Here is a 57671-nt window from a genome sequence, read left to right as displayed (position 1 = left end):
TCCCTGCTGATGATGGTCTTCGGCATTGCCCCGATCGTTGCTCCCACCATAGGAAGCCTCGTGGTGTCCGTGTCCGGCTGGCAGTATATCTTTGTGGTCCTCGCCGCCATCGGCTTTCTCGTGTTTTTGGCCATGGGCAGGTTCCTCCACGAGACAAAGGGGCGTGATGCCTCCATCTCCCTGCACCCGAAGGACGTGATGCTGGAGTACATCGATGTGTTCAGGAACAGGGTATTCCTCACGTACGGGCTGGTGACGGCTGCCGCGACGGCCGGGTTCTTCGCCTACATCGCCGGGTCGGCCTTTGTCTACATGAGCCTTCTCGGTTTTACGGAAACGGGATTCGGCTTCATATACGGAGGGAATGTGGTCGGCCTCGTGCTGTCAAACCAGGTCAACAGGATCCTGCTCAGAAGACACGGCATCGTGAAAGTGTTACGGACAGTGACGGTCGTCCAGTTCCTTCTCATACTATTCCTGCTGATAGGAGGACTGGCAGGCTTCGCCGGAAAAGCGGCGATCCTCTGTCTCATCTTCTGCTACCTCTTCGGTTTCGGATGCATCACGTCGAATGCCATAGCGCTCGCCCTCCAGCCCTTCACAAGGAACGCCGGTAGCGCCTCGGCGCTTATCGGAAGTCTCCAGATGGTGGCAGGCGCCCTGTCATCGGGACTGCTGACCTGGCTGCACAATGGAACGATCATCCCCGTGATATCGATAATGGCCGGGACCACATGCATCGGCCTTATCCTGCTCTTCGGCTCCGCTCCGATCGTGGACAGGGCCCCGAGGGACCCCTGACCGGAAGACCGTCGATCACACCTTGAACTCGGTCACTGATTGTTCCAGTTTGACGGAGAGCTGGCTCAACTCCAGGGCAGCCTGGGTCACCTGTTCCGCTGTGCCCGACGATTCTTTTGTCACCACCGCCACTTGTTCGATATCCTTCGCGATCTCGTTGGTGGTGGAATTCATCTCCTCGATGGCGGCCGCGATCTGCTGAAGCATGGATTGGAGGTTGGATGCGCTCCCGACGATCTCGTTCAACGAAGCGCCTGCCTCGTTTGAGAGCTCAACACCTGTTGTCACCTTTTCGGTGACCTCGCCCATGGAGTTCACCGCCCTGTCGACACCCATCCGTATGGAAGTCACCATGCCGCCTATCTCCTGCGTGGACTTGCTCGTTCTCTCGGCCAGTTTCTTGACCTCATCGGCCACCACGGCAAACCCCCTGCCTGCCTCACCCGCACGGGCGGCCTCTATGGCCGCGTTCAGGGCAAGCAGGTTGGTCTGGTCCGCTATCTCATTGATCACGTTTATGATCTTCCCTATCTCCTCCGACTGATCTCCGAGGTCTTTCACGAATTCCGATGACTTCCGAACCGTCTCCTCGATCTCCCTCACCTCATGCACGGACCTGTTCACGATCGTGCTCCCTTTTTCAGCCGTGGAAAGCATCTCCTTCGCGGAGTCGGATATGTCGCTTGTATTCCTGGCTATGTCAAGGGAGGCCTGGGACATTTCCTCGGAGGCTGTCGACACCTGGATGGTCCTCTCCACCTGGGCGGTTCCTCCCCTCGCCAATTGCTCGGCACCGGCGCTCAGCTGATGACTGGCTGAAGCAACACTGGCGGCAGACATCTTGACCTCGGAGATGAGCTTCTGCCATTTCTCGACCAGTGCCTTGAATGCCTGCATCTCGTCACCGAATTCATCTTTCCTGTTCAACTCGATGTCGCGTGTCAGATCGCCCTCGGCGAGTGTTCGCGCAACATCGATGTTCTTCTGAATGGGCACGGTGATGCTGCGGGTAAGGACCACACTGACCAGGGCGCTGGCCAAAATGGCGATGATGCCGAATACCAGCAATGCAAGGCGCATGGTCTTGTTTCCCGTCAGGATGTCCCTGTACTTCGCATGAACGCCGTTCTCCTGGTATTTGACCAGTTCCGTGATGGCTTCGATGGTCTTCTTGTTGGCCGGCGTCATCACATTCTTGAAAATGCCTGCCGCCTCCTCGAAGTTTCCCGCCTCCACCGCCTTCATCATGGCCATGCTGCCTTCCTTTCCGCCGGCGATGGTTGTCTTGAACTTGTTTATGAGGTCCTTCCCCGCCTGGTCCGTTTCCATCTTCTCCAGGGATTCCAGCGCGGCGGAGTAGATCTTCCGCTTCTCCGCAACGACCTGGAAGTGGGCCTTGTCCTTTGTGTATACGGCCGAGCCCAACTCCATGATGATGAACTGAAGGTTGATAAGGACCGTATTGGCCAGCGTTGTCTTCGCGAAATTGAGGTTGGTTATCTCGTCCGCCCTGCGGTCTGTCTGGGCCATGTTTCTGAAGGCGAGAACGCACAGGATGATAAGGATGACAATGAGCAGCGCGTATCCTCCCAACAGCCGTTTTCCTATCCGAATATTCTGCAGCTTCATCGTCGCCTCCTTTGATGATGTTGCTCAAACCAAAGCTGTAATTCCCCGGAGGACGTGCTGCTTCATAGAACTCCTCCTCGCATTTCACCATGATGCAGCAACAGCACTCACCTACAATATCGTCTGATATGACGGAATCTTAAATCCACCCCCCTTACGCAACCTGTCCGACTCTCTCCAGAACGTCACATGGAGACCTCCTTGAGAAGAGCCAGCTCATCAAGCACCCTGCCTGCCCCTTCGGCCACTACGGTCATCGGATTCTCGGCAACGTGGACGGGAACCTGTGTGACCTTTTCGATCAAGAGGTCTATGTTCCTGAGAAGGCTCCCCCCGCCACTCAGGACGATCCCCGTGTCGACGATATCCGACGCAAGCTCCGGCGGCATTCTTTCGAGAGCAATGCGTATGGCGTCGGTTATGGAATGTACCGGCTCTGCTATCGCCTCCCTGATCTCGGGTGATGATAGTGTCAGCGAGCGCGGGATCCCGTCGACGAGGTTCCTACCGTTTATCTCCATGGTTTTCGTTTCCTCTTCAGCGCCGGGATGGGCTGAGCCGATGGCTATCTTCACCTTTTCCGCCGTTTGATCGCCAATGAGGAGATTGTACTTGCGTCTGATGTGACTCACGATGGCCTCGTCTATTTCTTCACCTGCTATGCGGACAGAGTTGCAGTATACGATGCCGGAAAGACTGATGACAGCCACTTCGGTCAGGCCTGAGCCGATATCGACGATCATGTTCCCGGCCGGCTCCGTGATGGGCAGGCCCGCTCCGATAGCCGCGGCCATGGGCTCTTCGATAAGATATACCTCCCCTCTTCCCGCCGACTCCGCGGCCTCTTTCGCGGCCCGCTTCTCTATGGGCGTCACATCGTAAGGGACGGAGATAACGATCCTTGGCCTTGCCCCAAAGGTGCCGTAATCGATCTGCGCGAGAAAATGCTTCAGCATGAAGTGCGCGGACTCGAAATCAGAGATAACACCGTGTTGCAGTGGCCGGCTCACATTGATATTGTCCGGCGTCTTGCCTAGCATTTCCTTCGCCTTTCCGCCGGCAGCAAGGATCTTTTTCAAGCCCCGACCGCCATTGCGCATGGCGAGAACGGAAGGCTCATTGAGGAGAATGCCTTTGTTCCTCAGATAGAAGAGAGTATTCGCTGTTCCGAGGTCAATGCCGATGTCTTTTGACGGCGAGTGGAGTATTGAAAGCACCTCTTGTCTCCTTTTACCGCAGGGTCACGGGAATATCACCATCAAACCCTCACAGCGTATGTCCTGGAGCACTCCTGTATCCTGCGGTCCGTGACTTCGATGGTTCCGGTGAATGCGTCATGAAGCACTCTCTCCCGGCATGAGGTGGAAGTTCTTGAGGGCAGAGTCCTTTCCGGGGGTTCGGACATACGAGAGCAAAGCGCGTGCCACCATCTATCAGGCCGGTCTCTCCGGCAAACGCGGCTGTATTTGAAGCAATGACCGTTGCATTCTTCGACACACAGTTGCATTTTGCAACTGTGTGTTCTACTGTGCTATCTTAAGCCTCTGTATCATGCGCCACAGCGACGTGCGGTTGATCCCCAGTATCTCGGACGCGCGTGCCTTGTTGCCGCCCGTCTTCTTGAGGACGGTCTCGATGTATGTCCTGCCGACCTCCTCGAGGGTCTTGAGGTCCTCATCGGGATTGACGGGCGGTGCCCCGGAGGCATTGCGGATGCTCTCCGGCAGGCTCTCCGGGGTGATCTCCGTCGATGCTTCAAGGAGTGTCGCACGCTCTATCACGTTCTCGAGTTCCCTCACATTCCCCGGCCACTCATACCTCTCGAGCGAATGCAGGGCGTCCCGCGATATGTCGTGTATGGTCTTCCCGTTCTCCCCGGCGTACTTCCTGAGAAAGTGGCCCGCGAGCGTGGCGATGTCCTCTGTCCTGATCCTCAGCGGAGGAAGCTCGAGAGAGATCACATTGAGGCGATAATAGAGGTCCGCCCGGAAGGTACCCTGCTTCACCATGCCCTCCAGCTCCCTGTTCGTCGCCGCGACCACGCGCACATCCACCTTCCTGCGCGCTGTCGATCCCACGGGCTGGATCTCCCCGTTCTCGAGCACCCTCAAGAGGATCTGCTGGAGACGGGGACTGACATCGCCTATCTCATCGAGGAAGACCGTACCGCCGTGGGCCACCTCGAAGACACCCTCTTTGTCCCGGACAGCCCCCGTGAAAGCACCCTTCACATACCCGAAAAGCTCACTTTCCAGGAGCGTCTCCGCCAGCGCCGCGCAGTTGACGGGCAGGAAGGGCTTCTCTGACCTCACGCTGTTGAAGTGTATCGCCCGGGCGACAAGCTCCTTCCCGGTTCCCGTCTCGCCCAGGATGAGTATGGTTGCCCGCGAGTCCTTGATCTTCTCTATGGTCTTGTAGACCTCGACCATCGCTTCGCTGTTGCCCACAAGGTTGCCGAAACTGTATTTCTTCTTAAGCTGGCTCCTTAAGAAGCGGTTGTCGTCGACAAGGGCCTTCTTGTCGAGGACCTTCCGCACGACAAGGCGGATCTCGTCGAGGTTGAAGGGCTTTGCTATGTAATCCTCCGCCCCTTCCTTCATCGCTTCGACCGCCGTATCCACGGTGGCATAGGCGGTGACGATGATGACGCTCGTGTCCCGCGCCAGTCTCTGGACCGACCGCAGGACGTCCATACCGTCTATTCCGGGAAGCTTGAGATCGGTTATAACGAGGTCGTAGGCCGTGTCCTGTATCATCGATACGGCCGTATCGCCCGATTCGGTCGCATCGACCGCGTACCCTTCGCGGGTCATGATCTCCTTGAGGGCACCCCTCAGCTTAGTGTCGTCTTCAACGATAAGAATGCTTGCCGGGTTCAATCCTGATCACCTGCCCTTTCACTGTGTGGACTCTCTTGCTCAAAGGCCGGGAGCTCGATGCTGAAGATCGTGCCCTTGCCGCCGGGGAAGTTCACCCTTTCATCACAGGAGCTCACCACCTTTATGTCACCGCCCATCTTCCTTACCATCGAGTAGCTTATGGCAAGTCCCAGCCCGGTGCCGTCCTCGGAGGCCTTGGTGGTGAAGAAGGGGTCGAAGACACCGTCTATGTGTTCCCGTGATATGCCCGGACCTGTATCCTCTATGTCGACCACCACCTTTCGCTGCTCCGGCAGGAAACGGGAGAGCACACTCAGCGTGCCCCCGCTATCCATCGCTTCGATCGCGTTCGAGACGATATTCATAAACACCTGGTGCAATATGCTCGCGTTACCCTTTGCAAGCGGAATGCCGGAATGGAGATCACGCCGAATCAGGATACCTTTCTCCGAACAGAGCTTGGAGGATATGTCGAGAAGCTTGGTCAACACGGAGTTGACATCCGTTACAGCGGACTGCACCTGCGTCTGACGCGAGAAATCGAGGATGTTTCTGACGACGGATCCAGCCCTCTTTATCTCTTCCTCGATCGAATTGAGGACCGGTGTTCGATCCGGCCATTCCTTCTTCGCGTCTTCCTTCAGCATCTGGGTGTTGAGAAGGGCGCTTGCAAGAGGCGTGTTGAGTTCGTGCGCGATGCCGGCCGTCAAAAGTCCGATGGCCGCCAGCTTATCCTTCTGGATGATCTGCATCTCGAGGTCCCTTTCACGGTCATAGGACCTGCGGAGGAGGTCGATCACCTTGCGCGCCGCGACATAACTGCCCACGGCCGCCAGGAAAAGGAACACCACGGTAGCCATGAGGCGTCCTGGAGCCGAGTCAATGACATACATGGCGAGTGAGAACAGGACGATTGGAACCGCGGCCCCTGTCAGCACCACCGAAACAACCTTTGGTTTGACTCCCTTGGAACCCATGATATGACCTCGAGTAATAGTCCGCTCCATTATAACACAGATAGCCCTTCGCCACTCCTGTCAGGCAAGAACGGTGCCACTCCTAAATGGCCCCGGGTTTGCATATGAGAAAGCGGACCGCAGTCGTCTTATCCCTCCGGAAAGGCAGCAGCGCGGTCCGCTTACCGGGAGGGAAGCACGCCTTCCTTCCCGGCCCAATGCCCCCGGCAGGAGGTTGTGTCAGCGCGATGGAAACAATCACAACGAACGTGGAACCGAAGGACGCATGGTCCCTCTACCCGACGGACATCCTCTTCCAGACCCCGTTCTGGAGCGAAGTGAAGCTCCAGCTTGGCTGGAAGACGCATGCCTTTGATTACAGGGCTTTGGGTGTTGACGGGGACATCCTCATCCTCACCCGGCATCTCGGCAAAGGGATAAACGCGGCGTACGTCCAGCAGGGGCCGGAGAATGGTCCCCGTCCTGAAGGATACGGCCCCTTCCTCGAGGACCTGTCTGAAGCACTCGTAAAGTACATCGGGAGGGATCTGGCCTTCATCCGCTACGACCTCCCCTGGCCGTCGCAGTACGGCGACAACGAAACCCGGCAGCAGCGATATCCGGACGGTTCGGTCCGCCCCGAGCCGAGGCTTCAGGAGGTCCGCATGAACTTTGGCACGCGGTCATGGAACCTTCGGAAGGCGGCCGTTGACATGACCGTGGCTGACGCCCTGGTGATCGACCTTGAGAAGATCGAGGAAGAGCTCCTCGCGGATATGAAGCCAAAGACCCGGTATAACATACGCCTCGCCGGGAGAAAAGGCATAGAGGTGGCGCGCTCCGGCATCAACGAACTCCCAGCCTTCTATGACCTGTATTGCCAGACCTCGGAACGCAACAGGTTCGATACCTGCACCTACGACTATTTTTCCGCGCTCTATTCCGCTCTCGCTTCGACACCAGACTCATCGGAGGTCCATTTCCTGCTGGCAAAACACGGGAAGGATGCCCTGGCAGGCGCGATCATGACGATCTCGGGAAGGACGGCAACATACCTGTTCGGCGCGTCCTCCAGCGGGAACCGGAACCTGATGGCGCCCTACGCCGTGCAATGGGCCGCCATCCGCCTTGCCCGGGAGAGGGGTTGCCTGACCTACGATATGGGAGCCGTCGCGTCATCCCCGAACCCCGGGCATCCCTTCTTCGGTATGCACCGGTTCAAGACAGGGTTCGGCGGAAGGATCATCCACAGGGGCGGCACATGGGATTATCCACTCGTCAACGACGAGTATCTGGCGTTCCGCAATTCCGAGATGCTGGGAACGGTCTGAGAGAATGTGACAGGTGACGAAGGAGGTCATTCATGCCCTTTGAGATAATCCTTGATGAAAACGGCCACCCGGTACTGAAGCTCTCACTGGAAAACGGCTCCTCCCTGCGGCTGCCTTTCGGGGACGTGCCGGAAGGTGCCAGGGACAGCCTCGGCGAAACCATCGAGGGTGAGTTCAACCGGGTGGTCCGCGAGGCGACCCTGAGCGAACGCAACCGGATCCAGCAGGGGATCAAGGGCCTCCTGGGGATCAGGGGGACGGGAAGACGGGAATAGGAGTCTTCGGGTCGATCTCAACGATCTCGATCTCATATCCGGGCGCGGAGCTTGAGGACGTCAGTCTGGCCTCGACCCCTTTGCCTGCTGTCAGAGAATCATCACAACGGCTCCTCAACTGCCCGAAGTCCGCTGATCCCAGAAAGATCCTCAATACTTCCAACTCCTCAGCCAGTCGACTGTCTTCTTCTGGAATGCGTTGGATGTTCTCGTCATGCTTGATACCGTAAAGATGCCAACATTGCAGGAACCTCCACGAATATAGTAGACTATCCGACCCCGATGCACCAGGGGGTTGCCGTCTGAGAGTCGGTTGTTTGTTGGGAGTTGAGATGAAAAGAAACAAAAGGAATGTGCTGGGCCTCTTTATCTTGTCTTTGGTGCTGGCGTCTTTGCTGTCGCTTCCCGCCTGTGTGACAAGATCGGACATACCCGGTGAAAGGATACAGCAGGTCTCGGACCACTTTGATGGAATCCGGTATTTCAATCCCGGTGTCCCTCAAGCCCAGTCTTCCGTGTCGGGTCAGACAACAAAACGCGGCACGACATGGTGGGTCTGGAAGTGGATCTTTCGCACCGGTTGGCCCGAGTGGCCGGAGCAAAAGGAGTTCTCGCCTGGACCGGCGCCTGTCACCCGCGCCCCCGAGGGCTCGATCTATGTAACACCCGTCGGTCACGCCACGTTTCTCATACAGATGGACGGACTCAATATTCTCACTGACCCCATATGGTCGGAACGCTGCAGTCCGGTATCATGGGTGGGTCCGGAACGGTACAGTAAACCCGGTATTCGCTTTGAAGACCTTCCCCCTGTCGATGTCGTGCTGGTATCCCACAACCATTACGACCATTTTGATATCCCCACCCTGACGGGCCTTGTAAAAAGAGGAACACCGCGCGCCGTCGTGCCGCTCGGCAATTATCGTCTTGCGCGGAGCACGGGAATGCCCGAGGTGGATGAACTTGACTGGTGGCAGTCGGTCCCTTTGTCTTCAGGAGTGACGGTAACCCTGGTCCCTGCCCAGCACTTCTCGGGGCGCACCCTCTGGGACCGGGACCGGACCCTTTGGGGAGGTTTCGTGATCTCCGGTCCATCAGGGAACGTCTACTATGCCGGAGACACGGGGTATGGTCCCCATTTCCGTGAAATTGCACGCCGCTTTTCTCCGATAAGAGTGGCCCTCCTTCCGATAGCCCCATTCCGCCCTGAGGCCGATGGGACGACCCGGCAACATCGCTCCATTGTCCACATGGGTCCGGCCGAAGCAGTCATGGCACACAGGGACCTGGGAGAGCCGCTCAGCATCGCCGCCCATTTCCAGGTATTTCGGCTGGGAGTCGAGGGATTTACCGATGCCCCGGATGTACTTGCCGCATCATTAAAGGAACACGGTCTGGCACCCGACGCCTTCGTCGCGCCCGTTTTAGGACAGGTCATCAGGATACCTCCCGCGCTGGGCGCGTCACTGCCGCCGCCAGACAAAACCTATTATCCCATCGGCCAGATCCAGGGTTTCATCGGAACCGGTCCTTCGCCACGCCATGAGGCGCTATTCTGAGATCAGGGGTGCCTTTGACATGAAAAAGATCTTCGCGGTTCTCGCGACCGTCCTCTTGCTGGCAGCGGTGCGTGTTTGTGCCGGGGATCCTTCAGAGACGGCCAGGATCCAGTACCTGTTAGCCTCCGTCGAAGCACTGGAGGGAGCGACGTTCATCAGGAACGGAAGCGAGCATGGTGCCAGGGCAGCCGCTGCCCATCTGCGCCTGAAGCTCAAGGCGGCGGGCAACAAGGTGCAGACAGCAGAGGACTTCATCAAATTCTGCGCCTCCAGGTCCTCTATGACAGGCGAGCCCTACCTGATAAGGCTCGCGGACGGCACAACCGTGCAATCCGAAGCATTCTTCAGGAACAAGCTGAGAACATTCACCGAAGGCCAATAGCAAGAGTGGACACGCGTACCATCTCCGATAACTCGCCCCCTTAAGACTCTCTTCGGCTCATACTTCAGCATCTTCCGCAAGGCAGGGACATGTTGATATCTCCACCTTCATAACCCGCGTTTCCTCTACTTTGCCGGGCACTTGCCTGCACAGGACCTATACGTACCCTCGCCCATTTTGACACAGTTGGACGCCGCGACAGGATCCGGACCTTTGTTACATTTCGCCCGGTACCTGTTCATGTCCTCCGTGCACTTAGCCAGGCAGGAAGATCTCGCAGGCGAGTCCTGATTCTGTTTCACCACATACGTCGAGTTCGGCTTGTTCGTCTGCTGTGGCGTCGATGGTTTGAACGCGGGAAGCTTCGCCGGAGAAGACTGCTGCGGGGACCCCGGTCTCGGGGGGTAGGGATTGACGGCTGGCTTCACCGGGTTCTTCTTCTGGGCTTCAATGGCGTCGGGAACCTTCAGCTTGCCTGACTGCAGGGCACTTTGCTTGTTTGACTGTGTGGTGAAATCGGGTCCGCCCGTCTGCGCCATCACGGCTGACGTCCAGATCATCAGCTCCGGTTTCCCGGGAAGCGTCCCCCGGCGCGAGAACTCCATTGACGACGACCATTGGTATCGTGCTCCTCCAAAGTTTGTCAAGTGGTCTCACAACAGAGGGATCACTGCGGTATCCGGAACATTACACAGAGATCTCTTTCAGAAGGGCAAGCTCATCAAGCACCCTGCCTGCCCCTTTCGCCACAACCGTCATCGCGTTGTCGGCAACATGAACGGGAACCTGTGTGACCTTGTGTATCAGGCGGTCAAGGTTCTTGAGAAGGCTCCCCCCGCCACTCAGGACGATCCCCGTGTCGACGATATCCGACGCAAGCTCCGGCGGCATTCTTTCGAGAGCAATGCGTATGGCGTCGGTTATGGAATGAACTGGCTCTGCTATCGCCTCCCTGATCTCGGGTGATGATACTTCAAGCGATTGTGGTATTCCGTCCATGAGGTTCCTGCCGTTTATCGCCATCGTCCTCGTTTCCTCATCAGCATCAGGATAGGCCGAGCCTATGGCTATCTTTATCTTCTCCGCCGTTTGGTCACCAATGAGGAGATTGTATTTGCGCCGTATATAATTGACTATGGCTTCATCCATATCTTCCCCGGCGATACGGACCGCGTTGCAGTAGACAATGCCGGAAAGACTGACGACAGCCACTTCCGTCAGGCCTGAGCCGATATCGACGATCATGCTCCCGGCCGGCTCCGTGATGGGCAGACCCGCTCCGATAGCCGCTGCCATGGGTTCTTCGATAAGATACACCTCCCCCTTTCCCGCCGCCTCCGCCGCCTCTTTCGCGGCCCGCTTCTCTATGGGTGTCACGTCGCAGGGGACGGATATGACTATTCTTGGCCTCGCGCCAAAACTGCTGTAATCGACCTGCTCCAAGAATTGCTTCAGCATGGACTGCGCGGACTCGAAATCGGAGATGACTCCGTGTTGCAGTGGCCGGCTGACGTTGATATGGTCCGGCGTCTTGCCCAGCATGTCCTTGGCGTTTCCTCCGGCGGCGAGGACCTTCTTCAATCCCCGAGCACCGTTGCGCACGGCGAGAACGGAAGGCTCGTTGAGCACAATGCCTTTGTTTCTCAGGTAGAACAGCGTATTCGCAGTTCCGAGGTCAATGCCAATGTCTTTTGACGGCGAGTGAAATATCGAAAACAACCCCTTCTCTCCTTTCGCCCCCAGAGTCACGGGAACGTCTTGATCTCCTGCCATTATGATGCCACAAAACCTCAATAAAAGGAAGAGATATCAACAGGATAGGGCCTAATCGTCGTGCTTCTCACCGAGCGCCTTGACGCCCTCCCAGTACCCCGCGGGGGATAGAAGACCGGATAGGACGCCCTCATGGTATCCCGGATCAGCGTGCCAACGACAGGCACCTCCCCCGGGGATCGATGCGGCGGAGGCTGACATCACTTTTCATAAGGTCTCCCTGTCCCTCATTGTGGAATACCCGCTATCCAGGCCATGTGCTACGCTCCGTCGATCTCAACGATCTCGATCTCATATCCCGGTGCGGAGCTTGAGGACGTCAGTCTGGCCTCGACCCCTTTGCCTGCTGTCAGAAAATCATCACAACGGCTCCTCAACTGCCCGAAGTCTGCCGATTCCAGGAAGATCCTCAATAGTTCCAACTCCTCAGCCAGTTGACTATCTTCTTCCTTCCCCTTGAGAAGCTGACCCAGCACCCTCTCATATTCCCTTTTTGCCGTCGTTTCGATGCAATGCGTAAGACTCGGTTCCAGCTTGATCTCCATCATCATCACCGTCAGGTCTCTCTGTGTCGCGCAACCCCTGCGCTTGTTTTCATCCAAACACTTGATACCGCAAAGATGTCAACATTGCAAGAGCGTCCGCTCGCTGCCTGAAGAAGCAGTCGATGTGCTGCCCGGCTCGACGCACCGCAGAATGACGCGAAGAGAGTATGTTTCTGTCCTCCCCCTCCCGAATTTGATAGACTTTAGTAACCGCACCTGGGGCGGCGGCTCACCCTGGAGGAACCTATGAAAAAAACGCTTCAAGAATTGTTCGGAGCGCTGGGTCGTAATTCTCCCGATATTCCCTTTGCAGTGCGCTTCTGGGATGGTCAAACCGAAACCTACGGGAATGGCCCGACGGCCTTCACTATCACGTTCAAGACCGGAACGGCGGCCAGACGCTGTCTTGGCAACGGCACGCTCGGGTTCAGGGAAGAATACGTCGCCGGCAACATCGATGTCGATGGCAGCCTGCAGCAGCTCGTTCGTCTCGGCGTTGACCCCCGTTTCCGGAATGCGAAACTCTCACCCGGCGCGAGATTGGCCATTCTCGTGCAGCACATCAGATCACTCAACACCACAACAAGGTCACCCGGGAACATTACTCATCACTACGACCTGGGAGACGAGTTCTACCGGTATTACCTTGACGAGAGCATGACCTATTCTTGTGCCTATTTCAGGAGCGAAGAGGACACCCTGGAACAGGCGCAGCAGCAAAAGTACGAACACATCTGCAGGAAGCTTCAACTGAAGGAAGGGGAAACGCTGATAGATATCGGGTGCGGCTGGGGCGGCATGCTTCTCTATGCCGCGCGCCATTACGGCGTCAAGGGCCTGGGATGTACCCTGTCCCCTCATCAGGCTGAGTACGCAAGGAAAAGGGCGGGAGCGGAAGGGCTTGAAAAAGACATCACCATTTCCCTCGAAGACTATCGCGACATGGAAGGCCGCTTCGACAAGTTCGTCTCCATAGGCATGTTCGAGCACGTGGGAAAAGGATTCATCCCTCAATTCATGGACAAGGCAAAGGAATTGCTGAAACCCGGCGGCATCGGCCTGATCCACACCATCGGCAAGGAGCTTGATACCGCCGAGGATTCTTGGACCATGAAATACATCTTCCCCGGGGGTTACCTCCCCATCCTTGACCATGTTATCCGCACCATGGGCGAACGGGGCCTCTCCCCGGTCGATATCGAAAACCTTCGCCTCCACTACGCGATTACCCTGGACGAATGGAGCAAGCGGTTCGAAGCGAACGCGCGGGAGATACGGGAGATGTTCGACGACGGTTTTGTCCGCATGTGGCGCATGTACCTCAACGGCAGCGCGGCAGCCTTCCGCTGGGGAGACACAAGGCTCTATCAGATCCTCTTCACCAACGGACTGAACAACTCCCTGCCAATGACGCGGGAACATCTCTACCGGACCTAGATCGGAGCTTCAGGGGACAGACTTTGAGGCCCTGGGGAAACGTAATGTGATCAGCGGGATGTCCTGGTTGACGGCTTTACCGTCCTGGCCTCAAACGTTTTTTGAACATTGGCACGATCGAGGAACCGGCACAGCGCTGCCTTGGACCGTTCATTCACGCCTTTTTTGGTGTAGTAGCTCATGAAGAGCTCTTCCTTCGCCCTTGTAACTGCCACGTACAAAAGCCGTTTCTCCTCCTCGATGTCCCCACCGTCGCCTTCATCGAATGACCTGCTCGAAGGGAAAACGCCGTCCACGAGGCCGATAAGAAAGACCCTGCCCCATTCGAGACCCTTTGCCGAATGCACCGTCGAGAGGGTGAGGTATTCGACGTCATCGTCATTCGTATCCTTGTCGGGATCAACGGACACATCGGCAAGAAAATCCTTCAAGTTCGTATACCTTCGGGCCATCTGCCCCAACATGGCCAACTCCCTGACCTTGAGGGGGTCTTTTTTGTATTTGCTCTCCATTATGGGACCATAGTGTTCCATGACGGCGTCCACCTGCCGCGACGGCGTCATGGATGGGGTAAGGAGCGTCTGGAGAAGTCTCGCGAACGAGGCGAAGACGTCCGAGTTCTTCTGGCCCGTGCATAGCGGGGCGAAAACCCTTTCAATGATGTCCTTCGGATCGGTGTAGTGGGTGATCATCTCGAGGAGCCTTTCCACGGTCCTCGCGCCGATACCCGGCAAAAGGAGCAGGACACGGTGCCAGGCCAGCTCGTCCGCGGGGTTCGCGATCAACCGGAGGTACGAGACGACGTCCCGCACGTTGGCCATTTCATAGAACTTGCGGCCGCCGAAGAGCTTGAAGCGTATGCCCTGCCTTACCAATTCCGACTGAAGGGGCATCGAGGTGAATGCCGTTCTGAACAGCACGGCGATATCTCTCAAAGCGATGCCCTTCGCCCTGAGGCTTTGCACTTTGCGACCCACCCAGGCCGCCTCCTCGTAGATATCGTCAAATCGCAGCACCACGGGCTTTTCCCCGATCTCGCCGTTTGCCGCGACGAGGCGCTTCTCGAATTTACGCGTCATGGTGTTGAGGACGGCGTTGCCCACATCCAGAATAGACTGGGTGCTTCGGTAGTTCTGCTCGAGCATGATCACCCTGCAGCCTTCAAACTCCCCGGGAAATCGCAGAATGTTGGTGTGGTTGGCTCCCCGGAACCCATAGATGCTCTGCGCGTCGTCACCCACGACCATCACATTGTTGTGTCTTTTCGCGAGAAGACGGACGATATCCGCCTGGATGCCGTTCGTGTCCTGGAATTCATCGACCATGATGTACCGGTATCGCGATGAGAGTCTCTCCCTGACCTCGTCGATCCCGAGGACAACCCTGAGATAGACCAGGAGGTCATCATAATCGACACAGTTGTTCCTGAGTTTATACTCGGCATACTCCTTCTGAACATGCCTGATCTCGCCGAGGCGATCCTCGTAGTCAACGTACTTCCTCAGGACCGCGTCTTCGACGTCCATTCCCTTATTGACACAGAGGCTGAAGACATTCTTCAGTTCATTCTTCTTGGGAAACTCCTTGTCGCGATCGTAGCCCATTTTGTTGCAGCAGCGCCGGATCGCCTCCTCCGCGTCACCTTCGTCATATATGGTGAAGGAGTTCGACAGGCCCAGATTCTTGCTGTAGACCCGGAGGACTTTGCTCGCAAATGAATGAAAGGTGCCGCCGTCTATCCTCGAACATCTCGGATCGTTCCGGGAAGCCCGTTCGATCATCTCCTGAGCGCTTCTGCGGGTAAACGTCAAAAGGAGGATCGACTCCGGCTCAATATCCTTTTGTATAAGGTGAAGCGAGCGGTATTCTATGACCCTGGTCTTCCCGCTCCCCGCACCGGCGATGACAAGAACGGGTCCCTCCGTGGTGGTCACCGCGTCATATTGAGAAGTATTTAGCTCGGCCTTCAGATCCTGCTTCCTGCTATCCTTCACGCCCAACCTTCACTATCATTCCCGATCGCACATGCTAAGGACGCTCAAACGTCACTATTTCCAGTGTCTCCGTGTTGGAAGGCTTGTTCGTCGCCACCGTCTTTTCTTTTCTCTCAGCCTTCCTTTTGACGGGCGTTTTCTGTTTCATTTTTTTGATCCTGGCGCCAAAACCCTCAAGCTGTGCGGAGAGGCGCCTGCCGACCATCTCCTGCGTGTCGTTGGCGATCATGGTCTTTAATACTTCCAGCTGGCGATTTGCAGTATCGAGGTGTTTCTCCAATTCCCTTACATCCTTGCGTTCTATAAGAAGAGCGATCTTTGCGGCAAGTTCCTCGATACCCTCTCTCATTTTGATGAATTCTTCAATGCTTGTCATTCTTGATATCCTTATTCCTTTCGAATTGGGTCATTGTCGATCTGATCAAACGATGATCGTACTTCGTATCGGCCCGCCCCCAACAGCCGGCGGACAAGAAAGGTAAGACTAACGCGGCTCAGTATACCCTTTTCTGCGGGACTCTGTCCATAGTTGTGATGCAGCGGCTGCATCTTCACCTTCTCGATGGGAAACCCGCAATGGCCCCGTCCATGTTGCCACGATCAGTAATGAAATGAAAGGAGTCGCCTCTTCCAGGCCGCGCATCCATCGCATTGCACTGAGGTGGTGTTGACAATGATTACACATGGTGTTATCGTGTAATCATTGGAGGAGGACGGGAACGAATGATAAGGACCCAGATCCAGCTTACCGAAGAACAGGCCTTAAAAGTCAAGCAACTTGCGTCGTCAAGAGGGGTGCCCATGGCGGAAGTCATACGCGAAGCCGTTGAAGCAGCCATTGCCGCCGGCACGGGACCGGCTTCCGAGGAAAGACGCAACCGGGCCCTCACGATTGCCGGCAAGTTCAGGTCCGGTAAGAAAGATATATCCCGCAAACACGACGCCTACCTGACCGAGGCTTTCGGTCAATGAGCGTCTTCGTAGACACTTCCGCCCTCTTCGCCATCATGGACGCCGACGACAACAACCACGCCAGGGCAGCCGGTGTATGGCGCGAACTCATAGGCTCCGGGCAGGCCCTGGTAACAACAAGCTACGTCCTTGTGGAGAGTAGCGCGCTCATCCAGAGCAGACTGGGTCTTGAGGCAGCACGGGGATTCTGCGACGATCTCGTCCCCGTTCTGTCTGTTGAATTCGTCACCTCCGATATACATCGGCTGGGGACGGCCGCCCTTCTCGCCGCTTCGAAGAGAGGGCTCAGCCTGGTGGACTGCGTCAGTTTCGAGACGATGCGTGAACTGGGCATACGCTCAGCATTCACCTTCGACCGTCATTTTCGCGAGTACGGATTCACAGCCCTGCCCTGAGAGGGCGTGAAAGAAAACAGGATCGCGTGACGCGAAGAGAATAGAAAAAATGTGAAACCATCGGAGACTCATTTACCTTCTAACGAGCATCCCTGTCCGTCCCCAAAGTTCCCTGACTCTGGTATTCCTTCAGCAGTCTGTCCATCTCTTGCCGGTAGAGAGTCTGAAACTCGGGGGACTCGTATGTCAGTCCCGGGTTATTACGAAGGATTTCAGAGGCGACCTTGTCTCTAAACTCAGACTGACGCTCCCCGTCCCCGGGATACATCACTTCCGCGACATCACGCTGCCTGTCCTTGTTCTTGATCATTTTAGCTATGGGAATGGCCAGGTAGACAACGAGAACGACGACGGCCAATGCTGTCAGGGTGCATAAGAATATTGTCATCGTGTCTCCTCACAGGCATTCGCCGTGTTGGTCTTTCAAGCTCCATTCACTTTTTGAGAGCGTCCTCCCGGACTATTTTACGCACAGCTCTTTGCCCTGATACGTTGTATAGGTGTACCCGGGGTTGCATTTGATGCACATCTCTTTGCCCTGATATCTTGTGTACCTGTAATCGGGGTTGCATCTGATGCACAGTTCTTTGCCCTGATATTTTGTGTAACTGTAGCCGGGGTTGCATTTGATGCACAGCTCTTTGCCCTGATATTTTGTGTACCTGTAGTCGGGGTTGCATTTGATGCATAACTGCTTGCCTTGATATGTCGTATAGGTATAGCCCGCATTGCACTTACCCCCAGCATAGGGATTGTGACCATGGGGAGTGTGACCATGGGGAGTGTGACCATGGGGAGTGTGACCATAAGGAGTGTGAGCTGATACTGCGTATACAGCAGTGGAGCATAATACGACATAGAATACCGCGCAAACTGCAGCAAAAAGACTTAAGGCCAGCGACCGTTTCATTGTGTCCTCCTAATTATGTGGTATGGCGTTAACCCGTGTCAGTCCGTTATACATATAGCATCATACGGCAAGTTTCTCAACCGGCCGACCGCACCCATGTGCAGTAGCGCGTTGAGACCGGTAATCGAAGGGGACATTCTACGTTACTCGTGTCTGGCCTCATCGCGCTTTTGAGCGACGCCGAGCAGATGAGTTAGCAAATGACTAATGCATCAAGAAAGTCTATAATGACATTGCCGCCAAACAAAGTCGCTCGAACGGACAGTCGCTCGTCCGCATGCCCTTTACAGGGCCGCGTCTTCATGCCTGCCGCTCAGCGCCATGTTAGGCCGTAACCGGATCTATTAACAACCATAAGGAGATTTTCTGCAATGGATATTCCACGGATCTTCAACATCACCGAAAGTGCTCACCGCATCCATAACCCGTTCACACCCGAAAAGCTCGCCACCCTCGGCGCGGCACTGCGTCTGGAAAGGGGAACCCGGGTACTCGACCTCGGCAGCGGTTCCGGGGAGATGCTGTGCACCTGGGCACGCGATTACGGAGTCATCGGCACCGGCATCGACATGAGCCAGCTATTCACCGAGCAAGCGCAACTCCGCGCTCAGGAGCTCGGCGTCGCCGATCAGGTCAGGTTCATCCATGGCGATGCCGCCGGCTTCGTATCTGACGAGAAGGCCGGTGTGGCAGCCTGTGTCGGCGCCACGTGGATCGGCGGAGGAGTCCCCGGAACCATCGAGCTTCTGGCGCGGAGCCTCCTCCCCGGAGGGATCATCCTCATCGGCGAGCCCTGCTGGCGGCAATTACCGCCGACGGACGATGTCGCCAGGGGGTGTCTTGCCCACTCGGTCTCCGACTTTCTCCTGCTTCCAGACCTTATCGCCTCCTTCGGCCGCCTCGGCTACGACGTCGTGGAAATGGTTCTGGCGGACCAGGACAGCTGGGACAGATACGAAGCAGCCAAATGGCTCACCATGCGCCGATGGCTCGAAGCCAACCCCGACGACGAGTTCGCGAAAGATGTTCGAGCCGAACTGACCTCGGAACCCAAGCGCTACGCCACTTACATGCGTGAATACCTGGGCTGGGGCGTCTTCGCGCTGATGAAGCGGTAATGAGGGGATTGCCGGGCGACTCAGAAGGTACGGTTCACGCCTTCTTATTCATGCTGAATCGCCATTTGCAGAATAGCTCTTTGGGGTGGGGGTCAGGAGGGGCAAACAAGCATTCGACCTTTATGTCACTGTCAACCTCCCCGGCTATACTCATGAATTCCCCGAGGTGCATACCCTTGCAGTTGTATTCACCCACTCCTTTCCTCAGTCGGGCTTCCTGGGAAGGACAATGAGCGATCGCAATCATGATCTCATCGTCTTTGGTCTCGATCTCGTACCCACTTATCATTGCCCAAGGGAAATACCCGAGAACCCTGGCAAGGGCTTCCAGACCTTTTTCCTTGATGGAGAACCTCTCTTTGATCTCCCTGGTCATGATCTTCCCCATCCTGTGCCACACTTCCTGGTTCATCTTGATCGCCGCGTCGTAGCTGAAGGTGTTCTCTACTCCCAAGAACCAGAACCCATCGGCCCTCCTGAACTGCTTCAGCAAGAATTCAACATACGATCGAAGCTCTTCACCACTAACTCGAGACGTATCCATAATGAAGCTCTCCTTTCCAATTTCTTACCAGAAAACGGATACTTTGTCCCGCGCTGTTTCTTCGGCGCCCTCATTCTTCTCTCCCGCAGGCAGGCACCGGTTCTCCACTTTTCTCTTGCTTAGCCCTGTCAATTCGGAGACAATTTAGACGCCTGAGCGCCGGGGCGGACGAAGGTTCAGGCATCCTCACAGTATTAAGGGTACCGGTTGCTTTGGACCGACACGACTGTGATGTCGGGGGATCGCGCGAGACAACTGTGATTTTTCTAGATAGCTCACCCATTTAGACGGTCTGTTTTTCAAGATCGTTCACCCACCCCTTTTTCAAGATCTCTCACCCACTTTTTCAAGTTAATTCACCCACCCGGCCGGCGCCGAAATCAGGGCATACTACTCCCGTTATCTCTTTGTCGAACGGGAGGCGGTATGGCGAGAAAGGAGTACATGGTGGTTGATGTTGTCGACATTTTGAGAAGGCTTCAGAACGGTTATTCGATCAGGGCGGTCACGAGGGCGACGGGCATGGACCGCAACACCCTGAGGAAGTACCTGCGCCTCGCTTACAAGAAGGGATTTGGCAGGGACGGGCCATGCGATCTCGAGACGATAGCCGGGGAGGTCGTCAGGGAGATCCAGTCCCGCCCGCCCGGTCCGCAGAGGTCTCTCGATCAGATCCTCCTTCCCCACAAGGCAACGATTGCATCGTGGATAAAGGACGATCATCTTACCCTGACGAAGGTCCATATCCTGCTTTCAAGACGGGGCGTCGAGGTGAGCTACCCGGGCCTGTACCGGTTCGTGTCCGTGCACATCGGCATTCCATCGAGGACCACGGTGCGCATGGCGGATACCGCACCGGGGGAGGTGGCGGAAGTGGACTTCGGCAAACTGGGCCTCCTCTACGACGAAGCCAGCGCACGGAGACGGTCCGTCTACGGGCTTGTGGTCACACTCTGTTCCAGCAGGCACCAGTACGTGCACGTGACCTTCACCCAGGACCTCCCGTCCCTGATCTTGGGCATGGAGGATGCCTGGGTCTTCTTCGGCGGGTTGACGAGAAAGGTCGTGATCGACAACCTGAAGGCGGCGGTGGTCAGATCCGACCGCTACGCCCCTGTCTTCAACAGGACCTTCCTGGAGTACTCTCAGTCCAGGGGTTTTATCATCGATCCCGCCCGGCCCGATGACCCGACGGGCAAACCGAAGGTGGAGCGGGAGGTTCCCTACGTGAGGAAGAACTTCTTTGCCGGGGAGACCTTCAGGGACCTCGCCCATGTCCAGGAGGAGGCGGTCAGGTGGTGCCGCGACACCGCGGGAATGAGGATCCACGGGACCACGCGCAAGAGGCCGCTCATCGTCTTCAACGAAGAGGAGAAGGGTGCCCTCCTTCCCCTGACGGGAGAGCGGTTCGATGTCCCCCGCTGGGGATCCGTGAAGGTTCATCCCGACCACCACATACGCTTCGGCAACAGCCTCTACTCCGTCCCGACCCGGTATGTCGGCCGGGAGGTGTCGGTGAGAAGGGATACGAGGCTTCTCCGCATCTACTACAAGGGAGAACTCATCAAGACCCATCCCGCCGTGCCCCAAGGGAAGCGTTCGACGGACTTCAACGACTATCCGAAGGAGAAGGCGCCCTACGCGATGAGAAGCTGCACCTACTATGTCGACAGGGCGGGGCAGATCGGCCCCTCGGCGCGGCGCTTTGCGGAGATCCTCCTGTCGGGGACCTTCCCCTGGACAAAGCTGCGCCAGGCGCAGAAGCTCGTGAGGCTGCCCGACCGGTACGGCAAAGAGAGGGTGGAGAAGGCATGTGAGCGGTCCCTCGCCTTTGAACTCGTCGACGTGCGCAGGGTCGAAGAGATCATACAGCAGGGCCTCGTCAGGGAGGACACCGAGGAAAGAAGGCGGGAGCCGTTGCCGTCCCGGTTTGCCCGGCCGGCGGCGTACTTCGTGAAAAAGGAGGAATGAGATGGAGATCACAACGGAACTGAAACAGACGCTCAAAAGACTGAAGCTCGGGGGCATCCTTGCCACCCTGCCGGAAAGAGGGTCATATGCGAAGACCCAGAAGCTCTCCCACGGCGAGTTCCTGGAGCTCGTGCTCAACGACGAGATCGAAAGACGCGAGCAGGGCAGGACCGTGAGAAAAATGAAAAGCGCTTATCTCGACCAGGAGCAGACCTTCGAGCGGTTCGACTGGGACGCCCCGATCACCGTCGACAGGGAGAAGGTGAAGGACCTCTTCCGACTCGGCTTTGCCGACAGGCACGAGAATGTCATCATCTGCGGCCCCGTCGGCGTGGGGAAGACCCACCTCGCCAATGCCCTGGGACACAGTGCGGTGAGAAGGGGTCTCAATGTGCTGATGCTGAGGTCCCAGGTTCTCTTTAAAAGGCTCCACCAGTCGAGGGCCGACCACTCGTTCGGGAAGGAGGTCATCGGGCTCATCCGCCCCCATGTCCTTATCATCGATGACTTTGGTCTGCAGAGGCTGACGGGATCGGAGGCGCAGGACCTGTACGAGGTGATGATCGAACGGTACCAGCGGTCCTCGACCGTCATCACGAGCTCACGGCCCCTGGATGAATGGATGGGACTCTTCGACGATCCGCTCCTGGCCAACTCCCTCCTTGACAGGCTGGCCCACAACGCCCACCAGATCTTCATCGAAGGGGACAGCTACCGGAAGAGGATGGGCAGATCGAAAAGGGCAACGGAAAAGGATTGAACATGAGGAAATGGTCATGGTAGAAGACTGAGGATATTGCGCCGCCCCCGGGTGAATTAACATGAAAAGGGGGTGGGTGAATTAACCTGAAAAGTCACAGACAACTGCTCATTTCTTCTGGAAGAGGCAGGGAGAGACCGTTATGGCGGCAAATTGGGAACGGCACCTTCAGCGATGGACCACAGCGGGACTGATAGACACCCCCACGGCGGACATGATACGCGCTTACGAAGCGGATCGGGAGAAAGCTCAAGGACTGCGATGGCCGATCCTGATAGCTATCGCCCTCGGCGGTTTACTGTTCGCAGCTGGAATCTTGCTTTTCGTAGCCGCACACTGGGATGGGCTCTCTCCGGGAACACGCTTCTGTCTCGTCCTGACCCTCGTTGCCGCCGCACACCTTGCCGGCGCAATAGCCGCCTCCCGCTTCAGCATCCTCTCAACAACATTACACGCCATTGGCACGATCTGCCTGGGCGCAGGGATCTACCTGACAGGACAGATCTTCCATCTTCAGGAGCATTGGCCGGGAGGGGTCATGCTGTGGGCATTTGGCGCCTCTACGGCGTGGGTATTGCTGCGCCATTGGACACAGGCCTGTCTCGCAGCCATCCTGATACCTGTATGGCTTGCAGGCGAATGGGCCGTGGCAACGCACGGATGGGCCTTCAGTGGTAATGTCCTTGGCGCCGGGGTGCTGCTGCTGGCCACCACCTACCTGACGGCGGTGTCGCCGGAGAAAACCTCGCCTCTGCGGAAGGCCCTTTCGTGGATCGGAGGGATCGCTCTGATCCCGGCAACAGGAGTCGTCATCGGATCGGGATCGTTCGGCTCTGTGCATGGGCCTTCGTTGCCCCTTGCCTATCACATTCTTGGATGGGCCGTGGCGTTCCTCCTGCCTCTTGCGTTCGCCTGGGGGCTTCGGGGCAGCCACGTCTGGCCGAATGCGATCGCAGCGATCTGGGTTACCGCCCTGAGTGCGGCGGGATTCCTGTTCGAGGCCGACGACAACCTTGTCCATTATGCTCTATGCGCATTGGGTTCGGTTGGCCTCATTGGATGGGGCATGAAGGAGACACGCAAGGAACGGGTCAATCTGGGCATTGCGGGATTTGCCCTGACCGTTCTGGCTTTCTATTTTTCAACCGTTATGGACAAACTCGGGCGCTCGGCAAGCTTGATAGGACTCGGATTTCTTTTTCTTCTCGGAGGCTGGTTGCTTGAAAAGACCCGCCGCCGGCTTCTGACCCGAATCGGCAAAGGAGGGACATGAGCCCCTTTTTCAAAGGATTGGTGGTCCTGGCAATTCACCTGTGCCTGGTGGCAACGCTTGGCGCGAAACTACTCTATGACCGGGCGACACTTCCCCGTCTCTGGGTAAGTGCGGTACCCTACGACCCTGACCTTCCTGTCCGCGGGCGATATGTCAGCCTGCAGCTCATCGTAGAGCCTCGGGGAATTGATGAGAGCAAGAAAGGGTCGGACCAAACATCTCACCCGGTCAGCCTTCGCGTGGAAAACGATCGCTTGCTTGCCGTAGCCGCAAAAGGTATCCCGCGCAACCCCTCAGACCTTTCGCTGCGATACGCGAAGATCGGCCACGAGAAAGTGGCCGTCCTGAATGAACCTGTGGCATTCTTTATCCCAGAACACATCCCCGACCCATCCCGCCGGAATCAGGGCGAACAACTCTGGGTTGAAGCGACAGTCCCAACGAAAGGTATTCCCCGACCGATCAGGCTCGGCGTAAGCAAGGATGGCGGCCCTATAGTACCGCTCAATACCAAGTAACGCTCCCGAGCGAATATTGTCGGCAACACCCAAAAGGAGAAAGCATTGATAATCAGAGTCGCGAAGGAATCAGATCGTAATGAAATTCTGAACATACACAGGCGCGCTTTTGGCAAAGAAAAGGGCCCTGTGATCTCCAAACTCGTCGATGATCTATTGGATGATGAAACGGCAAAACCCATATTGTCTTTGGTCGCTGTTAATGATGACAAACTGATCGGGCATATTCTTTACACAAAAGTTAGAATAACCCAAACCGAATCCCCGGTATCTGCTCAAATACTGGCTCCTTTGGCAGTACTCCCAGACGTCCAAAAACGCGGGATCGGGCAAAAGCTAATTAACGAGGGGCTAAAGCGATTGAAGGCATCAGGAACAGAGTTGGTATTTGTTCTCGGACACCCTACATATTATCCACGTTGCGGATTCGCGCCGGCAGGAAAACAGGGGTTTGAAGCACCCTATCCCATACCTGAAGAGCATTCAGCGGCATGGATGGTTCAGGCACTAGGTGGTGATGCCCTAAGGAATATCAAGGGACAGGTAGAATGCTCAAGAGCTCTTAACGAACCACAGCATTGGAGAGAATAAAACTTGCTAACAACGGGCTAAAGACCCGCAATAACCGCAGTTGAACAACCAGGGGGCGTTCTTTAATATCGGGGAGGCCAGAGATGCCCCCGGAGTCACCATGACCGACGGAGGTGCTCAACACGCAATAGGTTTCGCCATGAGAAGGGCAAGAGACATTGCAGAGAGGAAGGTATTGAGGCTCGTCTGAGAAGGTTGTTTTCTTGTTAACGATGTCCCCCTGTCGGGCCCAACACCTATAAAAGCCCCATCGACCGAAACTCATCTTCAACGATCTTCCGCGCAACCTTTCCGGACGGGGCATCCCCATTAGTAATATTGCAGGCGAAAACGTATGTTGTCCCACCGCTTTCAAGAAAACCCACAAACCAGCCTAAATTCCATTTTCCATCAGATCCCATACCCGAACCGGTCTTGCCGTAAAGCGTTCCTTTTTCGGTCTTTTTTACCTGCATAATATCACGCAGTATCGCTATATTCTTTTCGGAAAAAGGAAGTGTTCCATCCAGGAGCTTCTTTAAAAGCCCAACCTGTTCATGAGCGCTGATCTTAATAGACGTCACTCCAGGCCGTGGAAGCCAAAATATGTCAACACCGGCCGATATATCGCCTGAACCATAGCCAATCCTTTCAATGTAATCCTTCATACGGCTTTCGCCGATCTGACGCGCCAGTATTTGGTACGCCGGCACAGCCGATACGTCAAATGCTTCCCGAAGGGTTAAATCCTTATCCCATTCTTCAAACTCACGTTTAACGCCGTCCCATTTATACCACGGCTCCTCAGCTCCCTTGATCAACCCAAGCTCAAGGCCGATCAAGGTATTATATATCTTGAAAGTCGAACAGGGCGTGAGACGACGAGCGCTAAGAGCAGGGTCGGCGTGCACAGCCTTCCCTGAAGCGCGATCATAAACTACCAGCGCCGTGTCATAATCACCAAATAAAGACTTGTTGATCTCCTGAGCGCTCGAAAAAACGGGAGCCAATAAAAAGACCGACACAATAAAGGCTAGTTCTATTCTGTGCCGATTATAGAAAAGGGGAGCTCTGGAAGCCATCTTCACACTCTCTTTTTTTCAGGTCTGAGCGAGCAACGATGATCGTCGATGTGTTAGAAAGATGCTATCCCTCTCGCCCGAGCATGTCAATAGACATGAACCGACAGGCTCTTCGCGTTTTCACATTCTCGGAAACACCATGGCACGGTACTGAATTCTGTTTCTTGTCCTTCAAGCTGTTTGAACGGTCCTCTCATCCGCTGAGCGTGGCTGCACGGCAAAGAGACCCAGCGCCCCCGCTTTCTCTTCTGTGTTGTTGGAGCTAGTTTGGTGAAAGAGGCCTACCAGATCATCGAAAAGAAAAGGATTACGGATTAGATGAGATTTATTTGCTTTCTGACGGGCGTCCCTGTCCGACCCAGCCTCGTTAACTCGATCCCCCAGGCAATGCGAAGGGCGTCGCGGAAGTTGACCTGAGAGAGGTCAGGGCTCCATTGGTTCCAGCAGGAGGCGTACTCCGTTCAGGATCTGATTTATCCGTGCCGGCTGCAGGGAGCCTATCTTTTCGACAAGGTCCTTCCTGTCAACGGTTATCAGTTGCGTGATATTGGCCACACTGGCCTTCGGGAGGTTGCCCTCACCCTTGTGGAGCAGCACATTTCCCGGCGATGCGGCTCTCTTGACGTTGGACGTCAATACGCAAAGCACCACCGTATTCAAACGGCTCTCATTGAAAACGTTGTTCTGGATGACCACATGGGGATGGCGATACCCCGGCCCGGAACCTGCAGGGTCCCCCAGGTCGACCCAGAAGATATCCCCCTGCCGTATGGTCAACAGGGCTCCTTCTGCACTTTCCTGGCATGATAGCCTTTGGAACGCCGTTTCAATTCGGTCTCTTCCGGGGTGTCATCCTCGTATGCTTCGTTGAGCGCCTGGAGCAGGCCCCTGGTCCTGCGTCGTTCGAGCAACTCCTCCACGGCAATAGCGAACACCCGGCTCCGTGAACAACCGAACTCCTTTGTGAGCCCTTCAACCTCGTTGAGTATTTCCTCTGGAATGGATATCGCCACCTTCATACCAGTATGATACACTCGGGTATTACACCTGTCAATACCGAACACCTCGGAAACCGATAGGGACGTTCCTTGCGTTTTCACATTCTCAGAAACACCATTGCACGGAGATGAATTTTGTTTCTTCTTCTTCAAGCTCTTTGAACGGTCCTCTCATCCGCTGAGCGCGGCTGCACGGCAAAGGGACCCCGCACGGACCTCACCTGAAACCTGAGACTTGAAACCTGAGACCGTCTTTTGCTGGAACCGCCCCTTCCGGGGCGAAAAGATTGGCGGAGGGAGTAGGATTCGAACCCACGGGGCACTTGCATGCCCAACGGTTTTCAAGACCGCCGCTTTCGGCCGCTCAGCCATCCCTCCGGGGATTGATTATTCTAAATATTTTTCCGGCAAATGTAAACCGTTACCACCGGATGAGGCTGCTTCCCCAGGTGAGTCCGCCGCCGAAGGCGGTCAAAAGGACGAGGGAGTCCTTCTTTATTGTGCCGTCGCGGACCGCCTCGTCGAGGGCGATGGGGACCGTTGCCGAGGAAATGTTGGCGTACTTCTCTATCGTCATGTACACCTTTTCCAGGGGTACGCCGAGCTTCTTCGCCATGCCCTGGAGTATCCTGAGATTCGCCTGGTGGGGGATGATAACGTCCGCGTCATGGACGGTGTAACCGTTGACCGAAGCCGCCTCCTCGCACGCCTCGGCGAAGCGGTTCACGGCCACCTTGAAGGACCTGTTGGCCTCGATCATCTTGAGGTAGTGAAGGCCGTTGTCCACGCTTTCGTATGAGATAGGCGTCGTCTTCGATCCGCCGCCGGGCATGAGCAGCGTATCGCCCGCCGCCCCGTCCGTGTGGATGTGAGTCGAGAGGATCTGCGCGCCGTTCTCGGATTCGGTGACCACCGCCGCGCCGGCGCCGTCACCCCAGAGGATGCAGCTTTCCCGTTCCTTCCAGTTCACGACCCTGGTCATGATCTCGCCCGCGGCGACAAGGACCGTCTTGTTCGCCCCCGACTTGATGAACTTGTCCGCCACGTGGAGGGCGAAGAGAAAACCGGAGCATGCCGCCGTCACGTCAAAGGAGACGGCCTTTGTGCAGCCGAGCTTCGCCTCGAGCCAGTTCGACCCGGCCGGACAATGGGTGTCGGGGGTGATCGTGGCGAGGACTATCAGGTCGATGTCGGAGGCCGTGACACCGGCAACCTTCATCGCCCGCTCGCAGGCAACCTTGCACAGGTCGGACGTGGCCTGGTCCTTCTCGGCTATCCTGCGTTCCTTGATGCCCGTGCGGGTGAAGATCCATTCGTCTGACGTGTCCAGGAACTTTTCGATATCGAAATTCGTCATGATGTGATCGGGCAGGTATGAACCCGTCCCGACGATGGCAGTTTTTTTCATGGAAAGCTCCGTGTTTTCTTGATTTTGCTGTTAAATAGAACAAAAATTCCGGCACCTTGTCAAGGGAAAACCCGGCAGGTGCGGGAGCCCAGGTCCCCGCGCTCCTAATGGGCTTAATTTCCTTGACATAGACCGTCTATGTCGATAAAACATGGGTCATATCTCAATGAAAACTGACCATATCGACACGCGGGGATTCATCACCATCCTGATCCTGGCCCTTTTGTGGGGTATCAACTATTCGGCGATCAAAGTCACGAATACGGGGTTCTCGCCCATCTTTACATCCTTCGCCCGTTCCGTTCTGGCTTCAGCGCTGGGGATCGGGTATTGCCTGGCCATCAGGCAGAAACTCCTCCACCGGGGGCCGCTTCTCGTGCACGGCGTCGTTGTGGGGGTCCTCTTCGGGCTCGAGTTCGCCTGCCTGTATTTGGGCCTGCTCTTCACGGGCTCGGCGCGGGCCGTCATCCTCCTTTATCTGTCACCTTTCGCGGTGGCTGCAGGCGCACACCTCTTTCTGGGGGAACGGCTGAACCCCCTCAAGTGGATGGGCCTTGTCCTTGCCTTTGCGGGACTGGTCAGCGTCTTCTACGGCAAACCCTCGACTTACAACAAACTGATGCTTGTCGGCGACATGCTTGAGATCCTGGCGGCCTTCCTCTGGGGCGCCACGACGCTCTACATCAAGAAATTCCTGGCAGAGAAAATGCATCCCATAAACACGTTCCTCTACCAGCTCGTCTTCTCCATCCCCGTCCTCTTCCTCTGCGCCTTTTTTCTTGAACCGGTCTGGCTCAAGGATCCGGGGACAATGGCGATATCGTCGCTCGTCTTCCAGTCCGTGGTCGTCGCTTTCGCGTCATACCTGGTCTGGTTCAAGCTCATCCACGATTACCCGGTGGCAAAGCTCTCCGTCTTCACCTTTCTCACGCCCATCTTCGGCGTGGCGTTCGGAGTCCTCTTTCACGGGGAGGAGCTGACAACGGGCCTCGTCGCCGGGCTTGTCATGGTGAGCGCGGGAATATACGTCACGAACTATAAGAAATGAACAAGCACAGGATCATAACGGCAGCCGGTTTCGTCATCAGCATCGTCCTTCTCTATTTCTCCCTGAGGGGGATAGAATACAGACAGCTCGCCGCGGCGATTGCCAGGGCCGATCTCACGTACGCCTTCCTGCCCGTATGTTGCATCTTCCTCTGCCTCACCCTGTGCTCCTTCAGATGGTCCATGATAACGGGGAACGCGGTCAGGTTCCGCGACGCATTCATCGCCCTCGTGATCGGCCTTTTCATCAACAACGTCCTTCCCGCCCGAATCGGGGAGGTCGCACGCGGCTACGCCATCTCGAAGCGAAGGGGCATCCCTTTCACGTACGCGGTGTCGACGGTGTTCATCGACAGGGTCTTTGACCTGCTGGGCCTTTTGTCCATCACCTTCCTCTTCTTCCCGCGCCAGGCCCTCCCCCCGTCGGTGTCCAAGGCCCTCTACGTTCTCGTGGCCATTTTCGTGGTATGCGTCATAGTGCTCGTTGCCGTGAGCCGCGAGAAGACGGCCCACAGGATGGCCGGGTTCCTCCAAGGGTTCAAGCGTCCCTTCCTCGCGCGCCTCGCCGTGAGAGTGCTTGAGATACAGGAGAACCTCCGCCGCATCAGCACACCGGGGCATATCGCGCTCTTCATCGTCCTGTCCATCGTCAACTGGCTCTCCATGAGCTCAGCCCTGTACTTCTCCCTCAAGACCCTCGGTGTTCCCCTGCCCTTCGTCTACGCCCCTTTTGTCACGGCCCTCCTGAACATGGGCCTCGCCGTACCCTCTTCCCCGGGATACATCGGCGTCTACCAGTTCCTTCTCGTCTACCTCCTCGCCATCTTCGGCGTCCCCAAGGCGCAATCCTTCGCCGTATCCCTCTTCTTCCACGCCTCCTGGTACATCCCCTACAACATCATGGGCTTCATCTTCATTCTTAAGGAACAGGTACATATCAAGGACATACGGAAGATGGAGGGGTAGAGGCGGTTTCAGGTTTCAGAAGAAAGGACAGAGAGAGCCTCTTTCTTTTTCGTCCCTCCAAGGCTTTCGGTCGTTAACCTGAAACCTGAAACGGTCTTCTAAGGTCTTTAACTTGAAACCTGAGACGTGAGACTTGAGACGGTCTTTCTGTGCGGAAGCGCAGAAAGACTAGGGATACTGGGGTACCCCGGAAAGGCCTGCGGTTTCGGGAAGGCCAAGGGCCACGTTCATGTTCTGGAGGGCCTGGCCCGAGGCGCCCTTGACGAGGTTGTCGATGGTGGAGATGACGATGATGCGGCCGTCGTCGAGGACCTTGAGACCGATGTCGCAGTAATTGGAGAACCTGACGAACCGGGTGTCGGGGTAGACGTTCTCGTCCATGATCCGGACAAAAGGCTCGCCCTTGAAGGTCTCCCGAAAGACGTCGAGGACCTCGGCGGTCTTTGCCGCCTTGGCCAGTCTACCGTAGACCGTCGTCAGGATACCTCGCGACATGGGAACGAGGTGGGGGACAAAGGATATCCTCTGGGGTGAGTACTTGTTGACTTCCTTCTGTATCTCCGGCTCGTGCCGGTGGACCCCGACGTTATAGGCGCGGAATCCCTCGGAGACCTCGCAGAAGAGACTGCCGACCTTTCCCTCCCGGCCGGCTCCGCTGACCCCCGACTTTGAGTCGATGAAGATATCGCCTTCGAGCATTCCGTGTTTGACGAGAGGATACAGGGGGAGAATGGCCGACGTCGGATAGCAACCCGGATTGCCGACGAGCTTCACCCCCTTGATCTTCTCCCTGTAGAGTTCGGGGAGGCCGAAGACCGCCTGTGCGGCAAGCTCTTTCGCCGTGTGGGGCACGTAGGCACTCTCGTAGATCGCAAGGTCCTCGAAACGGAAGTCGGCGCTGAGGTCCACGATGAGGGCCTTTCCGTCGAAAAGCTCCCGGGCCTTGTCCATTGCGGTCCCGTGGGGGAGACACAGGAAATAGACGTCGCAGGAGCCGCGATGGTCCCCGTCCGTCGGCTGAAGCACCTCCTCCAGCCGGCCCCGGAAAAGGGGAAAGATATCCGATATCTTGCGGCCCCGATACGTATTGGACGTGATGAGCTTTATCTTCGCATCGGGATGAGTAAGGAGCAAGGACATCAGGACGGCGCCTGTATAGCCCGTTGCTCCTACGATTCCGATATTGAGCATCGATCTATCTCTTGGAGAACTGGAAGCTGGCGCGTGCGCCTTTCTTTCCGTATTTCTTCCGTTCCTTGGATCTCGGGTCCCTCGTGATGAGGCCCTGTTTCTTCAGGGTGACCCTGAGGCCGGCGTTCACTTCGAGGAGGGCCTTGGCGATGCCGTGGCCGAGGGCCCAGGCCTGTGCGGGTATCCCGCCGCCGTATATGTTCGCGACGACATCGAACTTGCCGATGTTGTTCGTCAGCATCAAAGGCTTGTTCACCATAAGCCGGAGTTCTTCAACGGGAAAGTAATCCTCGAACGGCCTGCCGTTGATAAGGAATTCCCCGGACCCCTGCCTTATCCAGACCCGCGCCACGGCGGTCTTTCTCTTACCAGTTGCGTAGTACCTCTTTTCAGGCACCTTGTACCTCCTTCAACGATATCTCCCTGGGCATCTGGGCCTTGTGCGGATGTTCGCTGCCCCTGTACACTTTCAGTTTCTTGAGGATCTTCCTGCCGAGCGTGTTCTTGGGGAGCATGCCCTTCACAGCCTGATAGATCACCTCTTCCGGCTTCTTCTCGAGCATGGTCTTCGCGTTCGTCACGCGCAGGCCGCCGGGAAAGTTGCTGTGCTTCTGATAGGTCTTTTGCAGGAGCTTCGCTCCCGTGAGCTTCACCTTGTCGGCATTGACGACGATGACAAAGTCACCCGTGTCGGCATGAGGCGTGAAGACCGGCTTCGTCTTACCCCGGAGGATCATGGCAACCCTGGCGGCGAGCCTTCCCAGCACCACACCGTCGGCGTTCATTACGTACCAGTCATTCGAAACTTCGCCTTCTTTTGGAAAATATGTCTTCATAACCGTTTTCACCCTTAAAAAAATTTGTCTAAATTAATACATTTGGTATGCTAAGTCAAGCAAAACTTTGAGATTTACGCCCATTTGAAGGCCTTTCAGGGCCCTTTCGGAGAGACGAGAAGAACGAGGTCGTCGCGTTTCCTCTTCCGGTCCCCGGTCGATTCGCTGAGCGCCCTTTCAAACGTCCGCGCTCCACATTCACTTTCGATCCCCCCTACAAAGGCCTCTTCCGTGATGAGGTGCCTGCCGGAGCCTCCTGCAAAGGAACAGACCTCCCGGAGGCCGCTCAAGGCCCTCAGGGGAGACTTCCTGTCGAGATAGAAAAGGAAAGAGGAATTGCCCACCCCGTACATCGCCACGTTCCCCCGCGATACCCCCTCTATCCTTGACGCGACCTGACGGGCGAAGGGCTTCAGACCACGGCCTCTTTCGCCTATCGAGGTCCCGGCGGTAAAGGTCCACAGAAGGATCCCGAAGAAGACAAGGACAAGAAGGGCCGAACCCGGCACGAACATCCTCCTCACGATGAAGAAGAGCGCCGCGACCCCGGCTGCGACGATCACCGGTCCCGCTATGACCTCCGAGAGATGACGGTACGCCTCGAAACCGAAATACCCGGCGACGAGCGCCACTCCCGCGATGACGGGGATGAACGCCGTGACGACAAGGGATGCCTTCATGGCCGGGGATCCCTTTTCCCTCTCGCGCTCCAGAAATCCTGCCAGTGACCTCCCGATGATGAGCGCGAAGGCGGGGACAAGGGGCAGTATGTAATAGCTCCTCCTTGAACCGGAAAGGGTAAAAAAGAGGAATATGGCGACCGTCACGGTGGCAAGCCACCGCCGCTCAGGCCCGCCTCCCCATCTTCTCATGTGGATGAGGGCTCCGACGGCAAGGAACGTCCAGGGGATCAGGAACACGGGAATGTGTTTGAAATAGATGTAGAAGGGTTCCACGTGATCGAAGGGTTCCAGGAACCGCACCACGTTCTCACGCCACATGAGCTCGACGGCTTCCCAGGACCCGGTCATGATCACCGGCAGGAAAAGAAGCAGGACAAAGAGGGCAAGGCCGCAGACCGCCCCCAGGATGCCTTTCCGAGAGAGTATCCAGTCAAAATGCTCCGCCGCCTTCATTCGGGTCCTGCCAAACCCGTCCTGCCTGATGTCCCAGATCGTCTCCACGCAGCTCACCGCTATCACCGCCGTCACGGCGACGGCAGGCGCGAGCGGACCCTTGCAGAAGGAAGAGACGGCCGCTATGAGGTAAAAGGAGAGATACCGGTGGAACGGGCGCCCGGCACCCCTGCCCTGCAGGACCCAGAGCATCGACCATATGGCAAGGACGTTCAAGACCTCCGCCGACGCCGTCCTCGACCAGAAGCCGAACATGACTGTCGTCAGGAGGACAAGGCCGGCATACAACCCCGGGGTGAGGCCGAAAAGGCCCCTGCCGATGGCGAAGATGAGGGCCACCGTGCCCACTCCGGCAAGGGCACCGGGGAGCCGGGCGGACATTTCCGTCACCCCCGAAAAGAGCGAGAAGGGAATGATCGCCCAGTAACTGAGCAGCGGTTTGTCGAAGTAGACAACGCCGTTGATGGTGGGGAGAAAATAGTCGCCGCTCAGCATCATCTCACGGGCGATAACCGCCCACCGGCCTTCGGATCCCCACAGCGAACGCCACGAAAGACCGGAAAAGAAAAGGACGCCGGCGGCGGCAACAAGGACGGCCAGCACCGCGTATTCAGCAAAGGTCCATCTCTGACCGGGTGCGGGGTTCACGGTGGGTCCCATGGGGCTATTGCGCTTTGAGGGCCGGTTCTTCCTTCTTGCACTGGACGAGAAGGCTGGCAACGAAGAGGACTATGGTCGAAAGCAGGAGCGCAAAGCCATGAGGGTTGTCGCTGATGACGGCAGGATCGAAAGACCAGAGCTTCTGCAGGTCCGCCGCCTTCAGGGTGTGGATGAATATGATGAGGAAACCCGTCGCCCAGAAGCGCATGAACCGGGATATCTCGTTCCGGGTGATCCTCTGCATCGAAAATCCCCTTCCCACTCCCTTCAAGCTGCGGACGGAGTAAGCATCGGGGAAGATCTGGGGGACATCGAGACTGTACCGCAGGTACTCGCCAGTGTGGAGCCGAGCCAGTGTGGCCTCCTCTTTTCTGATCGTCGGGCCGTAGGACCAGTAGAACAGGAAGGGGTATATCAGGAGAAGGTAGACGTTCCCGCTCACGAGGCAGAAGCTCGAATCTATGAGATAGTTCGCCATGTAGTAAGGATGGCGGACCACGCTGTATGTCCCCTCCCGGCACAGGACCACGTTGCGGATGAGGACCCCCTTTGTCATATAATGGAAGAAACAGCCGAAGATAAGGAGCACACCCGCCACCGAGAGCCTTACCCAATCGAGGTTGTAAAGCACGGCGGAGATGAGGCAGACCACGATGATGATGTCACGGAGATTGCTGCGGTTGATGAACGGTCGCCTGCCGCCGGAGCGCCTCTCGTCTTCCCGGTTCAAGTCCCGGGGTGTTCTCTTTTCGGCAGGTTCCTCGTTCGCCACAAGTATTGGTCCTGTATTGCTTTTTCTCTTTGCCGGTGGTATCTTTTACTGTCGTTACCTATATCACGAGCACAGAAATATTACAAGAAATAATAACTTAGGCGGATTCCAATGAAAAAATTCAAGATCCTCGTCACAGATCATCTCGCCGAAGAAGGTTTGAAGATACTCGCGGCGGACAAGGCGGTGGAAGTCGAAGTCAAGGCAGGCATAAAGGTCGAAGAGCTGAAGACCATCATCGGCAATTACGATGCCATCATCACCCGCAGCGGCACGACGGTCAAGGAAGGTCTCATCGAGAACCCGGGCCGGCTCAAGATAATCGGACGCGCCGGTGTCGGCGTGGACAATATCGACATAGAGGCGGCAAGCAAAAAAGGCCTCATCGTCCTCAACGCCCCCACGGGCAACACCCTCGCCGCCACTGAGCTCACCATGGGCATCATGCTCGCCGCCGCCCGCAAGATACCCCTTGCCAACGAATCTCTGAAACAGGGCAAGTGGGACCGGAAGAAATTCATGGGCATCGAACTCCATAACAAGACCCTCGGCATCATCGGTCTCGGCCGCATCGGGAGCAATGTCGCCATCCGCGCGAAAAGCTTCGGCATGAAGGTCATCGCCTACGACCCGTACATCAAGAAGAGCAAGGCCGAGTCCCTCGGCGTCGCCCTCTACGATGAGCTTGACGACCTCCTCAAGGTCTCCGACGTCATCACCTTCCACACGCCGCTCACCGGCACGACGAGGAACATGATAACGGCCGACAAGCTGGCCATCATGAAGGACAATGTCATCCTCGTCAACTGCGCCCGGGGCGGTATCGTGAACGAGAACGATCTCTATGAGGCCCTCGTGTCGGGCAAGATATTCGCCGCCGGCGTGGACGTCTGGGTGGAGGAACCTCCGAAGAACAACAAACTCCTCACCCTGGAGAATGTCTTCGCGACTCCGCACATCGGCGCCAACACCGCCGAGGGGCAGAAGGCGGTCTCGGCCATCGTCGCCGAGCAGGTCCTCAACGCGCTCCATGGCAGGCCCTACCAGCATGGCGTCAACATACCTTTCATGAAGTCACTCCTTCCCGACCACCTCCAACTGTATTTCAACCTCGCCGAGAAGATGGGCAAGCTTGCGGCGCAGATCAGCAAGGGCCGGCCCGAGAAGATATCGGTCATCATGGTGGGAAAGAACTTCGAGGAAGACCTCTGCGAGCGCAAGTTCGACGTCCCTTTCAGCTACCAGCCCTTCACCATAGCGGGGATCAACGGTTTTCTCGATATCTCCCTCCAGGGTTCCGTCACCTATATCAACGCGCCTTATCTGGCCAAGGACCGCAACATCATCGTTGAGGAATCAAAAACGGAGCAGTTCGACAAGTTCAACGATCTCATCATCTTCAGCCTCAAGACCGACGTCGAGGAGACCACCATAGCGGGTACCGTCTTCCCCGATAAACTGGGCAGGATCGTCCTTCTCGATCGCTTCCATCTCGACGTTATCCCCGAGGGGACATTCCTTGCCTTCAAGATCATGGACCGCCCCGGCGTTATCGGCAAGGTCGGCACCATTCTGGGCGATCACGGCATCAACATAGCGAGCTTCACCGTCTCCCGCATGGTCCAGGGCGAGGAGGTCGCCTTCGTTTCCGTGGACTGCCCCATCGGCAAGGACGTCCTCAAGCACATAAGGGCCATAGACGGAATGATAGAAGCGATAGAGATAAGCCTCTAGAGGCAGCTTGAATCGCTTGAACAGCTTGACAGGCTGCTGACTCCTCTTTTCGTCATCCCGGACCTGATCCGGGATCCAGAGGTCTCTCTAACACATCGTTTTTCCTGGATTCCGGCCTTCGCCGGAATGACGACAGACCGTAACCTCAGTTCGAAAACCCGCTTGATCAACAGCCCGTTGAGCGCCTAGAACGAATGATGGGAGAGAGTCTTTCCCGTTCAAGCGGCTCAAGCTGTTCGAGCGGTTCAAACCGTCTTTTCTTTATCCAGTATCTCCCGTATCCTCCTGGCGAGGGCTGTCATTGTGAAGGGTTTTCGGATGATGCTTATGCCCTGGTTCTGGATGGTGCTTATGTTCGCGGCATCGAGGCTGTAGCCCGTCATGAAAAGGACGTCGATGTCGGGCCTCACCTTTTTTATCTCGTGGTACACGTCGAGCCCGTTCATGCCAGGCATGGCTATGTCCAGAAGGGCCATGTCTATCTCCCCTGGCTTCTCGCGAAACAGGGCAAGGGCATCATCGCCGTTCCTGGCGGCGACGACCCTGTATCCCAGTGTCCGCAAGAAGTCGGCGGCGATCTTCCTCAGGGCATCCTCGTCCTCACCGATGAGGACCGTCTCGGTCCCGCCGCCGACGCCCTGTTCCATCAACCTCTGTACCTTCGTCTTTTCCTCAGAGACAGGCAGATAGAACTTGAAGGTCGCTCCCCTGCCTTCCTCGCTGTCGCAGATGACGAAGCCGCCGTGCTGTTTGACGATCCCCAGAACGACGCTCAGACCAAGTCCTTTCTTCTCGCCCGACGCGTCCGTCGTGTAGAAGGGTTCGAATATCTTCTCCCTGAGGCCCGCATCCATGCCGCGCCCGGTATCGGAAACGGAGATCACGGCATAGGAGCCGGGCACTATCTTTCCGTCGAGAGTGGTCGTCACATCCGTCATGTTCTCCGTGTAGACCCGGATGGTCAGCGTCCCTGCCCCATCCATGGCCTCCCGCGCGTTCACCACCAGATTGAGGAAGGCCTGGGCTATCCTTGCCACATCGATCTTCGCGAATATAGGCGTCGAAGGCACCGACAGGACGATGGTGATCCCATCGCCGATGATCCTCCGCACCATCTTCTCGAAATCCCGCACCACGGACCCGACATCCACCGTCTTCATATGCATGGGGTGGCGGCTCCCCGATGCCAGAAGGGCGTCCACCATGTCCGCCGCCCTGAAAACCTCTTCCTCGATGGCCGAAAGGTATGAGCCCATTTCGTCCGTGCAGTCCGGGGATATCTTCGCGAGTTGGGCGTTGCCCACGATTATATTGAGGATGTTGTTGAAGTGGTGCGCCATGTCCCCGATCAGTTCCCGGACCGCGTCGATCTTTTGAAACGCCCTGACCTGCTGCTCGAGTTGCCTTATACCCGTCAGGTCCCGGATGATGCCGTGGAATATGACGACGTTGCCCACCTCGTCATAGACGGCATTCACCGTGATGGAAACGACGATCACAGTACCGTCACTGCGCTTCAGGGCAAGGTCATGCATGCTGGCGCTGCCGTACTTTTCTATGGCAGCCCTGAAGCTGGTCCGGTCCTCGGGGTTGCAGTAAAGGTCCTGCGCCAGGTCGAGGTCAAGCATCTCCTCCTTCTTCCTGAAACCGAAGAGATCGAGACCGGCCCTGTTGATGTCGACGATCCTTCCCTCCGGCGTCGACATGAAGACGGCGTCCTTCGTCTCTTCGAAGAGACGGCGGAACTTCTCTTCCGACTTCCGCAGACGTTCCAGCGCGCTCTTCTTCTCCGTCACATCCCTGAACAGCGCGATCATGTGCCACTTGTCGCCCACCTTCTCGGACAGGAGACACAATTCGATGTTGGTCTCGACACCCTCCGCTCCCATGACCGAAAGGTCGAGCAGCCTGTCGGAGCCCACCACCTCTTCCGCTATCGTCGATACGGGCATCACCTCGGCTATCGCCATCTGCAGCTTCTGTTCGTCGGAGAACTGATAAGGCCTGAGGAACTCACCGATCTCCATATCGGAAACCCGTCGATCCTCACGTCCCGTGATCTTAAGGGCAGCCGGGTTCGCGTAGAGGACCTTGCCCGCGTCGTTGAGGAGCACGAGCGCCTCCTGACTCGCGTGACTGAAAAGCTTGAACCTCTCCTCACTCTCCCGGAGCGCCGTCTCGGCCCTTTTGCGGTCGCCTATGTGCCTTACGAGACCAACGCACCTTTGCCCCTCCGCCGGAACGCTGTACCGGGCGAGGGTCACCTCCACATCCACCGGCTCGCCGCCCTTTCTCTTCAACGTGGCCTCGTACGTGGAAACACCGTAGCTTTCCGCCCCCATGGCCCCGAAAGCTCCCCTGAACCTCTTTTCCGGATCGACGTCATCGATGGACATCCGCAGAAGCTGGCCGGGATCGTGGTCAAGCATCATGCCGAGGGATGGGCTTGCGTAAAGAAAAGCTCCCTCTCCATCTGTTATGAAGAAACCCTCCCGAATGGAGGTTATGAGGACGCGGAACAGGCTGCGGCAGACATCCGGCCAACCGAACAGGCGGTCAAACTCGCTGATGGATCCGTCTTTTTCCGTCACCTGCCACCCTCCTTGCAGCGGACAGCGTAACCGGGCAGCGGGTCCGCCATAAGTGTATTATAGCACCTGACTTCGTTTTGTAAACCGGCCCTGCCCGTGCCGGCAGGGCGCCGTGCCGGTAACGGCAATGCCACGACCACAGGCCCGTCAGCCCCGGCAGGGCGCCGAGAAAACATATTTCAAAGCTTATGGTTTTCTGATATGCTTTACCTATGCCGAAAGAAAAGCCCAAACCAAAAAAAGACCTGAAAAAACGCAAAGATATAATACTGGAGATCAAGAGCGGCAACAAGGACAAGGAGAAGAAGACCAAGAGCTTTACCTTCCTCTATTTCATCATCGCAATCATCGCCATATTCGTGATCCACAGCTACCTCTCCTTCCGTTCCGAGATAAAGACCATTCCCTACAGCGAATTCAAGGGCCTCATCGCCCAGATGAAGGTCTCGGACCTCATCATCGACACCGAAAAGATCCAGGGAACGATGGCACAGCAAGACGGAAAGAAGGTGAAGTTCGTGACAAGCAGGGTCGAAGACCCTGACCTCGTCAAGGACCTTCAGAAGAGCAACGTCCAGTTCTCCGGCTCCTTCGAGAACAAGATCCTCAGGGTCATCATCGAATGGATACTCCCCTTCGCCATCATAATACTCATCTGGAACCTCCTTATGCGGAGGATGGGCGGGGCGCCCTCGAGCGTGCTCAATTTCGGCAAGAGTCGGGGCAAGATCTACGGAGAGGACGAGATAAAGATAACCTTCGATGACGTCGCCGGGGTCGACGAGGCAAAAGAGGAGCTCCAGGAGATAATCGAATATCTTCGCTACCCGCAGAAGTTCCTCGATCTCGGCGGAAAGATACCCAAGGGCATTCTTCTCGTCGGTCCGCCGGGCACGGGCAAGACCCTTCTCGCCAAAGCAGTCGCCGGCGAGGCGAAGGTGCCCTTTTTCAGCATGAGCGGATCCGATTTCGTCGAGATGTTCGTCGGGGTCGGCGCCTCGCGGGTGAGAGACCTTTTTTCCCAGGCCCAGCAGAAGGCCCCCTGCATCATCTTCATCGATGAACTGGACGCCCTGGGTAAGGCACGGGGCATGAACCCCCTCTCGTCGCACGACGAACGCGAGCAGACCCTGAACCAGCTTCTCGCCGAAATGGACGGTTTCGACACCAAGACAGGGGTCATCATCGTAGGCGCGACGAACAGGCCCGAGATACTCGACCCCGCACTCTTGAGGCCCGGCAGGTTCGACAGGCACGTCCTTGTCGACAGACCCGATATCAAGGGCCGCGAAGAGATATTGAAGGTGCACGTGAGAGAGGTCAAACTGGCACGCAATATCGATCTTTCCGTCATTGCCGCCAGGACCCCCGGCTTTGTTGGCGCCGACCTGGCAAACCTCATCAACGAAGCCGCTCTTCTCGCCGCCCGAAAAGGAAAGTCGTCCGTGACGATGGAGGAGTTCGAAGAGGCCATCGACCGCGTTGTGGCAGGCCTTGAAAAGAGAAAAAGGGTGATGAGCAAGAAGGAAAAGGAGATCGTCGCCTACCACGAAACGGGCCATGCCCTCATGGCGGAATCCCTGGAGAGCGCGGACCCCGTCCACAAGATATCCATAATCCCCCGCGGCATTTCCGCCCTGGGATACACGATGCAGCTTCCCACGGAAGACCGCTACCTCATGACGAAGAGCGAGCTCATCGACCGCATGTGCGTCCTCCTCGGGGGAAGGATAGCCGAAGAGATCATCTTCTGCGAGATCTCGACAGGTGCCCAGAATGACCTCGCGCGGGCAACGGACATAGCGCGATCCATGGTGAAGCAGTACGGCATGAGCGAGAAGCTCGGCCACATGACCTTCGAACAGGAACGCAAGCCTCTCTTCCTCGATATCGCCCCCGGCTCGGGCACGAAGGAGTACAGCGAGGAGACAGCCAGGGAGATCGATAACGAGGTGAAGGCCATCATCGAGCATTCCTACACAAAGGTCAAGGACACCCTCACGAAGAAACGCGACCTCCTGGAACTGGTCGCCAGGACTCTCCTCGAAAAGGAATCCATAGACGGTGAAGAACTGAGGAACATGCTGAAAGAGCACGGGGAGGGGGATCATGGTAACGAATCTCGATAAGAAACAGATCGACCTCATCAAGGAATCGCTGTGCGTTTACGAGAAGGCGCGGGAGTTTAAATCCCTGCTCCGACAGGGACAACTTTTCTTTGCCAACATCGAGGACTTCGTGGACGACAGGGGCAGGAGCTGTCTTTTCAGGCTCAAGGAGATGTGTCACGACCTCTTCCGCAATTCGTCGGAGGCGAGCTACAAGGAGAAGCTCTTCGATATGACCGTCGGCTACACCTTTCACGGCGCGATGAAACTCCGCGAGAACCTCTACCTTCTCGAATACTATCAGCCTCAGTGCGAGATAGCCCTTGAGGACCTGACGGAACAGGAAAAGAAGATCGTCAACGAAATAAGCGTACTGGTGCGGAAGGCGCGGGGGCGCCTGAAGGAAGAGCTCAAGGAGGTCACCGTCCTTGCTGACGAACTGGTGACACAGCTTAAGGACCTCATCCTTCTCTATCGGGGAAACTACCTTCTCCCCCGCTTCCTGTATGAATACGAAAAGACCCTTACAAAGATGTATGGACGCAAGGGCTTCGAGGATATCCTGGTCACGGCGTACGCGGACGGCAAAAAGCTCCTTCTCTTCAAGACGGCCAACAGCTACCTTGAAAGTGAATACTTCGACACGGCCAGGAAGCTCTTCAAGCGCCTCATCGGAACGGACACATCCAACACGGTCGCCCTCTTTCTTTACCTCTTTGCCTCTGCCAACCATTTCTACTTCAAGAACATGTTCACACGGGCCCTGGGGCTCGCAAAAAGGGCGGAGGGCATGACCGTCGACGCGGGCATCAGGGAGAAATATCGTCCCCTCCTGACACGGCTCATCGCCGACCTGTCGAGGGAAATAAAGAAGAAGAGGGACGAGCGGAGGTAACCATGCCCATTTATGAATATACGTGCCGGAAATGCGGCAACGAATTCGAAGTGATAGTCTTCGGTGACGACGTACCCGAATGCCCCAGGTGCGGGGACAAGGACCTGCAGAGGAACATGTCCTCCTTCGGGTTCTCCGCGGGCTCGGGATTCAAGTCGTCGGGTCGGTCGGGCGGCTCCTGCGCCGGGTGTTCCTCACCCAACTGTTCGAGCTGTTCGTGACAGGGAACGGCTTCACCGGTATTGTCGACACGCCGGCCACGCCCCGCCCCGCAGACCTTGTCCGCAGGATATCCCGGCTCATCAGAACGAAAGGGATGGTGAACGAGGGGGACCGCGTTCTCGTCGGTTTCTCCGGGGGCGTCGATTCGGCAACGCTCCTTTATGTCCTCAGGGAGATCAGGGAGAAAATGCCATTCGGTCTCGCCGTTGCCCACGTGAACCACCTCCTGAGACGGGAAGAATCGGAAAGGGACGAGGCCTTTGTGAGGGAGACAGCAAAGCGCCATGGACTTCCCTGTTTCGTCGAAAGGGCGGACGTGAAGGCGTATTCCCGGTCGACGGGGCTCTCCGTACAACACGCCGGCAGGGACATCCGGTATCGTTTCTTCAACGAAACAGCCGATCGCGAAGGCTACACGAGGATCGCTCTCGCGCACAATCTCGACGACCAGGTCGAGACCTTCCTCCTGCGTCTCGCCAAAGGGACGGGCATTCGTGGCCTGTCTTCCATACCTCCCGCCCGCGAGAGGATAGTCCGGCCTTTTCTTACGACCTACCGTTCGGAAATAGAATCCTACGCCGCCGCCCGCTCCATTCCCTTCGTCAGCGATTCCTCCAACGACAAAACGGTATACGAGCGCAACTACATCCGTCACAGGATCATCCCTCTCTTTGACGAATTGAACCCCGCGTTCAGGGAAAAGGTCGTCTCCCTCCTCGGCGACCTGACAGAGATAAACAGTCTCTTCGACGAAAGGAAACGTTCCTTCACGGAGAAGAACGTCCGAAGGCTGGAAGGGGACGTCCACGTGCCCGTCGCGCCCCTCGTGGAACTCGATGACGAGACCTTTTTCCGGGTCGTGAGCGACATCGTGGCGGACATGGCGCCCGTCGTCCCTTTGCGGGAGCACATCGAGCTCGTCAGAAAGGTCCTGTCCTCCCGAAGACCCAACCTGCGCCTCGATCTCCCGGGTCATGTCCTGGCAAGAAAGACCTACGACACGCTCATACTCACCACGAAGAGGCCGGAGCCGGCGATCACGCAGACCTTTTCCCTCGGTGAGGGAAGGACCAGTATCGCCGCCCTCAGGATCGACGCCACCGTCACGGTGGTGAAGAGGCGTCCTCCGTCCTATCCGAGGGACAACTTCACGGCATACTTTGACCTCGACAAGCTGGGACCCCGGGACAGCCTCGCGATCCGGACGTTCCGCGCGGGTGACAGGTTTCATCCTCTGGGCATCGACAAACCCGTAAAGTTAAAGGATTTCTTCATCTCCCGGAAGATACCCCTCGAGTCCCGCAGACAGGTTCCCCTCCTCCTTGCAGGCGATACCATTGCCTGGGTCGTGGGCCACAGGATCGATGAGCGGTGCAAGATCGACGAGAGTACCCGCAGGATCCTCAAGGTCGCCGTAAGGAAATCCTGTCAACCACCCTCAATTTCTGATTGACAGAGCCTTCCCTCATGGTGTAAAAGTTACGGCACCAAAAACAAGCGAAAGGAGTTGCTCTATGTTATCTGCCAGGGCCGCCTCTCTGAAACCCTCACCCACACTCGCCATCTCGGCCAAGGAAAAAGCACTCAAGGCACAGGGGATCGATATCGCCGGCTTCGGCGCGGGCGAGCCTGACTTCGACACCCCTGCCCATATCAAGGAAGCGGGGATAAAGGCCATTAACGACAACTTCACCCGCTACACCCCCGTCACCGGCATCGATCCTCTCAAGGACGCCATAATAGACAAGTTCTCCCGCGACAACGGGCTCACCTATAAACGGGAGGAGATCATCGTCTCCTGCGGCGGAAAACACGGACTCTACAACCTTTTCCAGGCCCTCTTCCAGGAAGGCGACGAGGTCATTGTCCCCGCCCCCTTCTGGGTATCCTACCCCCCCATGATCGAGCTCGCGGGTGCCAAACCCGTCATCCTCGAAACCAGGGAGGAAGACGATTACCAGATCACCCCGGACCTCCTCAAGAAATATCTCACGCCCAGAACGAAAGCGATCATACTCAATTATCCCTCGAATCCCGTGGGCTCCGTGTTCTATCACGAGAACCTCGAGGCAATAGGCAAACTCGCGGTGGAGAAAGGTTTCTACCTCATCTCCGACGAGATATATGAAAAACTCGTCTACGACTACAAACACGTCAGCATCGCCTCCATGGACCCGGCGTTCAAGGAGCGGACGATCATATGCCACGGCGTTTCCAAGACCTACGCGATGACAGGCTGGAGGATCGGCTACAGCGCGGGCCCTGCCCCCATCATAAAGGCCATGGGGAACATCCAGAGCCAGAGCACGTCCAACCCGACCTCTGTGTCGCAGATGGCGGCCCTCGCGGCCCTTTCCGGCAAGCAGGACTTCATCGGCACCATGGTCGCCGAGTTCAAGAAGAGAAAAGACTTTCTCGTTAAGAGCTTAAGGAGCATAGAAGGCGTGACCTGCTATGACCCCAGGGGCGCCTTCTACGTGTTCCCCAACCTCAATGTCGTCGTGGGCAAGAAGTATAAGGACCGCATCGTCGATTCCTCAACGGCCCTGACGGAGATCCTCCTCGACGACTTCCACACCGCCGTGGTCCCCGGCGTGGAGTTCGGCAAGGAAGGGTACCTGAGGCTTTCCTTCGCCACATCCATGGACGTCATCGAAAAGGGCGTCGAGAGGATAGCGAGGGCGGTGGCATCGATGAGCTGAAAACTTCAGAACGAACCTCACGAGGGGGGAACCGACGCGGACTCGCGCGCGGTTCCCCCTTTTGGTCCCTCAAGGCCGGGATGAAAAAACGAGGGGATTGTGCTATTATGATGGGTAAAGTTTAAGGAGGGTGCAATGGCAGAGAAGCAGGCGAAAAAACGTGTAACATTTAAATTCAGCGACGCGGGGGCAGGCCACGTTTGTATCGCAGGTTCTTTCAACTCCTGGGACCCGTCGGTTCGCCCTCTGAAGAAGGACGCGAAGGGGGTCTGGAAAACGAGCATCACCCTTTCCCCGGGCGTCTACCAGTATCGGTTCATCGTCGACGGCAGCTGGATGGAAGACCCCTCCTCCAGTCATAAGGAGATGAACGAGTTCGGGGGTTTCAATTCCGTGATCATCGTCTGATCACCTATCGAAACCCCGAAGATCTCGAAGGACAGTTTCCGGTCCGGTGAGCACGGGACCGGTCTAATCGCTTCACATCCGCCTTACACCGATCGAGGGACGCAGAAACATTCGACGGGTTCTTAAGCCTTGTTCTACGTGCCATCCGGAGCCTCGGGCACCTCAGAATCAGATTGTAATCGATGGCAAAGTTGACTATACTCTAGCCATCCAGACCAGGAGGCGAATGATGCTTGAAGGACACATTTACAAGACCTTCGATCTTGAACTGAAAGAGCTGAAGGAGAAGCTCCTTTATGAGGGCGGGCTCGTCGAGAAGGCCATCAGCAATGCCATCAGGGCCCTTCTTGAACGCAACTCGGACCTTGCCGAGAAGGTCATAGAGGATGACCCGGTCATCAACGCCCTCGAAGTGGAGATCGATGAGTTCTGTCTCAAACTCCTGGCGCTCAGACAGCCCGCGGCCCGTGACTTGAGGTTCATCACCACCGCCATCAAGATCAACTACGACCTGGAACGGATCGGCGACATGGCCGTCAACATCTGCGAGAGGGTCCAGGAACTGAACCAGGAACCTCAGTTGAAACCCTACATCGACCTTCCCATGATGGCCGACACGGTGCAGCTGATGCTCAAGGAAAGCCTCGATGCCTTCGTCAAGGAGGACGTGGCCATGGCGCGGAAGGTCACCAAGGACGACCAGAAGGTGGACCAGCTCCTCGACCAGATCTTCCGCGAGCTCCTGACATACATGATGCAGGACATGCGGACCATATCACGGGCCACGCGTGTGCTCTTCATCTCCAAGTACCTGGAACGGATGGCCGATCATGCCGTCAATATCGCCGAACTAGTCATCTTCCTCGTGGAGGGAAAGATAATACGACACTCCAGAGATCCCCAGGAATAGCATATGAGTGTCAGGCACTGGGTCATACTTCTACCTCTTATCGCCGCTCTTCTCTCCTGTTCAGCCGTGTCCAGCGACAAACCCGGGAAGAAACACACGATCACGATCGCCGGTTCCACGTCCGTCATGCCCTTCACGGAGAAACTGGCGGAGCACTTCATGGTGGACCACAAGAACTTTATCGTCGATGTGCAGGGAGGGGGATCCACCGCCGGCATCCAGGCCGTGATCAACAACACTGTCGAGATCGGAATGTCATCACGGCAACTGAAGGATGAAGAGAAGAAGCTCAACACGATAACCATCTGCTATGATGGGATAGCGGTCGTCGTGCATCCCGACAACCCCGTCGGAGAGCTGGACCTCGACAGCATACGCAAGATATTCACCGGCCGCATCTCCAACTGGCGGCAGTTGGGGTGGGTCGACAGGAGGATAGACGCAGTGTCCCGTGAGGAGGGGTCTGGCACGCGGGGTGCCTTTGAAAGCCTGGTCATGAAGGATAAGGAGATCGACGACGGCACCATGGTACAGGATTCCAACGGCTCCGTGAAGGAGGTCGTCGCCACCGATCCCTACGCGATAGGGTACATATCCATGGGACTTGTCGACAAGAAGGTGCGGCCCGTCGCCATCGGTGGCGTGAAACCTTCCATAAAGACCATCAAATCAGGCCGCTACAAGCTGGTGCGTCCCTTTCTTTACGTGACCAACGGCGAACTGGACCTGAAATCGAGGCAGTTCGTTGACTACGTCCTTTCAAAGGAAGGGCAGAAGATACTCAAGAACGAAGGACTCGTGGGGTTCTATGATTGACAGGACGGTATTGAAGGAGCATCTCGTCAAGTGGGTGCTCGTCGCCTTCGCGCTCTCATCGCTTCTCTTTCTCTTTCTCATCTTCATCTTCATCCTGGCGGAGGGACTGCCCCTTTTCCTCAAGGTAGGCCTCAACAAGATCATCTTCGGGATGAAGTGGGCCCCTACCAAGGGTTACTTCGGCATATTCCCGATGATCATATCGTCATTTCTCGTCACCATCGGGGCCCTCATCATAGGCGCTCCGTTGGGTCTGTCCTGCGCGATATACCTCTCGGAATACGCGGGCAAGAGAACGAGAATGCTCCTCAAGCCCGCCATCGAGCTCCTTGCCGGCATCCCGTCGGTGGTGTTCGGGTTTCTCGGTGTCATTTACATCGTGCCCCTCGTCAGGAACTATCTCGGGGGATCCGGGTTCTCTCTCATGTCCACCTGCCTCGTTCTTGGCGTCATGATCCTGCCGACGATCATCAGCATCTCCTTCGACGCCCTGGTAAGCGTGCCCAGGACATATCGGGAGGGTTCCGCCGCCATGGGGGCGACGAAGTGGCAAACCATCTACAAGGTCATCATACCCTCCGCCAAGTCGGGGATCCTGGCAAGCTTCATCCTCGGCATGGGACGGGCGATAGGAGAGACGATGGCGGTTATCATGATCGCCGGCAACGCCCTCAAGATACCCACAAGCATCCTTGACCCCTTAAGGACGTTGACGGGCAATATCGCCCTGGAACTGGCGTATGCCACCGGCGACCACCGTTTGGGGCTCTTCTCGACGGGCGTCGTCCTCATGGTCATCATCATGATACTCAATTACGTCGCTAACTTCGGCATCAAGAGGAAGATCGCAAAATGAGAATCAACCCCCGGTTCATAAACCGCTTCGTACGGATGGGGCTCAACGTCCAGGCATACTTCACCGTCGGCATCCTCATCATCATCGTGGCGATCATCTTCTTTAAAGGATTCCCTCACGTCAATTTCGCCTTCATCTTTTCCTTCCCCGAGGACATGGGGAGGGAAGGCGGCATCTTTCCCTCCATCGTGGGAACGATCCAACTCGCGCTGCTGTCCATCCTGCTCGCCACGCCGCTTGGCCTCGGGACGGCGATATTCCTCACCGAGTACACGAAAGAATCGCTCTTCACGAAATTCATCCGCTTCGGCGTCGAGTCTCTGGCGGGCATCCCGTCCATCCTCTACGGCCTCTTCGGTTTCATATTCTTCGTGATAAAGCTCAAGATGGGATGGTCGCTCCTCGCGGGCGTCCTCACGATGACCATTATGATCCTGCCGACGATCATCAGGACTTCGGAAGAGGCCATAAGGGCCGTGCCCCGCCAGCTCAGGATAGTCAGTTACTCCCTGAGCGCAAGCAAGTGGGAAACGATAAAGAAGGTGGTCATCCCGGCGGCGATCCCCGGGATACTCACCGGCATCATGCTCAGCATCGGGCGGGCCGTGGGCGAGACGGCGGCCATCATCTTCACCATGGGCAGCTCCTTAAGGCTCCCCCTGTCTCTCATGGATTCGGGCAGGACCATGGCGGTCCACTTCTATATCCTCGCCCGCGAAGGGATCTCCATGGAGAAGGCGTACGGCACGGCCGTGGTGCTTGTGCTGAGCATCCTTCTTATCAACATACTCGCGTACTATATCATGAACAAGGCCATTGCACGCTACTCATAGGACAGAGATGGACACAAAGATCGCGACTGACAGATTACGGTTATCCTTCGGCAAGACAGAGGTACTGAAAAGCATCAGCATCAAGGTTCACAGGAACACCATCACCGGTTTCATGGGGCCTTCGGGAAGCGGAAAATCCACCCTCATCTCCGTTATCAACCGCATGATAGATTTCGAGAACAACGTGAGGATCGAGGGCGATGCCACCATCGACGGGACGAGCATCCTTGACGGGAGCATCAATCCCATAGAACTTCGAAGACGGGTCGGCACCGTTTTCGCCGTTCCCATCCCCCTGCCCCGTTCCATATTCGAGAACGTCGCCTATGGGCCGAGGCTCAAAGGCACGAGTGACCGGACCACCCTGCACCACATCGTTGAGGACAGTCTCAAGAAGGCATTCCTCTGGGACGAGGTGAAGGACAGGCTCGGCACGTCGGCCCTCAAGCTCTCCGGGGGACAGCAGCAGCGCCTCTGTCTTGCGCGTACGCTCGCGCTCAAGCCGGAGATCATTCTCCTCGATGAGCCCTGCTCCGGCCTCGACCCCATTTCCACGGCAAAGATCGAGGACGCGCTGAGCGAGCTGAAGTCGGAGTACACCATCATACTCGTGTCCAACAACACGAAACAGATCGCCCGGATCAGCGACTTTTCGGCCTTCTTCTACCTCGGCGAGCTCATCGAGTACGACACGACGGAAAAGGTCTTCACCGCCCCCTCCGAGACCAAGACCGAAGACTACATACAGGGAAAGTTTGGATAATGGATAGATTCGCCCTGAAAACGAACAGGCTCAACCTCTACTACGGGGATTTCCACGCCCTCAAGAATGTCGATTTCCAGGTCCATTCCAATGCCATAACGGCCCTCATCGGCCCGTCAGGGTGCGGAAAGTCAACTCTCCTTCGCTGTTTCAACCGCATGAACGACCTCCTGGAGGAGGTCCGCATCGAGGGCGACATATACGTCCACGACGAGAGACTGGAAGACATCGACATCATCAACCTCAGGAAGAAGGTGGGCATGGTCTTTCAGCGCCCCAACCCCTTTCCCTTCACCGTCTACGAGAACATGGTCTATGGCCTCAAGGTCCATGGAATGGGACACAGGCGTGGGTGGAGAGAGATCGTCGACCGCTGCCTTCACTCCGTCGGTCTCCTCGACGAGCTCAAGGACAAGCTCCACACCCCCGCCCTCGAACTCTCGGAGGAGATAAAACAGCGGCTCTGCGTCGCCCGTCTCCTGACGGTCGAGCCGGAGATAATTCTCCTCGACGAGCCCTGCTCCGCCCTCGACCCTATCGCCACCATGAGGATAGAAGAGCTCATGATCGAGTTGAAGGAGCGCTACACCATCCTCATCGTCACCCACAACATGCAGCAGGCCGCCCGCGTCTCCGACTACACGGGCTTCATGCTCCTCGGCGACCTCGTCGAATTCGGCGAAACATCCCAGATCTTCACCTCCCCCCGGGACGAAAGGACTGAGGGCTACATCACGGGAAGATACGGGTAGAAGATAGGTGATGGGTGATAGGTGATGGGTGATTGGAAAGAATCTCTCCCATAACCTATGGCCTATGACCCATAACCTCTCTTCTCCGTGCTCTCCGTCATTGACTTCCGTCCTTTCTCATAGTAAGGTGTCGAAAAAAAAATACGCAGGGGGATGGCATGGGAAATTTTCTGGAAGTACTCGAATGGTTTGACGATACGGGCAAGGAGATAGCGCACAGATTACCCGAGGAGGGATCGGGCGACATCAAGTACGGCGCGCAGCTCACCGTGCGTGAGAGCCAGGCGGCGATATTCTTCTACCAGGGAAAGGCGTACGATGCCCTGGGGGCCGGTCGCTACACGCTTTCCACCCTCAACATACCGATCGTCACGAAGCTCCTGAGCCTTCCCTGGGGATTCACGAGCCCCTTAAGGGCGGAGGTCTATTTCGTCAATACGAAGGTCTTCACGAACCTTCCCTGGGGAACGCGGGACCCCGTCGCCTTCAAGGATTCAAAGCTGGGGCTTGTGCGGCTCCGCGCCTTCGGTATGTTCAATATCAGGGTCATCCAGCCGTCGCTCTTCATCAACACCCTCGTGGGAACGAAGGCGTCCTACACCGTCGCGGACATCGAGGACTACCTGGGCAAGGTCATACTCTCCCGTTTCAACGATTATCTCGGCGGCAACCTCGACACCCTTCTCGACCTGCCGGGGCAGTACGACGCAATGTCGGCGGGACTGACCCGGATGCTGGAGAAGGACTTTTCTCATTTCGGCATCCAGCTCTCCGGCCTCTACATCAATTCCATCACCCCTCCCCAGGAGGTCCAGAAGGCCATCGATGACAAGAGCAGGCTGGCCATGTTCGACGACCTCAACAAGCTTGTCAAGATGAAAGCCGCCATGGCAATGGAAAGCGCCGCACAGAATCCCGGCGAAGCGGGCGCGGGTATGGGCATGGGGCTCGGTTTCATGATGCCGGCCATGTACGCCGAGACCATCAAGGGAGCTCCGCAATCCGCCGGCACGATGAAATGCCCCGAGTGCCAGAACCCTGTCAACGAGGATGCCCGGTTCTGCCCATCCTGCGGCCACCACCTCCTCGTGATCTCCCAGTGCCCGAAGTGTCACAAGAACCTCCCCGCGCGGGCAAGGTTCTGTCCTTCCTGCGGCCAGACCGTCACCGCGAACGAGGGACCCGTGAAATGCCCTCACTGCGGGGCGGAAAACCTGAGGGGATCCGTTTACTGTAATTCCTGCGGCGAAAAGATCTGACGGTCATGCGCATAGAGCATCAATGTCCCCAGTGCGGCGCCCCGGTCGTTCTCGAAGAGACCGACAGGCTCCTCACCTGTGATTTCTGCAAGACAAAGCTCTGCATGCAGCCCCGGGATTATTTTCGGTACTGCTTTACCCCCTCGGACCCCTTCCTCGAAGAGGTCATCTACGTGCCCTACTGGCGCTTCAGGGGCGTGCATTACACGTGCAGGACAAGCGGGATAGCGAACGGGATCGTGGACAAGACCTTCCTTGCCGTCGAAAGTGAACACTTCACGCAAACACTGGGCCTCCGGCCGCAAACACTAAAGCTGCGCTTCGTACAGCCCGCGGACAATGCCAGATTCATCCCGCCGGGCATCCCTTTTGAAAAGTCCTTCGTGGAAGCCAAACGCGACGTGACCTACGAAACGGTTACGGTTCACGAGACCCGTTTCGTCCGCCGCGGCACGCAGGGGGATTACGCCGAGATCCCCATAACGAGAAAGGAGCTGAGAGAGGAAAGGATCTACCATGAAGCCTTCGTCGCCGACACAATGAGCCTCATCTACACCCCCATGTTCGTCCGCAACGGCCGTTTCCATGATGCCATACTCAACGAGGTGCTCTTCGACGGACCCCCCGTATACGAGTCATTTCCCTACGAGATCTTCTCCGGCGGCTGGGCGGTAAACTTTTTGCCGACGCTGTGTCCCGAGTGCGGCTGGAACACGCTGGCCGAAAGGGACAGCTGCGTCCTCTTATGCAACACGTGTAATTCCGCCTGGGAAACGGGCGGTCAAGGCCTCAAGCGCGTCGGCTTCAGGACGGCCCTGTCGACGAAGGCCGCCGAGGGGTCGGTGCGGCAATACCTGCCCTTCTGGCGACTGAAGGTTGAGGTCGAGGGTTTGAAACTCGACTGTTACGCGGACGTGGTCCGTCTCGGAAACCTTCCCAGGGTCATACAGCCGGGCTGGGAAGAACCTCCCCTCTTCTTCTGGACGCCCGCGTTCAGGATAACCCCGGCGGTCTATCGGCGGATGTCGAAACAGTTCACCATTGCCAACTTCTCCGGTGAATTCGACGACAGGTTGCCTTCCGCCCCCATTCAGTCCATCAACCTCACCGCTCAGGACGCGCTCGACAGCCTGACAACGATCATAGCCGACCTCGCCATCAACAAGAGGAAGGTCCTGCCTCTTCTTCCCGGCATCAAGATCGCTCTGCGCGAGGCGCTTCTCGTATTCTTCCCCGTCAGCGAAACCGACCACGAATACGTCCAGCCCGACATCAGATGCAGCTTCCTGAAGAATGCGCTGGAACAGGGGAAGAACATATAAAGACCGTCTCAGGTCTCAGGTTTCACGTAAAAAACCTTAGAGGCCGCTCCGGGTTTCAGGTTCCGGGTTAGGGACCAGCGGGATTCTCTGTGTGTTTTGGCCTTTAGCCTGAGACCTGAGACCTGAGACCTGAGACCTGAGACGGCTTCAACGTTTGACCCCCGGTCAAACGTTGAAGCGTATGTGGAGTATGTCGCCATCCTGCACGACGTAGTCGCGGCCTTCGAGGCTTAGGAGGCCCTTTTCGCGGGCTGCGTGTTCGCTGCCGCAGGTGATGAGATCGTCGATGTTTATGACCTCGGCCCGTATGAAGCCCTTCTCCATGTCCGTGTGGATCTTGCCCGCCGCCTTCGCGCACGTCGTTCCCCGGGGGATCGTCCAGGCGCGCATCTCCTTGCCCACAACGGTGTAGAAGGTGATGAGTCCGAGGATTCGGTAACCGACATGGATGATCTTGTCTATGGAGAACTCCTTCATGTCGTAAAGCTCCATGAAAGAGACCCGCTCATCCTCCGGCAGGGCGCTCAGGTCCTGCTCCAGCTTGCCGCAAATATAGACAACCTCCCGGCCTCTCTTCGCGGCGGCCTCCTCGATCGCGGGTTGCGGGGACACCGCCAACCCTTCTTCATCGACGTTGGCAATGTAAAAGAGAGGTTTCGTGGTGATGAGATCGAAGGAACGCAGGGCCTGCCTTTCGCTCTCGTCGAAATCGTCGGTGGTCACGAAGCGGCCCGCCTCAAGATAGCGCCTCACCCTGAGGAGCAGCTCCATCTCCGCCTCACCCTTGTCCTTCGAGATCTTCGCGAGCCGTTCTATCTTCCTTATCCGGTCTTCGACGATCTCGAGGTCGGAGATGATGATCTCCGTCTCCACGATATCCATGTCCCGGGCGGGATCGATATCGGCATAGACGTGAGGAACCTGTCCGGAGTTGAAGGCCCGGATAACGTGGGCGACGGCATCCACGTTCCTGATGTGGGAAAGGAACCTGTTCCCCAGGCCTTCCCCCTTGTGGGCGTCCTTGATGAGACCCGCGATATCGACGAACTCGATGGTTGTCTCCGTGACCTTTTCGGGCTTCAGGAGGTCGGCCAGCTTGAAAAGTCTCGCGTCGGGAACGGGGACAACACCCACGTTGGGATCGATGGTGCAGAAAGGATAGGGCTGACACGGCACTGCCAGCGCGGTAAGTGCGTTAAATATGGTCGATTTCCCTGAATTGGGAAGACCTATGAAACCGCACGAAAAGCTCATGTCCCTTTACTCACTCCGGTCCGCGCTTGTTGAAGAGGCTCATTGCCTTTGACCCGCCTTCAAAGACGAAGACCTTCAGGGCGTCGCAGGCAATGTCGATGATCTCCGCAAGCTCGCCGGCCTCATCCCCGTCGAACCGTGACAGCACGTATTCTTCGCCAGGCATGGAGGGGTTCCTCCCTATGCCTATCTTGAGGCGCCAGAACTCCCTGCCCCCCAGACTCTCTATCACAGACCGCACGCCCTTGTGGCCGCCGTCCCTGCCGCCGAGGCGAATCCGCATCCTGCCGAAAACCATGTCCATATCGTCGTGAATGACGATCATGCGGTCCGGCGGCACTTTCAGTTTTCCTGCCAGCCTGGCGATGGGGCCGCCGGAAAGATTCATGTAGGTGTCGGGCTTTGCCAGGACCAGGTCATCCTTCAACCCGACCCTGCAACCCGAATCTTTCTTTCTGACGGGTATCTTGAAACGTTCCGAAAAACGGTCGATGACAAGATACCCGACGTTATGCCGCGTGAAAGAGTACTCGGAGCCTTTGTTGCCAAGTCCGCACAATAAATGCAAGGACCCTTACTCCTCTTTCTCCTTTGTCTCGGGAACCTCAGCTGCCGCTTCCTCTGTCGCCACCTTCTTTTCTTCCACCGTTGGAGGCACGACGCTCAGGATCGCCACATCCCCATGCTCGATGAGCTTGACGCCGGGCAGGGAGATATCGCTCACGTGGACGGAATCCCCGATATCGAGCTCCGTCAAGTCTACGACGATCTCTTCCGGTATCTGGCCGGGGAGGCACTCCACCTTGATGGACCTCAGATGGATGTCGATGACACCGCCCAGGACCTCGCCCTTGGACTTGCCCGAAAGATGGATGGGGACTTCCACCTCGACCGTCTTCTCCATGGAGACCTGGAGAAAATCGATGTGCATGATCTCGGTACCCACACCGTTCCTCTGCACCTCTTTGACCATAACAGGCCTGTTCTCGACACTTGCGCCGCCATGGATCTCCATGTCGAGAATGACGTTCCTCTTCATGCGCCTCGTGATAGTGTCCCAGTCCTTCGATGAGATCGTTATTGAAACGGAATCAACACCGCCCCCGTAGAGCACCGCCGGAATCTTCCCCGCCGCCCTCGCCTTTCGCGCAACACCTTTTCCTGTTGCGCTCCTTCTGTCTGCCTTGATCAAAACCTGTTCCATGATGTTCCTCCCAACTATATGAACAACGAACTTACGGACGCGCCGCTGTGTATTCTCTTTATGGCTTCTCCGAGAATGGGCGATACGTCCAGCACTTTTATCTTCTTCGATTTCCTTCCGCTTTCGGAAAGCGGGATCGTATTCGTCGCTATCATTTCCTTGAGGGCCGAGTTGTTGATCTTCTGGATGGCCTCTCCCGAGAGCACCGCGTGCGTACAGCACGCGTACACGACCTTTGCCCCGTTGTCCACGAGGGCCTGGGCCGCCTGAACGATGGTCCCGCCCGTATCGATCATGTCATCGATGAGGATGGCCGTCCTGCCCTTCACGTCGCCGATGACATGCATCACTTTCGATTCGTTGGCCTTTTCCCTTCTCTTGTCGATGATGGCGATCGTGGCATTGATCCTCTTGCCCAGTTCCCGGGCACGCTCCACACCTCCGGCATCGGGGGAAACGACCACGATGTCCCCCTTTATCTTCTTTATATACTCGAACTGAACGGGAAGCGCGTAGAGATGGTCAACGGGGATGTCGAAAAATCCCTGAATCTGGCCCGCGTGAAGGTCCATGGCCAGTATCCTCGAAGCTCCGGCCACGGTTATGAGATTCGCCACGAGCCGTGCCGAGATCGATGTGCGGGGGAGGACCTTGCGGTCCTGCCTGGCGTATCCGTAGTAGGGTATCACCACGGTTATCCTGCCCGCGGACGCCCTCTTCAGCGCGTCCAGCATGACGAGAAGCTCCATCACGTTGTGGTTCACCGGCGGGCATGTGGACTGGACGACAAAGGTATCCATACCGCGCACGCTCTCGTCGATGGAAACCTGGACCTCTCCGTCGCTGAACTGGTTCACCCTGGCCTTCGCCAGCTTGACGCCTAGATACTTTCCGATCCTTTCTGCTAGTTCCGGGTTTGCGTTGCCTGTCAATATTCTGAGTTTATCCAATCAAAACCCTCCTGAGAGTTATATGCGTATACTGGGGCGGGAGGATTCGAACCTCCGAATGCAGGCTCCAAAGGCCTGTGTCTTACCGCTTGACGACACCCCAAATGATTGTCACAGTGCTTCTTGAGCCCTGTTCAACTCCAGTTCGTAGGCGCCGAGAACGCTCTCCTCGATCATCTGTCGGGTGGCGTTGTTCAGAGGATGCACCGTATCCCGAAATGAGCCGTCCTTCATCTTCTTGCTCGGCATGGCGACGAAGAACTTGCTGTCACCCTGGATCACCTTGAGATCGCGGACGATGAAGCAATCGTCAAAAACGATCGATGCGTAAGCCTTCACTCGCTTCTCGTCCACGGGGAATATCCTTACATCCGTAATCTCCATTAGTTTACCCCTCCCTGCACGCTGTGCGCAACAAAAACAGTACCCATCTTCCTTATTGCCGATACCAACGATGCCTGAGTCGCATCGTGTTCATTTTCGAAGACAGCGAACACCGATGAACCGCTTCCGCTCATCAGCGAACCGAGGGTCTTTGTCCCTTTCAATGCATCCTTTATTCCCTGGATCTGCGGACATAGCGTTAGGGCGACGTATTCCAGATCGTTTTCCAGAATGCCCGCAATTTGTCTTGGAGTACTAAAATTTTCCATCAATTTAATATCGTTTTGCTTCTTTGTCAACACGATTCTCAGGCCCTCGTACACGGCCTTCGTCGATACACTGACATTCGGGTAAACTATGACGTACCATACGCGGGGAAGACGGACCGGTGTGATCACGTCCCCTATCCCCTCCATGATGCAGGACCCTCCATGGAGAAAGAGGGGGACGTCCGCACCCACCCGGCTGCCGATACCGTTGAGATCTTCATTACTTAGCCCCGGTTCCCAGCGTGCGGAAAGCGCTTTCAGAACCGTCGCGGCATTGCTGCTCGGCCCGCCAAGGCCGCTGCCGATGGGTATCCGCTTCTCGATGAAAACGCGCACGCCCTTCCTCACACCCGCCGCCTCTCGCAGCATCCGAACGGCGCGGTAGACCGTGTTCTCCTCGCCCCGGGGAAGGATACCCCTGTCGTCGTCAATGACGATCTCGTCACCGGAGATGTCCTCGATGTGTATCGTATCGTACACGGAGACAAGGTCGACAAGGCTCTGAAGATCGTGATAGCCGTCCGGTCTTCGGGAAAGGACCTTGAGGTAGAGATTGACCTTGGCGGGAGAGAGAACTGTGGTCTTCACGGCTGCTACATTATCCCTTCTATCTGGAACTTGTCGATGGTGAACTCGGGATTGGCTATGAGGTTCACCTTTGTCCCGTAGGTGGTTTCCAGGTGTTCAAGAGAGGTCTTTTCCTCCTCGTACATCAGGTCGGCCACATCGGGGGAAAGATAGATGTTGAAGA

General features: G+C 56.7%; 58 protein-coding genes, 2 tRNA genes and 1 pseudogene (1 of these 61 running past the window's edge). 31 read left to right on the top strand and 30 right to left on the bottom strand.

What is annotated here, in order from left to right:
* Positions 1-801: the 3' portion of a multidrug effflux MFS transporter gene (locus tag GXX82_02775; GenBank protein ID NLT21951.1), read on the top strand. Its footprint begins 420 nt before the window's first position; only the last 801 of its 1221 coding nucleotides appear in the window; the start codon falls outside the window, past its left edge; the stop codon is at positions 799-801.
* Positions 802-816: 15 nt separating this feature from the next.
* On the opposite strand, the gene GXX82_02770 is transcribed toward GXX82_02775, so the two are convergent.
* The 4 genes from GXX82_02770 to GXX82_02755 all read right to left on the bottom strand — a co-directional run bounded on the left by GXX82_02770 (position 817) and on the right by GXX82_02755 (position 6286).
* A complete protein-coding gene (locus GXX82_02770) occupies positions 817-2430 on the bottom strand; it encodes a HAMP domain-containing protein (protein NLT21950.1) in 1614 nt (537 codons plus the stop codon).
* Positions 2431-2615: 185 nt separating this feature from the next.
* Positions 2616-3647 (bottom strand): rod shape-determining protein, encoded by a 1032-nt coding sequence (locus GXX82_02765; GenBank protein NLT21949.1) that lies wholly within the window; start codon positions 3645-3647, stop codon positions 2616-2618.
* A 306-nt stretch (positions 3648-3953) separates the two neighbouring features.
* Positions 3954-5309, bottom strand: a complete 1356-nt coding sequence (locus GXX82_02760) for a sigma-54-dependent Fis family transcriptional regulator (protein ID NLT21948.1) — start codon at positions 5307-5309, stop codon at positions 3954-3956.
* On the bottom strand, positions 5306-6286 hold the full coding sequence (locus GXX82_02755) for a HAMP domain-containing histidine kinase (protein NLT21947.1): 981 nt from the start codon (positions 6284-6286) through the stop codon (positions 5306-5308). Before GXX82_02755 ends, GXX82_02760 begins: the two co-directional genes overlap by 4 nt.
* Before the next feature lie 227 nt (positions 6287-6513).
* Here GXX82_02755 and GXX82_02750 point away from each other — a divergent pair, with 227 nt between their 5' ends.
* The 4 genes from GXX82_02750 (at position 6514) to GXX82_02735 (ending at position 9812) form a co-directional block, all read left to right on the top strand.
* Positions 6514-7596: a peptidoglycan bridge formation glycyltransferase FemA/FemB family protein gene (locus tag GXX82_02750; GenBank protein ID NLT21946.1), complete on the top strand. Its 1083-nt coding sequence runs from the start codon at positions 6514-6516 to the stop codon at positions 7594-7596.
* A gap of 32 nt (positions 7597-7628) precedes the next feature.
* Positions 7629-7871 (top strand): hypothetical protein, encoded by a 243-nt coding sequence (locus GXX82_02745; GenBank protein NLT21945.1) that lies wholly within the window; start codon positions 7629-7631, stop codon positions 7869-7871.
* 332 nt (positions 7872-8203) lie between these two features.
* A complete protein-coding gene (locus GXX82_02740) occupies positions 8204-9430 on the top strand; it encodes a hypothetical protein (GenBank protein ID NLT21944.1) in 1227 nt (408 codons plus the stop codon).
* 19 nt (positions 9431-9449) lie between these two features.
* The gene (locus GXX82_02735; protein ID NLT21943.1) at positions 9450-9812 is read left to right on the top strand and encodes a DUF5329 domain-containing protein; all 363 of its coding nucleotides are present in this window, start codon (positions 9450-9452) and stop codon (positions 9810-9812) included.
* A 125-nt stretch (positions 9813-9937) separates the two neighbouring features.
* On the opposite strand, the gene GXX82_02730 is transcribed toward GXX82_02735, so the two are convergent.
* The 3 genes from GXX82_02730 to GXX82_02720 all read right to left on the bottom strand — a co-directional run bounded on the left by GXX82_02730 (position 9938) and on the right by GXX82_02720 (position 12187).
* Complete coding sequence (locus GXX82_02730) at positions 9938-10459, bottom strand: hypothetical protein (protein ID NLT21942.1); 522 nt, start codon at positions 10457-10459, stop codon at positions 9938-9940.
* Positions 10460-10499: 40 nt separating this feature from the next.
* Complete coding sequence (locus GXX82_02725; GenBank protein ID NLT21941.1) at positions 10500-11585, bottom strand: rod shape-determining protein; 1086 nt, start codon at positions 11583-11585, stop codon at positions 10500-10502.
* Between the two features lie 260 nt (positions 11586-11845).
* Complete coding sequence (locus tag GXX82_02720; GenBank protein ID NLT21940.1) at positions 11846-12187, bottom strand: hypothetical protein; 342 nt, start codon at positions 12185-12187, stop codon at positions 11846-11848.
* 189 nt (positions 12188-12376) lie between these two features.
* Between GXX82_02720 and GXX82_02715 the strand changes: the two genes are divergently transcribed.
* Positions 12377-13567: a class I SAM-dependent methyltransferase gene (locus GXX82_02715; GenBank protein NLT21939.1), complete on the top strand. Its 1191-nt coding sequence runs from the start codon at positions 12377-12379 to the stop codon at positions 13565-13567.
* A 50-nt stretch (positions 13568-13617) separates the two neighbouring features.
* Here GXX82_02715 and GXX82_02710 read toward each other — a convergent pair whose 3' ends face one another.
* The gene (locus GXX82_02710) at positions 13618-15561 is read right to left on the bottom strand and encodes an ATP-dependent helicase (protein ID NLT21938.1); all 1944 of its coding nucleotides are present in this window, start codon (positions 15559-15561) and stop codon (positions 13618-13620) included.
* 34 nt (positions 15562-15595) lie between these two features.
* A complete protein-coding gene (locus GXX82_02705) occupies positions 15596-15937 on the bottom strand; it encodes a hypothetical protein (GenBank protein ID NLT21937.1) in 342 nt (113 codons plus the stop codon).
* A gap of 347 nt (positions 15938-16284) precedes the next feature.
* Here GXX82_02705 and GXX82_02700 point away from each other — a divergent pair, with 347 nt between their 5' ends.
* Positions 16285-16533 (top strand): ribbon-helix-helix protein, CopG family, encoded by a 249-nt coding sequence (locus GXX82_02700; protein NLT21936.1) that lies wholly within the window; start codon positions 16285-16287, stop codon positions 16531-16533.
* Positions 16530-16928 carry a PIN domain-containing protein gene (locus tag GXX82_02695; GenBank protein ID NLT21935.1) on the top strand — a complete coding sequence of 133 codons (399 nt, stop codon included), beginning with the start codon at positions 16530-16532 and terminating at the stop codon, positions 16926-16928. The genes GXX82_02700 and GXX82_02695 overlap by 4 nt, the downstream gene beginning before the upstream one ends.
* A 79-nt stretch (positions 16929-17007) precedes the next feature.
* Here the strand turns inward: GXX82_02695 and GXX82_02690 are convergent, their stop codons facing one another.
* The gene (locus tag GXX82_02690) at positions 17008-17316 is read right to left on the bottom strand and encodes a hypothetical protein (GenBank protein ID NLT21934.1); all 309 of its coding nucleotides are present in this window, start codon (positions 17314-17316) and stop codon (positions 17008-17010) included.
* An 893-nt stretch (positions 17317-18209) separates the two neighbouring features.
* Here GXX82_02690 and GXX82_02685 point away from each other — a divergent pair.
* Entirely contained in the window at positions 18210-18956 is a 747-nt protein-coding gene (locus GXX82_02685; protein NLT21933.1) for a class I SAM-dependent methyltransferase, read from the top strand.
* A gap of 34 nt (positions 18957-18990) precedes the next feature.
* Here GXX82_02685 and GXX82_02680 read toward each other — a convergent pair whose 3' ends face one another.
* Positions 18991-19500 (bottom strand): hypothetical protein, encoded by a 510-nt coding sequence (locus GXX82_02680; protein NLT21932.1) that lies wholly within the window; start codon positions 19498-19500, stop codon positions 18991-18993.
* Positions 19501-19926: 426 nt separating this feature from the next.
* Between GXX82_02680 and GXX82_02675 the strand changes: the two genes are divergently transcribed.
* The 5 genes from GXX82_02675 to GXX82_02655 all read left to right on the top strand — a co-directional run bounded on the left by GXX82_02675 (position 19927) and on the right by GXX82_02655 (position 24613).
* Positions 19927-21471 (top strand): IS21 family transposase, encoded by a 1545-nt coding sequence (locus tag GXX82_02675; protein ID NLT21931.1) that lies wholly within the window; start codon positions 19927-19929, stop codon positions 21469-21471.
* A 1-nt stretch (position 21472) separates the two neighbouring features.
* Positions 21473-22231: an ATP-binding protein gene (locus tag GXX82_02670; GenBank protein ID NLT21930.1), complete on the top strand. Its 759-nt coding sequence runs from the start codon at positions 21473-21475 to the stop codon at positions 22229-22231.
* Positions 22232-22373: 142 nt separating this feature from the next.
* The gene (locus tag GXX82_02665; protein ID NLT21929.1) at positions 22374-23504 is read left to right on the top strand and encodes a DUF2157 domain-containing protein; all 1131 of its coding nucleotides are present in this window, start codon (positions 22374-22376) and stop codon (positions 23502-23504) included.
* The gene (locus tag GXX82_02660; GenBank protein ID NLT21928.1) at positions 23501-24022 is read left to right on the top strand and encodes a hypothetical protein; all 522 of its coding nucleotides are present in this window, start codon (positions 23501-23503) and stop codon (positions 24020-24022) included. Before GXX82_02665 ends, GXX82_02660 begins: the two co-directional genes overlap by 4 nt.
* A gap of 45 nt (positions 24023-24067) precedes the next feature.
* Positions 24068-24613, top strand: coding sequence for an N-acetyltransferase (locus tag GXX82_02655; GenBank protein ID NLT21927.1), 546 nt, complete (start codon positions 24068-24070; stop codon positions 24611-24613).
* 236 nt (positions 24614-24849) lie between these two features.
* Here the strand turns inward: GXX82_02655 and GXX82_02650 are convergent, their stop codons facing one another.
* The 5 genes from GXX82_02650 to GXX82_02630 form a co-directional block, all read right to left on the bottom strand.
* Positions 24850-25674, bottom strand: coding sequence for a class D beta-lactamase (locus tag GXX82_02650; protein ID NLT21926.1), 825 nt, complete (start codon positions 25672-25674; stop codon positions 24850-24852).
* 423 nt (positions 25675-26097) lie between these two features.
* Positions 26098-26451, bottom strand: coding sequence for a type II toxin-antitoxin system PemK/MazF family toxin (locus tag GXX82_02645; GenBank protein NLT21925.1), 354 nt, complete (start codon positions 26449-26451; stop codon positions 26098-26100).
* Positions 26448-26825, bottom strand: coding sequence for a hypothetical protein (locus GXX82_02640; protein ID NLT21924.1), 378 nt, complete (start codon positions 26823-26825; stop codon positions 26448-26450). The genes GXX82_02645 and GXX82_02640 overlap by 4 nt, the downstream gene beginning before the upstream one ends.
* Before the next feature lie 135 nt (positions 26826-26960).
* Positions 26961-27050, bottom strand: a tRNA-Ser gene (locus tag GXX82_02635).
* A gap of 43 nt (positions 27051-27093) precedes the next feature.
* The gene (locus GXX82_02630) at positions 27094-28080 is read right to left on the bottom strand and encodes a ketoacyl-ACP synthase III (GenBank protein ID NLT21923.1); all 987 of its coding nucleotides are present in this window, start codon (positions 28078-28080) and stop codon (positions 27094-27096) included.
* Positions 28081-28246: 166 nt separating this feature from the next.
* Here GXX82_02630 and GXX82_02625 point away from each other — a divergent pair, with 166 nt between their 5' ends.
* Positions 28247-29128, top strand: a complete 882-nt coding sequence (locus tag GXX82_02625) for a DMT family transporter (GenBank protein NLT21922.1) — start codon at positions 28247-28249, stop codon at positions 29126-29128.
* Complete coding sequence (locus GXX82_02620) at positions 29125-30093, top strand: flippase-like domain-containing protein (protein NLT21921.1); 969 nt, start codon at positions 29125-29127, stop codon at positions 30091-30093. Before GXX82_02625 ends, GXX82_02620 begins: the two co-directional genes overlap by 4 nt.
* A gap of 168 nt (positions 30094-30261) precedes the next feature.
* On the opposite strand, the gene GXX82_02615 is transcribed toward GXX82_02620, so the two are convergent.
* The 5 genes from GXX82_02615 to GXX82_02595 all read right to left on the bottom strand — a co-directional run bounded on the left by GXX82_02615 (position 30262) and on the right by GXX82_02595 (position 34688).
* On the bottom strand, positions 30262-31284 hold the full coding sequence (locus tag GXX82_02615) for an N-acetyl-gamma-glutamyl-phosphate reductase (GenBank protein ID NLT21920.1): 1023 nt from the start codon (positions 31282-31284) through the stop codon (positions 30262-30264).
* 4 nt (positions 31285-31288) lie between these two features.
* Complete coding sequence (gene rpsI / locus GXX82_02610; GenBank protein ID NLT21919.1) at positions 31289-31681, bottom strand: 30S ribosomal protein S9; 393 nt, start codon at positions 31679-31681, stop codon at positions 31289-31291.
* Entirely contained in the window at positions 31674-32120 is a 447-nt protein-coding gene (rplM, locus tag GXX82_02605; GenBank protein ID NLT21918.1) for a 50S ribosomal protein L13, read from the bottom strand. Before rplM ends, rpsI begins: the two co-directional genes overlap by 8 nt.
* A gap of 95 nt (positions 32121-32215) precedes the next feature.
* Positions 32216-33904 (bottom strand): hypothetical protein, encoded by a 1689-nt coding sequence (locus GXX82_02600; protein ID NLT21917.1) that lies wholly within the window; start codon positions 33902-33904, stop codon positions 32216-32218.
* 16 nt (positions 33905-33920) lie between these two features.
* The gene (locus GXX82_02595; GenBank protein NLT21916.1) at positions 33921-34688 is read right to left on the bottom strand and encodes a hypothetical protein; all 768 of its coding nucleotides are present in this window, start codon (positions 34686-34688) and stop codon (positions 33921-33923) included.
* 111 nt (positions 34689-34799) lie between these two features.
* Here GXX82_02595 and GXX82_02590 point away from each other — a divergent pair, with 111 nt between their 5' ends.
* A complete protein-coding gene (locus GXX82_02590) occupies positions 34800-36422 on the top strand; it encodes a phosphoglycerate dehydrogenase (protein ID NLT21915.1) in 1623 nt (540 codons plus the stop codon).
* A gap of 245 nt (positions 36423-36667) precedes the next feature.
* Here the strand turns inward: GXX82_02590 and GXX82_02585 are convergent, their stop codons facing one another.
* Entirely contained in the window at positions 36668-39013 is a 2346-nt protein-coding gene (locus GXX82_02585) for a PAS domain S-box protein (GenBank protein ID NLT21914.1), read from the bottom strand.
* Positions 39014-39225: 212 nt separating this feature from the next.
* Here GXX82_02585 and GXX82_02580 point away from each other — a divergent pair, with 212 nt between their 5' ends.
* From GXX82_02580 to GXX82_02515, 14 genes are all read left to right on the top strand, one after another.
* Entirely contained in the window at positions 39226-41142 is a 1917-nt protein-coding gene (locus GXX82_02580; GenBank protein ID NLT21913.1) for an ATP-dependent zinc metalloprotease FtsH, read from the top strand.
* Complete coding sequence (locus tag GXX82_02575; GenBank protein NLT21912.1) at positions 41123-42016, top strand: hypothetical protein; 894 nt, start codon at positions 41123-41125, stop codon at positions 42014-42016. The genes GXX82_02580 and GXX82_02575 overlap by 20 nt, the downstream gene beginning before the upstream one ends.
* 2 nt (positions 42017-42018) lie before the next feature.
* Positions 42019-42237: a zinc ribbon domain-containing protein gene (locus tag GXX82_02570; protein ID NLT21911.1), complete on the top strand. Its 219-nt coding sequence runs from the start codon at positions 42019-42021 to the stop codon at positions 42235-42237.
* Positions 42234-43691 carry a tRNA lysidine(34) synthetase TilS gene (gene tilS, locus GXX82_02565; GenBank protein ID NLT21910.1) on the top strand — a complete coding sequence of 486 codons (1458 nt, stop codon included), beginning with the start codon at positions 42234-42236 and terminating at the stop codon, positions 43689-43691. The genes GXX82_02570 and tilS overlap by 4 nt, the downstream gene beginning before the upstream one ends.
* Before the next feature lie 61 nt (positions 43692-43752).
* The gene (locus GXX82_02560) at positions 43753-44940 is read left to right on the top strand and encodes a pyridoxal phosphate-dependent aminotransferase (protein NLT21909.1); all 1188 of its coding nucleotides are present in this window, start codon (positions 43753-43755) and stop codon (positions 44938-44940) included.
* A 135-nt stretch (positions 44941-45075) separates the two neighbouring features.
* Positions 45076-45348 (top strand): hypothetical protein, encoded by a 273-nt coding sequence (locus GXX82_02555; protein NLT21908.1) that lies wholly within the window; start codon positions 45076-45078, stop codon positions 45346-45348.
* A 229-nt stretch (positions 45349-45577) separates the two neighbouring features.
* Positions 45578-46258, top strand: a complete 681-nt coding sequence (gene phoU, locus GXX82_02550) for a phosphate signaling complex protein PhoU (protein ID NLT21907.1) — start codon at positions 45578-45580, stop codon at positions 46256-46258.
* Positions 46259-46261: 3 nt separating this feature from the next.
* Positions 46262-47074, top strand: a complete 813-nt coding sequence (locus GXX82_02545; protein ID NLT21906.1) for a phosphate ABC transporter substrate-binding protein — start codon at positions 46262-46264, stop codon at positions 47072-47074.
* Entirely contained in the window at positions 47067-47930 is an 864-nt protein-coding gene (pstC, locus tag GXX82_02540) for a phosphate ABC transporter permease subunit PstC (protein ID NLT21905.1), read from the top strand. Before GXX82_02545 ends, pstC begins: the two co-directional genes overlap by 8 nt.
* On the top strand, positions 47927-48763 hold the full coding sequence (gene pstA, locus GXX82_02535) for a phosphate ABC transporter permease PstA (protein ID NLT21904.1): 837 nt from the start codon (positions 47927-47929) through the stop codon (positions 48761-48763). The genes pstC and pstA overlap by 4 nt, the downstream gene beginning before the upstream one ends.
* Before the next feature lie 7 nt (positions 48764-48770).
* Entirely contained in the window at positions 48771-49526 is a 756-nt protein-coding gene (locus GXX82_02530; protein NLT21903.1) for a phosphate ABC transporter ATP-binding protein, read from the top strand.
* On the top strand, positions 49526-50278 hold the full coding sequence (gene pstB / locus GXX82_02525; GenBank protein NLT21902.1) for a phosphate ABC transporter ATP-binding protein: 753 nt from the start codon (positions 49526-49528) through the stop codon (positions 50276-50278). Before GXX82_02530 ends, pstB begins: the two co-directional genes overlap by 1 nt.
* 158 nt (positions 50279-50436) lie before the next feature.
* Entirely contained in the window at positions 50437-51537 is a 1101-nt protein-coding gene (locus tag GXX82_02520) for an SPFH domain-containing protein (GenBank protein NLT21901.1), read from the top strand.
* Positions 51538-51542: 5 nt separating this feature from the next.
* Positions 51543-52859 (top strand): hypothetical protein, encoded by a 1317-nt coding sequence (locus GXX82_02515; GenBank protein NLT21900.1) that lies wholly within the window; start codon positions 51543-51545, stop codon positions 52857-52859.
* A 165-nt stretch (positions 52860-53024) separates the two neighbouring features.
* Here GXX82_02515 and ychF read toward each other — a convergent pair whose 3' ends face one another.
* The 8 genes and pseudogenes from ychF to GXX82_02475 all read right to left on the bottom strand — a co-directional run.
* A complete protein-coding gene (ychF, locus tag GXX82_02510; protein ID NLT21899.1) occupies positions 53025-54113 on the bottom strand; it encodes a redox-regulated ATPase YchF in 1089 nt (362 codons plus the stop codon).
* Between the two features lie 10 nt (positions 54114-54123).
* Complete coding sequence (locus GXX82_02505; GenBank protein NLT21898.1) at positions 54124-54681, bottom strand: aminoacyl-tRNA hydrolase; 558 nt, start codon at positions 54679-54681, stop codon at positions 54124-54126.
* Between the two features lie 6 nt (positions 54682-54687).
* Positions 54688-55317, bottom strand: a complete 630-nt coding sequence (locus GXX82_02500; GenBank protein ID NLT21897.1) for a 50S ribosomal protein L25 — start codon at positions 55315-55317, stop codon at positions 54688-54690.
* Positions 55318-55331: 14 nt separating this feature from the next.
* Positions 55332-56267, bottom strand: a complete 936-nt coding sequence (locus GXX82_02495; GenBank protein ID NLT21896.1) for a ribose-phosphate pyrophosphokinase — start codon at positions 56265-56267, stop codon at positions 55332-55334.
* A 31-nt stretch (positions 56268-56298) separates the two neighbouring features.
* Positions 56299-56370: transfer RNA gene (locus tag GXX82_02490), tRNA-Gln, on the bottom strand.
* An 8-nt stretch (positions 56371-56378) separates the two neighbouring features.
* On the bottom strand, positions 56379-56651 hold the full coding sequence (spoVG, locus tag GXX82_02485; GenBank protein ID NLT21895.1) for a septation regulator SpoVG: 273 nt from the start codon (positions 56649-56651) through the stop codon (positions 56379-56381).
* Positions 56651-57514: pseudogene (gene ispE / locus GXX82_02480) on the bottom strand (4-(cytidine 5'-diphospho)-2-C-methyl-D-erythritol kinase). Before ispE ends, spoVG begins: the two are co-directional and overlap by 1 nt.
* The coding region (locus tag GXX82_02475; GenBank protein NLT21894.1) for a hypothetical protein at positions 57514-57671 on the bottom strand (158 nt) is incomplete at its 5' end. The pseudogene ispE and the gene GXX82_02475, both read right to left, overlap by 1 nt.

The sequence above is a fragment of the Syntrophorhabdus sp. genome (assembly GCA_012719415.1).
Lineage (GTDB): Bacteria > Desulfobacterota > Syntrophorhabdia > Syntrophorhabdales > Syntrophorhabdaceae > Delta-02.
Note: the sequence above shows the minus strand (reverse complement) of the source record. Positions and strands in the feature narration are given on the sequence as shown.

Excerpts from the sequence above, each read along its gene's own strand:
- GXX82_02770 (NLT21950.1), bottom strand. The coding sequence starts at position 2,430 with ATGAAGCTGCAGAATATTCGGATAGGAAAACGGCTGTTGGGAGGATAC.
- GXX82_02755 (NLT21947.1), bottom strand. The coding sequence starts at position 6,286 with ATGGGTTCCAAGGGAGTCAAACCAAAGGTTGTTTCGGTGGTGCTGACA.
- GXX82_02750 (NLT21946.1), top strand. The coding sequence starts at position 6,514 with ATGGAAACAATCACAACGAACGTGGAACCGAAGGACGCATGGTCCCTC.
- GXX82_02745 (NLT21945.1), top strand. The coding sequence starts at position 7,629 with ATGCCCTTTGAGATAATCCTTGATGAAAACGGCCACCCGGTACTGAAG.
- GXX82_02740 (NLT21944.1), top strand. The coding sequence starts at position 8,204 with ATGAAAAGAAACAAAAGGAATGTGCTGGGCCTCTTTATCTTGTCTTTG.
- GXX82_02735 (NLT21943.1), top strand. The coding sequence starts at position 9,450 with ATGAAAAAGATCTTCGCGGTTCTCGCGACCGTCCTCTTGCTGGCAGCG.
- GXX82_02725 (NLT21941.1), bottom strand. The coding sequence starts at position 11,585 with ATGGCAGGAGATCAAGACGTTCCCGTGACTCTGGGGGCGAAAGGAGAG.
- GXX82_02715 (NLT21939.1), top strand. The coding sequence starts at position 12,377 with ATGAAAAAAACGCTTCAAGAATTGTTCGGAGCGCTGGGTCGTAATTCT.
- GXX82_02705 (NLT21937.1), bottom strand. The coding sequence starts at position 15,937 with ATGACAAGCATTGAAGAATTCATCAAAATGAGAGAGGGTATCGAGGAA.
- GXX82_02700 (NLT21936.1), top strand. The coding sequence starts at position 16,285 with ATGATAAGGACCCAGATCCAGCTTACCGAAGAACAGGCCTTAAAAGTC.
- GXX82_02695 (NLT21935.1), top strand. The coding sequence starts at position 16,530 with ATGAGCGTCTTCGTAGACACTTCCGCCCTCTTCGCCATCATGGACGCC.
- GXX82_02690 (NLT21934.1), bottom strand. The coding sequence starts at position 17,316 with ATGACAATATTCTTATGCACCCTGACAGCATTGGCCGTCGTCGTTCTC.
- GXX82_02685 (NLT21933.1), top strand. The coding sequence starts at position 18,210 with ATGGATATTCCACGGATCTTCAACATCACCGAAAGTGCTCACCGCATC.
- GXX82_02680 (NLT21932.1), bottom strand. The coding sequence starts at position 19,500 with ATGGATACGTCTCGAGTTAGTGGTGAAGAGCTTCGATCGTATGTTGAA.
- GXX82_02675 (NLT21931.1), top strand. The coding sequence starts at position 19,927 with ATGGCGAGAAAGGAGTACATGGTGGTTGATGTTGTCGACATTTTGAGA.
- GXX82_02670 (NLT21930.1), top strand. The coding sequence starts at position 21,473 with ATGGAGATCACAACGGAACTGAAACAGACGCTCAAAAGACTGAAGCTC.
- GXX82_02665 (NLT21929.1), top strand. The coding sequence starts at position 22,374 with ATGGCGGCAAATTGGGAACGGCACCTTCAGCGATGGACCACAGCGGGA.
- GXX82_02660 (NLT21928.1), top strand. The coding sequence starts at position 23,501 with ATGAGCCCCTTTTTCAAAGGATTGGTGGTCCTGGCAATTCACCTGTGC.
- GXX82_02650 (NLT21926.1), bottom strand. The coding sequence starts at position 25,674 with ATGGCTTCCAGAGCTCCCCTTTTCTATAATCGGCACAGAATAGAACTA.
- GXX82_02630 (NLT21923.1), bottom strand. The coding sequence starts at position 28,080 with ATGAAAAAAACTGCCATCGTCGGGACGGGTTCATACCTGCCCGATCAC.
- GXX82_02625 (NLT21922.1), top strand. The coding sequence starts at position 28,247 with ATGAAAACTGACCATATCGACACGCGGGGATTCATCACCATCCTGATC.
- GXX82_02620 (NLT21921.1), top strand. The coding sequence starts at position 29,125 with ATGAACAAGCACAGGATCATAACGGCAGCCGGTTTCGTCATCAGCATC.
- GXX82_02615 (NLT21920.1), bottom strand. The coding sequence starts at position 31,284 with ATGCTCAATATCGGAATCGTAGGAGCAACGGGCTATACAGGCGCCGTC.
- rplM (NLT21918.1), bottom strand. The coding sequence starts at position 32,120 with ATGAAGACATATTTTCCAAAAGAAGGCGAAGTTTCGAATGACTGGTAC.
- GXX82_02590 (NLT21915.1), top strand. The coding sequence starts at position 34,800 with ATGAAAAAATTCAAGATCCTCGTCACAGATCATCTCGCCGAAGAAGGT.
- GXX82_02580 (NLT21913.1), top strand. The coding sequence starts at position 39,226 with ATGCCGAAAGAAAAGCCCAAACCAAAAAAAGACCTGAAAAAACGCAAA.
- GXX82_02575 (NLT21912.1), top strand. The coding sequence starts at position 41,123 with ATGGTAACGAATCTCGATAAGAAACAGATCGACCTCATCAAGGAATCG.
- GXX82_02570 (NLT21911.1), top strand. The coding sequence starts at position 42,019 with ATGCCCATTTATGAATATACGTGCCGGAAATGCGGCAACGAATTCGAA.
- GXX82_02560 (NLT21909.1), top strand. The coding sequence starts at position 43,753 with ATGTTATCTGCCAGGGCCGCCTCTCTGAAACCCTCACCCACACTCGCC.
- GXX82_02555 (NLT21908.1), top strand. The coding sequence starts at position 45,076 with ATGGCAGAGAAGCAGGCGAAAAAACGTGTAACATTTAAATTCAGCGAC.
- phoU (NLT21907.1), top strand. The coding sequence starts at position 45,578 with ATGCTTGAAGGACACATTTACAAGACCTTCGATCTTGAACTGAAAGAG.
- GXX82_02545 (NLT21906.1), top strand. The coding sequence starts at position 46,262 with ATGAGTGTCAGGCACTGGGTCATACTTCTACCTCTTATCGCCGCTCTT.
- pstC (NLT21905.1), top strand. The coding sequence starts at position 47,067 with ATGATTGACAGGACGGTATTGAAGGAGCATCTCGTCAAGTGGGTGCTC.
- pstA (NLT21904.1), top strand. The coding sequence starts at position 47,927 with ATGAGAATCAACCCCCGGTTCATAAACCGCTTCGTACGGATGGGGCTC.
- GXX82_02530 (NLT21903.1), top strand. The coding sequence starts at position 48,771 with ATGGACACAAAGATCGCGACTGACAGATTACGGTTATCCTTCGGCAAG.
- pstB (NLT21902.1), top strand. The coding sequence starts at position 49,526 with ATGGATAGATTCGCCCTGAAAACGAACAGGCTCAACCTCTACTACGGG.
- GXX82_02520 (NLT21901.1), top strand. The coding sequence starts at position 50,437 with ATGGGAAATTTTCTGGAAGTACTCGAATGGTTTGACGATACGGGCAAG.
- GXX82_02515 (NLT21900.1), top strand. The coding sequence starts at position 51,543 with ATGCGCATAGAGCATCAATGTCCCCAGTGCGGCGCCCCGGTCGTTCTC.
- ychF (NLT21899.1), bottom strand. The coding sequence starts at position 54,113 with ATGAGCTTTTCGTGCGGTTTCATAGGTCTTCCCAATTCAGGGAAATCG.
- GXX82_02500 (NLT21897.1), bottom strand. The coding sequence starts at position 55,317 with ATGGAACAGGTTTTGATCAAGGCAGACAGAAGGAGCGCAACAGGAAAA.
- spoVG (NLT21895.1), bottom strand. The coding sequence starts at position 56,651 with ATGGAGATTACGGATGTAAGGATATTCCCCGTGGACGAGAAGCGAGTG.